The 57,671-nt window shown below is 48.0% G+C and carries 41 protein-coding genes (1 of these 41 running past the window's edge); 32 read left to right on the forward strand and 9 right to left on the reverse strand.

Annotated features, from left to right (window positions below):
- Positions 1 to 64: 64 nt before the first annotated feature.
- The 15 genes from dnaJ (at position 65) to JW881_14245 (ending at position 16,352) form a co-directional block, all read left to right on the forward strand.
- Positions 65 to 1,192 (forward strand): molecular chaperone DnaJ, encoded by a 1,128-nt coding sequence (gene dnaJ / locus JW881_14175; protein ID MBN1698658.1) that lies wholly within the window; start codon positions 65 to 67, stop codon positions 1,190 to 1,192.
- 5 nt (positions 1,193 to 1,197) lie between these two features.
- Positions 1,198 to 2,553, forward strand: coding sequence for a HAMP domain-containing histidine kinase (locus JW881_14180; protein MBN1698659.1), 1,356 nt, complete (start codon positions 1,198 to 1,200; stop codon positions 2,551 to 2,553).
- 112 nt (positions 2,554 to 2,665) lie between these two features.
- A complete protein-coding gene (locus JW881_14185; protein ID MBN1698660.1) occupies positions 2,666 to 4,204 on the forward strand; it encodes a hypothetical protein in 1,539 nt (512 codons plus the stop codon).
- A gap of 138 nt (positions 4,205 to 4,342) precedes the next feature.
- Positions 4,343 to 5,791 (forward strand): UDP-N-acetylmuramate--L-alanine ligase, encoded by a 1,449-nt coding sequence (gene murC, locus JW881_14190; GenBank protein ID MBN1698661.1) that lies wholly within the window; start codon positions 4,343 to 4,345, stop codon positions 5,789 to 5,791.
- Positions 5,788 to 6,654, forward strand: a complete 867-nt coding sequence (locus JW881_14195; GenBank protein MBN1698662.1) for a YicC family protein — start codon at positions 5,788 to 5,790, stop codon at positions 6,652 to 6,654. Before murC ends, JW881_14195 begins: the two co-directional genes overlap by 4 nt.
- Positions 6,644 to 7,189, forward strand: a complete 546-nt coding sequence (locus tag JW881_14200) for a (d)CMP kinase (GenBank protein ID MBN1698663.1) — start codon at positions 6,644 to 6,646, stop codon at positions 7,187 to 7,189. The genes JW881_14195 and JW881_14200 overlap by 11 nt, the downstream gene beginning before the upstream one ends.
- 190 nt (positions 7,190 to 7,379) lie before the next feature.
- The gene (locus tag JW881_14205) at positions 7,380 to 7,604 is read left to right on the forward strand and encodes a DNA-directed RNA polymerase subunit omega (GenBank protein MBN1698664.1); all 225 of its coding nucleotides are present in this window, start codon (positions 7,380 to 7,382) and stop codon (positions 7,602 to 7,604) included.
- The gene (miaA, locus tag JW881_14210; protein MBN1698665.1) at positions 7,588 to 8,574 is read left to right on the forward strand and encodes a tRNA (adenosine(37)-N6)-dimethylallyltransferase MiaA; all 987 of its coding nucleotides are present in this window, start codon (positions 7,588 to 7,590) and stop codon (positions 8,572 to 8,574) included. The genes JW881_14205 and miaA overlap by 17 nt, the downstream gene beginning before the upstream one ends.
- 808 nt (positions 8,575 to 9,382) lie before the next feature.
- A complete protein-coding gene (locus tag JW881_14215) occupies positions 9,383 to 10,132 on the forward strand; it encodes a flagellar basal body L-ring protein FlgH (GenBank protein MBN1698666.1) in 750 nt (249 codons plus the stop codon).
- Positions 10,133 to 10,147: 15 nt separating this feature from the next.
- Positions 10,148 to 12,076: a 1-deoxy-D-xylulose-5-phosphate synthase gene (locus JW881_14220; protein MBN1698667.1), complete on the forward strand. Its 1,929-nt coding sequence runs from the start codon at positions 10,148 to 10,150 to the stop codon at positions 12,074 to 12,076.
- Positions 12,077 to 12,178: 102 nt separating this feature from the next.
- Positions 12,179 to 12,958: a diadenylate cyclase CdaA gene (cdaA, locus tag JW881_14225; protein ID MBN1698668.1), complete on the forward strand. Its 780-nt coding sequence runs from the start codon at positions 12,179 to 12,181 to the stop codon at positions 12,956 to 12,958.
- On the forward strand, positions 12,948 to 13,898 hold the full coding sequence (locus JW881_14230; protein ID MBN1698669.1) for a hypothetical protein: 951 nt from the start codon (positions 12,948 to 12,950) through the stop codon (positions 13,896 to 13,898). Before cdaA ends, JW881_14230 begins: the two co-directional genes overlap by 11 nt.
- 73 nt (positions 13,899 to 13,971) lie before the next feature.
- Entirely contained in the window at positions 13,972 to 14,823 is an 852-nt protein-coding gene (locus JW881_14235) for a DUF2225 domain-containing protein (GenBank protein ID MBN1698670.1), read from the forward strand.
- A 73-nt stretch (positions 14,824 to 14,896) separates the two neighbouring features.
- Entirely contained in the window at positions 14,897 to 15,655 is a 759-nt protein-coding gene (gene truA / locus JW881_14240; GenBank protein ID MBN1698671.1) for a tRNA pseudouridine(38-40) synthase TruA, read from the forward strand.
- Positions 15,630 to 16,352, forward strand: coding sequence for a uracil-DNA glycosylase (locus JW881_14245; protein MBN1698672.1), 723 nt, complete (start codon positions 15,630 to 15,632; stop codon positions 16,350 to 16,352). The genes truA and JW881_14245 overlap by 26 nt, the downstream gene beginning before the upstream one ends.
- Before the next feature lie 64 nt (positions 16,353 to 16,416).
- Here JW881_14245 and JW881_14250 read toward each other — a convergent pair whose 3' ends face one another.
- From JW881_14250 to JW881_14270, 5 genes are all read right to left on the reverse strand, one after another.
- Complete coding sequence (locus JW881_14250) at positions 16,417 to 17,340, reverse strand: hypothetical protein (GenBank protein ID MBN1698673.1); 924 nt, start codon at positions 17,338 to 17,340, stop codon at positions 16,417 to 16,419.
- Positions 17,341 to 17,468: 128 nt separating this feature from the next.
- A complete protein-coding gene (locus JW881_14255; GenBank protein ID MBN1698674.1) occupies positions 17,469 to 18,167 on the reverse strand; it encodes a hypothetical protein in 699 nt (232 codons plus the stop codon).
- Between the two features lie 15 nt (positions 18,168 to 18,182).
- Positions 18,183 to 20,567: a transglycosylase domain-containing protein gene (locus JW881_14260; protein ID MBN1698675.1), complete on the reverse strand. Its 2,385-nt coding sequence runs from the start codon at positions 20,565 to 20,567 to the stop codon at positions 18,183 to 18,185.
- An 11-nt stretch (positions 20,568 to 20,578) separates the two neighbouring features.
- Positions 20,579 to 26,377 (reverse strand): hypothetical protein, encoded by a 5,799-nt coding sequence (locus tag JW881_14265; GenBank protein MBN1698676.1) that lies wholly within the window; start codon positions 26,375 to 26,377, stop codon positions 20,579 to 20,581.
- Positions 26,378 to 26,388: 11 nt separating this feature from the next.
- A complete protein-coding gene (locus tag JW881_14270; GenBank protein MBN1698677.1) occupies positions 26,389 to 31,566 on the reverse strand; it encodes a hypothetical protein in 5,178 nt (1,725 codons plus the stop codon).
- 153 nt (positions 31,567 to 31,719) lie between these two features.
- On the opposite strand from JW881_14270, the gene JW881_14275 reads away from it, so the two are divergent.
- From JW881_14275 to ruvX, 7 genes are all read left to right on the forward strand, one after another.
- The gene (locus JW881_14275; protein MBN1698678.1) at positions 31,720 to 32,949 is read left to right on the forward strand and encodes a glycoside hydrolase family 88 protein; all 1,230 of its coding nucleotides are present in this window, start codon (positions 31,720 to 31,722) and stop codon (positions 32,947 to 32,949) included.
- A 76-nt stretch (positions 32,950 to 33,025) separates the two neighbouring features.
- Positions 33,026 to 34,321 carry an HlyC/CorC family transporter gene (locus tag JW881_14280; GenBank protein ID MBN1698679.1) on the forward strand — a complete coding sequence of 432 codons (1,296 nt, stop codon included), beginning with the start codon at positions 33,026 to 33,028 and terminating at the stop codon, positions 34,319 to 34,321.
- The gene (locus JW881_14285) at positions 34,318 to 35,550 is read left to right on the forward strand and encodes an HlyC/CorC family transporter (protein ID MBN1698680.1); all 1,233 of its coding nucleotides are present in this window, start codon (positions 34,318 to 34,320) and stop codon (positions 35,548 to 35,550) included. The genes JW881_14280 and JW881_14285 overlap by 4 nt, the downstream gene beginning before the upstream one ends.
- A 290-nt stretch (positions 35,551 to 35,840) precedes the next feature.
- A complete protein-coding gene (locus JW881_14290; GenBank protein MBN1698681.1) occupies positions 35,841 to 40,337 on the forward strand; it encodes a translocation/assembly module TamB domain-containing protein in 4,497 nt (1,498 codons plus the stop codon).
- Positions 40,338 to 40,360: 23 nt separating this feature from the next.
- Positions 40,361 to 42,946 (forward strand): outer membrane protein assembly factor BamA, encoded by a 2,586-nt coding sequence (gene bamA / locus JW881_14295; protein MBN1698682.1) that lies wholly within the window; start codon positions 40,361 to 40,363, stop codon positions 42,944 to 42,946.
- A 47-nt stretch (positions 42,947 to 42,993) separates the two neighbouring features.
- On the forward strand, positions 42,994 to 43,527 hold the full coding sequence (locus JW881_14300) for an OmpH family outer membrane protein (GenBank protein ID MBN1698683.1): 534 nt from the start codon (positions 42,994 to 42,996) through the stop codon (positions 43,525 to 43,527).
- Positions 43,528 to 43,543: 16 nt separating this feature from the next.
- Entirely contained in the window at positions 43,544 to 43,963 is a 420-nt protein-coding gene (ruvX, locus tag JW881_14305; GenBank protein ID MBN1698684.1) for a Holliday junction resolvase RuvX, read from the forward strand.
- Between the two features lie 9 nt (positions 43,964 to 43,972).
- On the opposite strand, the gene JW881_14310 is transcribed toward ruvX, so the two are convergent.
- Both JW881_14310 and JW881_14315 read right to left on the reverse strand, forming a co-directional pair.
- Positions 43,973 to 44,488, reverse strand: coding sequence for an STAS domain-containing protein (locus JW881_14310; protein ID MBN1698685.1), 516 nt, complete (start codon positions 44,486 to 44,488; stop codon positions 43,973 to 43,975).
- Between the two features lie 54 nt (positions 44,489 to 44,542).
- Positions 44,543 to 44,704: a hypothetical protein gene (locus JW881_14315; protein ID MBN1698686.1), complete on the reverse strand. Its 162-nt coding sequence runs from the start codon at positions 44,702 to 44,704 to the stop codon at positions 44,543 to 44,545.
- A 57-nt stretch (positions 44,705 to 44,761) separates the two neighbouring features.
- Here JW881_14315 and mutS point away from each other — a divergent pair, with 57 nt between their 5' ends.
- Positions 44,762 to 47,335 (forward strand): DNA mismatch repair protein MutS, encoded by a 2,574-nt coding sequence (mutS, locus tag JW881_14320; protein ID MBN1698687.1) that lies wholly within the window; start codon positions 44,762 to 44,764, stop codon positions 47,333 to 47,335.
- A gap of 5 nt (positions 47,336 to 47,340) precedes the next feature.
- Here the strand turns inward: mutS and JW881_14325 are convergent, their stop codons facing one another.
- Both JW881_14325 and JW881_14330 read right to left on the reverse strand, forming a co-directional pair.
- A complete protein-coding gene (locus JW881_14325; GenBank protein ID MBN1698688.1) occupies positions 47,341 to 47,934 on the reverse strand; it encodes a hypothetical protein in 594 nt (197 codons plus the stop codon).
- Between the two features lie 242 nt (positions 47,935 to 48,176).
- Positions 48,177 to 49,490: a methyltransferase gene (locus JW881_14330; protein ID MBN1698689.1), complete on the reverse strand. Its 1,314-nt coding sequence runs from the start codon at positions 49,488 to 49,490 to the stop codon at positions 48,177 to 48,179.
- 520 nt (positions 49,491 to 50,010) lie between these two features.
- On the opposite strand from JW881_14330, the gene JW881_14335 reads away from it, so the two are divergent.
- The 9 genes from JW881_14335 to pnp form a co-directional block, all read left to right on the forward strand.
- On the forward strand, positions 50,011 to 50,661 hold the full coding sequence (locus JW881_14335; GenBank protein MBN1698690.1) for a ComF family protein: 651 nt from the start codon (positions 50,011 to 50,013) through the stop codon (positions 50,659 to 50,661).
- A gap of 261 nt (positions 50,662 to 50,922) precedes the next feature.
- On the forward strand, positions 50,923 to 51,324 hold the full coding sequence (locus JW881_14340) for a hypothetical protein (protein ID MBN1698691.1): 402 nt from the start codon (positions 50,923 to 50,925) through the stop codon (positions 51,322 to 51,324).
- Between the two features lie 2 nt (positions 51,325 to 51,326).
- On the forward strand, positions 51,327 to 52,850 hold the full coding sequence (gene nusA / locus JW881_14345; protein ID MBN1698692.1) for a transcription termination/antitermination protein NusA: 1,524 nt from the start codon (positions 51,327 to 51,329) through the stop codon (positions 52,848 to 52,850).
- A gap of 17 nt (positions 52,851 to 52,867) precedes the next feature.
- Positions 52,868 to 55,294 (forward strand): translation initiation factor IF-2, encoded by a 2,427-nt coding sequence (gene infB, locus JW881_14350; protein ID MBN1698693.1) that lies wholly within the window; start codon positions 52,868 to 52,870, stop codon positions 55,292 to 55,294.
- On the forward strand, positions 55,239 to 55,586 hold the full coding sequence (gene rbfA / locus JW881_14355) for a 30S ribosome-binding factor RbfA (protein ID MBN1698694.1): 348 nt from the start codon (positions 55,239 to 55,241) through the stop codon (positions 55,584 to 55,586). The genes infB and rbfA overlap by 56 nt, the downstream gene beginning before the upstream one ends.
- Positions 55,583 to 56,473 carry a tRNA pseudouridine(55) synthase TruB gene (gene truB / locus JW881_14360; GenBank protein MBN1698695.1) on the forward strand — a complete coding sequence of 297 codons (891 nt, stop codon included), beginning with the start codon at positions 55,583 to 55,585 and terminating at the stop codon, positions 56,471 to 56,473. Before rbfA ends, truB begins: the two co-directional genes overlap by 4 nt.
- Positions 56,470 to 57,267: an adenylyltransferase/cytidyltransferase family protein gene (locus JW881_14365; protein MBN1698696.1), complete on the forward strand. Its 798-nt coding sequence runs from the start codon at positions 56,470 to 56,472 to the stop codon at positions 57,265 to 57,267. The genes truB and JW881_14365 overlap by 4 nt, the downstream gene beginning before the upstream one ends.
- Before the next feature lie 16 nt (positions 57,268 to 57,283).
- The gene (gene rpsO, locus JW881_14370) at positions 57,284 to 57,553 is read left to right on the forward strand and encodes a 30S ribosomal protein S15 (protein ID MBN1698697.1); all 270 of its coding nucleotides are present in this window, start codon (positions 57,284 to 57,286) and stop codon (positions 57,551 to 57,553) included.
- Between the two features lie 24 nt (positions 57,554 to 57,577).
- On the forward strand, positions 57,578 to 57,671 hold the start of the coding sequence (pnp, locus tag JW881_14375; GenBank protein ID MBN1698698.1) for a polyribonucleotide nucleotidyltransferase. 2,063 nt of this gene lie beyond the right edge of the window; only the first 94 of its 2,157 coding nucleotides appear in the window; the start codon lies at positions 57,578 to 57,580; its stop codon lies beyond the right edge, outside the window.

Consider the following 57,671-nt stretch of genomic DNA (forward strand, 5'->3'; position numbering starts at 1 on the left):
CGATCATAAGATCGACACGATAATTGAGAAGGATACACATCTTACGTAAGTATAGAGAACAGACGTGGCAAAACGAGATTACTATGAAGTATTAGGTGTCAAGAAGAACGCCTCAAAAGAAGAGATAAAGAAAGCCTATCGGCTGCTCGCGATCAAGTATCATCCGGATAAAAATCCCGGTAACAAGGATGCGGAGGAAAAATTCAAGGAAGCCAGCGAAGCCTACGAGGTACTCGCGGATGAAAAGAAGCGTGCCGCCTATGACCAGTTCGGTTTCGCGGGTGTCGAAGGGATGGCGGGAGGAGCCCATGATTTTTCCTCCGTTTTCAGGGATTTTGAAGATATTTTCGGGGATTTTAGTGGTATTTTCGATTCCTTTTTCGGAGGAGGATCGAGGAGCAATCGTTCGCGGCGGGGTACGAACCAGCGCCGCGGGGCCGATCTGCGCTATGATGTCGAGATCGATTTCAAGGACGCGGTTTTCGGTACGCAGATCGAGGTGGCGTTTCCCCATAACGAAACCTGTTCGCAATGTCATGGGACCGGTGCGGACAAAGGAAGCGGGAAGAAGCTCTGCCCCACCTGCGGCGGAAGCGGCCAGGTGCGGCGAAGCTCAGGATTTTTTTCGATTGCGACAACCTGTTCGACATGCGGGGGTGAAGGTGAAATTATAGAATCGCCGTGCAGGACGTGCTCCGGACGGGGGCTCGTCAAGAAAAATGTGCGTATCAAGGTGACGATTCCAGCCGGTATCGAAAACGGTAAAAGGATCAATATTCCGGGACAGGGTGACGGCGGATTGAACGGCGGTCCCCCGGGAGACCTTTACGTCTATATTTCCATCAGACCGCACCTGTACTACCAGCGTGAAGGAAACGATATTTATTGCATGATACCGATATCCGTCACACAGGCCGCTCTCGGGGGAGAAATATATGTCAACACGCTGGAAGACAAAAAAATAAAACTCAATATACCGTCCGGAACCCAGAACGGTAAAGTACTGAGATTAAAGGGGGAAGGCATCCCGTTTTTGCATAATCAGAACAAACGGGGTGATATGTATATCAAGATAAAGGTGAGGATTCCCACCAAATTATCGTCACACGAGCAGACCCTTCTCAAGGAGTTCGCGAAACTCAAGGGAGAAGAAAAGAATCCGGACCCGATACCGCTTTCAGAGATTTATTAGGCGACATGGATATCGGGAGTGTAATCAATACGGGGAGAATCGTATTTCTCACGCTTTTTGTTTCGAATCTCGCGGTGATTTTTCTTCGATACGATAGTCACGGCAACAGGCGGGAGTTTTTTCTTTTTGCGCTTATTGTCGTTTTTATCGGCGTAAAGAACATGTTCCCCCGCATTTCCGTTTTCGGTGTCATGGCTTCACTTGCTCTTGTCCTGGTTGCCGGTAACCTGCTTTTTACCCTCAAGGGCGTAAGGTTTCACTATTTGTGGAATATCTCAACCGGATTGCACGCCGTCGTCATTATTGCGCTTATGTCTGCGGGCGCGGGCCATACCGTCTGTTTTTCTTTATATTATTGTTTTATTGTCTGCGTTCTTCTTTTTCATCCGATGCATATCCTATTTGACCTGTACAAAAAAACACACCGCGGAGTCTTTCTGTACCTTTTGATTTGTTCGGTATTGTTAATGTTCGCCCGGCCGTTTGATTTTCTCTGTGACTCACTCTCTCTCGGGTATATCGATACGACACTCTGGGTTTCCATTTTTTTTCTTTGCGGCATCGGTTATATGCTTTTTCATGAGGGGTATCTGCTGAAAGAGGAATTGTACGGCTTTCATGCCAAACTGGGGAAAAAGGAAAAAAAGCTTTCGGAGGCGCTTTCACGTGTCGCACGCACAGAACACACACTCGTCGTTCAGGACCGTCTCGCTGCCGCTTCCCTCCTCGCGGCCGGGACGACACATGAGTTCAAGAATATGCTCGCCAACCTCAAAATACTTTCACAGTACGGACTGATAAAGCATGATGTGAAACGGAAAGATGAAATTCTTTCCGCGGTCCTCGAATTGGCGCAGTCCGGAAGCGACATGGTTTCCCGTTTTATTGATACCATCACCCATAACGGCCGCCAAACCGTATGCCGGATCGATCTGAAAGAGGATCTCTTCCAGTTTTTCAAGCTTGTAAGAACCACATACAGACAGAACGCTGTTCTTTTTACTATCGATGTCGAAGAGGGTTGTGCCGTTTTTGCCGGTAAAAGCGAAATCGAACAGATTATCTTCAATCTTATAAGAAACTCGGTCGAATCAGTAAAGACGGCAGGCGGAAGCGAAAAACACGTGGGTGTGACGATCAGGAGGATCGACGGCCATGTGGTGATCGATGTGACGGACAACGGGGCCGGCGTACCGGAAGGGTCGGAAAACATCATATTCGAACCGCATTTTTCCGGAAGGCAAAGTACCGGTATCGGTCTCTATATCGTAAAGGAGATCGTACGGAAAAATATGGGTCATATCGAATATATCGCGTGCGATAACGGCGCCTGTTTCAGGGTCGTATTCCCGGCGGCATAAAAAAAGGAAAAACCGAATTAATACTTGCGAACGGGACGGTGAGTGCATATGATGTTAAGTAGTGGATACGACACATAAAGCTTCTATTATTATTGCCGACTGTAAAAAAGCTTTGTCGAAAGTTAACAAAGCCCTGAAAGCGAAGAAACCGGAAGCGTCAATTGAAAAGAGAATAGAAAAAACGAAGATAATCGATAAGATATACTCATGCAGGAAATATATTGAACGGGCATTGGGACTTGTCCCGATGCTCCTCGACATTATCAGTAAAACGAACAGTGTGATGTTTCCCGAACTCGTCCGTGCCTGCGTGGTGCTTCTCGGCGGACTCTCACCCGACGGCTTGATCACGGGAGAACGATTCGAGGCGATCGCTTCGAGCATGAACCGTACGGCGGATGACGTTGTCAGGGAACTCGAAGACCGCGGTTATATAGAAAACGGGATGATATCCCCGGCATTTCAACCGTCACGGAAAGATTTTTCTTTTACCCTTGATCGATCGTACGACCTTCACACATCAAGGATAAAGGAACTATTGCTCGAGGCATCTCGGGAGATGTCCGTCACACATGCTCTCATGGATTTGCTTCAGAATGATGAACTTTTATCGATTCATGACGATATCATACAGGCATTGGGAGATTGCGGAAATCCGATTGCTTTTCCCCTGCTTTTGGACAAGGCGAATTCGGGAAACGATGTCGCCCGGGACGTGCTGCTTGCCATGTGTTTTCGTGATATCGACGATTTTGTCTCGCTCGTCGAAGAGGGAATCACGGAAGATCTCTGGGGTATGGAAATCAGAGAAAAGTTGTTTTTATCGATAAAACAGATAATGCCCTTTTTGTTCGAATCGCTTGAATCCGGGTCGGTTCCAATTGAAAGAAAGAAAAAGATATGTTTCGTGTTCGGTGAAATCGGGATAAAACGGGCGACGGAACTCGATATCTTCGTTCGTCTGCTGCCCGTGCTTATGGAAGCCGACGCGGCTTCGTGTCCCGTCACAAGGATCCTCGTCGAGGGGGGAAGGCAATCGGTTCCCTATCTTATCCGTTTTTATAAAGACGGCATAGAGAACGTTGATGTTTTGAACAGATTTGTTTTCATCCTCGCCGAAATCGGGGAAGACGCGCAGGAAGCCGTTCAGGTTCTCAAGGATTGCAGGGTCAGATATCCTTCATTGCGCACTCATGTGGAGCGGGCCCTGGGGAAAATACGCCCGTTTGAGGTGGCAGGAGGGCCGTCCGCTCATACCGTTGAAACGGAAAGAGGACCCGATACCGGCATCGCAGACCAAGTCACGGAAGGGCAGGCTCCGGGCATCGACGTCGTCAATGACGAAGACGGCGTCAATGACGAAGACGTCGTCAATGACGAAGACGGCGTCAATGACGAAGACGTCGTCAGCGATCAGGATGATACGGAAGACGAAACGATCCGGTCCGGTAGTGACGAGGAGATCTCCGCCGATGCAATGAATGAAGTCCCGCTTCACAGTATCGCCTATTCCGCGCATTATGTTGATGAAGAGGAAGAGGATTCGGCGCGTGAAACAGATGAACAAAAGGAGCATTTTCACGATATGGAAGAAGAGAAAGGGAAAAAGGCGGCTATTGAAACGGATCCGAATGAATATATTCTTTACTGACAAAAAGGTTTTATCTTGATAATGCGGCAATCGATATTTCTCATACCGTGAACAAATCGGTCGTATAAACGATGGAAAAGCAGGCTCCGCTTCTCGGGGAGCTTGCAAGAAAGTCCTTTGTCATATATTATTGCGTCGATGAGGGCCTCTTTACTCTTCTCGTCAATTGAAAATCGCCGCATCCATATGGTCGGTGTAAAGGGTACCGGTATGACCGCGCTCGCTGAAATACTTCATGAGCGCGGGGCTGTGTTGTCCGGAAGCGATGTCGAAGACGAATTTTATACGGACAGGATTTTGGGCGACCTCGGAATACCGGTTTCATCCGGATTCAGCGGCGACCATGTCCCCGGCGGTACGGAGCTGATCATTTATTCATCGGCTTATTCGAGAGAGACGAACCCCGAATTGAATAAAGCGGGGAGGTCGGGCATACCGTGTATCACCTACCCCGAAGCCCTCGGTATGCTCTCCCAAAAACAGGATTCAAGCGGCGTATCCGGGGTTCACGGAAAAACAACGACGACCGCCATGACCGGTACGATAATAAAGGCCCTGAAACTTCCCGCCACGGTAATCGTCGGAAGCGAGGTGCCTGGCTTCGGCGGCAGATCGACACTCATTCTCGGAAAAAAGTATCTTGTGGCGGAAACCTGCGAATATCAGCGGCATTTTTTGCATTTCAAACCCTCGAGGATTGTGATGACCTCGATAGAAGAAGATCACACCGACTATTTCAAGGATCGAGCCGATATCATGCGCGCCTTTGAAGAATACGGATTGTCGCTCGTTAAAAACGGCACGCTCATCTACTGCATCGATGACGGGGGGGTGAGTGAGGTCGTTGAAAAAATCAGGGAAAAGAGGTCCGATATCGATTATATACAATACGGAAGAAAAGCGGAGGGTGATTTCAGGATAACCTCGATTATGACAGGAAACGGCGAAGTGCGATTCCGTCTCCGGCGCTTCGAAAAAGAGTTCTCGATACGAATTCCGGGTGAACACTCCGCCATGAACGCGACCGCGGCAATCGCATTGGCAGTTTCGATACTCGAACGTGAAAAAGGAATCATCGACAATCGGGATGAAATATCGATCCGTACCGCGCTCTGCTCGTTTAGCGGAAGCAGGAGGAGGAGCGAGATACTCGGTGAGGCGGGCGGTATTCTTTTTATGGATGATTACGCGCACCATCCCACCGCGGTTCGCACGACACTGAAAGGGATTCGTGATTTTTATCCGGAAAGAAGGCTGATCGTGGATTTCATGTCGCATACCTATTCGCGCACGTATCGATTTCTCGAGGCCTTCGGCCGATGTTTTGAATACGCGGACAAGGTAATGCTTCACGAGATCTACGCCTCGGCACGTGAAAAGGACAAGGCAATCGTATCCGGGGAAGCACTGTACCGGGAAGTATCGAAGCATCATGTCGAGGTGAGGTATATCGGAAAGGTTGCGGGTGCCGCCGCTTTGATCAAAAGAGAATTGAAAGAAGGCGACATTTTTATTACAATGGGGGCAGGCGACAACTGGAAGGTCGGCAGGGAACTATTCAAGCGGTTTTCAGGAGAAGACGTATGAAAAGTATGACGGGATTCAGTTATCTCGAACATCAGTCTGAAAAATATCACCTCGTGATTAATCTCAAATCCTACAATAACCGTTTTCTTGATATCGTCGTCTATCTTCCTCCGTTTCTCGCGCAGCTCGAGCAGCGGTTGCGCGGCTTTATTGCCGAACGGGTGAACAGGGGAAGAGTGGAGGTAATTCTCAAGGTGAAGGAAATCGAGGAGGAAGTGGAAGTCCTTCTGGATAAGGAGATTATCCATACCTATGTCTCCGCCCTCAAAAAGCTTGCCGGGGAGGCGGGGATCCATGATAAGATCACACTTTCGCATTTATTGCGGATCGAGGGTATCCTTAAACCGAAAAAAAATTACGACATCGAAAGATACTGGGAATCGATCCTGCCGCTTTTGGATCAATCATTCGCCGAGTTCGATGCATCGAGGATGGTCGAGGGAGGACGGACAAAGGAATATATCAAAACGATTATCGAAAAGATCGGTAAAAACGTGACCGTTATCGATAAGCATATCCCCGAAATCGAAGAAAAGATAAAGGAAACACTCAGGAATAAATTTCACGAGCTTTTAGGAAATGAAATAGATGAAGGCCGTGTCATTTCGGAAACCGCCCTGATGCTCATAAAATTCGATATCAGGGAAGAAGTTTCCCGCATGAAATCCCACCTTCTGAGTTTTTCGTCGATTATCGAGGAAGAGGGGAGTGTCGGAAAAAAACTCGATTTCATCTGTCAGGAATTGAACCGGGAGATAAATACGATCGGATCGAAAAGCATATTTTTAGACGTGAACAACGCCGTTATCACGGTGAAGGATTCGATTGAAACCATACGGGAGCTGCTTCGGAATGTCGAATAAAATAACGATAGCGATATCCGGAAAAAGCGGGTGCGGCAACACCTCCGTCTCGAAGATTGTCGCGGATACACTGGGTTTGCGTCTTATTAATTTTACTTTTCGGGATATGGCAAAGGAATGGGGGATCGATTTCGAGGAGATGTGCGAACTCGCGGAAAAGGATCCGCAGTACGACCGATACCTCGATAATATGTTGATCATGCTCGCGTCCAAGGGTGATTGTGTGCTCGGTTCGAGGCTTGCAATCTGGCATTTGAAAAATGCCGATTTGAAGGCCTATCTCATGAGTTCGATCGAAGTCCGCGCAGCACGGATCGCGAAGCGGGAGAAAATCCCGTATGAAACGTCGATTGCGCGAACAATCGAGAGGGACAGGAGGGACCACGCGCGCTATCTCAGGCAGTACGGCATCGATATCGACGGCTATGATTTTGCCGACTGTATCATCGATACGGAAAAGGGCGACCAGTACTATGTCGCCGGTTTGATCATCGATCGTGCAAAAGGAATAATCTCAGACGAAACCGGCCGCTGACCCGCGGCCATGTCCATGACAAGGCGGCCGCGATAAAGCACGGAGCAGCAAACAATATGACGCAATCCCCCTTTTTTGTCATAAACGGGGGATCGATACGGTATATATTGCTGAAACGTGTGTTTTGATAAAAGAATTATCGAAATATATATTTACAGAATCGAAAAAAAATGGTACGTTCTCTTCTGTTATGGGTAGAAAAAACAATATCGGCGATTCGGACAGGGTGCTCCCGCTGGATCTTCTCGTCAGTTACGAAGGGAATATGTATGAACTTACCTGTGCGGCGATAAAGCGTGCCGCGCAGATTAACCTTGCAGGAGACATTCAACTCGAAGAGAGTTTCGGCAGGGTCGTTTCTCTTGCAATAAAGCAAATTCTTACAAAAAAGGTAGAATATCGACTCGAAGAATAAGAAACGGCTACCCGCTGTCATTCTTGTCGGGCCGACGGCTGTCGGAAAATCCTCGTTCATTTACGGTAACTTCAATGAGAAGTGGGAAATCATTAACGCGGATTCCCAGCAGGTATACATGTACCTTTCGATCGGGACGGCGAAACCGGACCCCGGCCGGTTCAATAAAATGGCCCATCACCTCTTTGATTTTGTCGATCCCTCACGCCAATTCAACGCGGGTGAGTTTGTAAAAATGGCCGATGCATGTATCGAAGAGATTCACGCGCGAAAGAACATACCGCTCATTGTCGGGGGGACGGGTTTTTATATAAAAAATTTTCTGTATGGTTTGCCGGAAACACCACCCTCGGATCAGAAAATACGCAGGAAATTGAAAAAGGAAGCTGCGGAAAAGGGGTTGGCGAACCTGTACGACAGACTCGCCCTCATCGATCCGGTATACGCGGAAAAAGTCAGGAAAAAAGATTTGTTGAGGATTATCCGGGCCCTCGAAGTATATGAGTTAACGGGAAAACCCGTCACGTCGTTTGATGTGCCGGGGGATAAAAGGGACGGACTCAACGTTCACATCACGGGTCTTACCCTTGAACGTGCCGAACTCTACAAACGTATTGATGACCGTGTGGATGCGATGTTCGAACGGGGACTCCCGGATGAGGTGAAACGTCTTCTCGAAATGGGATTCACGGAAGACGATCCCGGGATGAAAGGGATCGGTTATCGTGAGTTTTTTCTTATGCAACAAGGTTGTTTTACCTTTCCGGAAATAAAGGAACTGATAAAACAGAATACCCGCCGCTACGCGAAAAGGCAGATAACCTATTTTAAAACGCTTCCCGGTATCCGCTGGCACCATCCGGATGAAACGGAGACAATGCTTGTGGAGATCATGGACTTTCTTCGGCAATCATATGATCGAGACCTCCGGATACAGGAATTCTTTCATCCCACCGCCTTTTCAGAATGAGGGTTTTAGAGAAAACATAATCAACCCGTAAATCATGTACATAAATAACCCGGAACCCCTTGACAAATAATGAATAAATTGTGAATATTGCAATAGTAAAAAAAGACGGATTTCAGTGTCCTTTTTTAACTAGTAAGGTGTAAAATAGCCCTATGGGATTGAAATCCGGTCCCAGTCATAACGAATTTGGAACGGTACGTTTGTTCTTTGGTTTAAAGGATAAATACGTTATTGAATAAATATCATGCTGTTTGCTGCGGAAGCGGCAACAGGCTTAATCCGCAGTTTGGGGGAAGCCGGAGAAATATATCGGTATTCGCCTTATGAGAGGTGAATAATGTAAGCAAACGACCTCCAAAAGAGGTGGTTCACAAGACTGTTAACGATATTTTGATAAAGGCTATGCCTTTTGTTCTTCGGTATGCTTTAGTAAAAATGTCACCGTCGTTCCGAGAACGTCCTTCGAAGGTGGATTTTTACTTTCTGCGGGATTATCGAGAAAGGAGTATGATCAGGTGCCCTGTGGACGAAAGAGAAAACGACACAAAATTGCGACACACAAGCGAAAAAAGAAGCTGAGAAAAAACAGGCATAAAAAGAAAGTCAGGTAATTGATGACCGAATAGTCATAAAATTGATGACCGAATAGTCATAAAATTGATGACTGATCTGCTGGGGAAAGCGTTCTGTCTTGCATTGCAAAGTGCTTTGTCTTACAGAGTGAACCGGCTTCAGGATATGGTTGAATACCGGAGTGAGTTGTGATAAATTAAATAGCGAAACGTTACGATACTAATAACAGGTTGCTATGAGAATAAAATATCTTCTTTTTTTGCTGCTTATATGCTGTGTATTGTCTGCCAATGGCGAAAGCTTGTGGGATGATGATTTTCGCGGATATCTATCGGGCGAAAAAATGCTGCAGGAAGGAGATATTGTCATCGTTGAAATCGACACATCACTTTCGCTTTCTTTTATCTCAGCCTCAAAAGATTCGAAAAACATGACATTCAACTTTTCCGGCGGCGATTACGGACACATTTTTTCTTTTCTTCCGCTCGCGCAAACACAGGCGGATTATTCGGCGCGTGGTAACGAGAAATATTCCTTTTCAACCACCCTGGTTACCCGGATCATCCGTATCGAGGATGACCGTCATGTTTCGATCGAAGGTGCACGAAGTATTTCCTTTGACGGGAAAGAAGAATCGTTGCGGCTTTCCGGTTATATCGATGTGAGGGATCTTGACGGCGAGAGAAAAATCCCTTTTTCCAAAATAGCCGATTCCAGACTCGTGTTTCAAAGTTTTATGATTCCCGGCTCGGATATTTTATCGGCAGGGGATATCGAGGAATTGTTCAGCGGTATGGAAAACGCTTTAACCGGAGAACCGGAATCCGCCGGGGCGGGACCTGAAGAAGGCGGTCCTGCTGCGGAAACCGCGATGACTTCCACCGGAACGGGAACGGGGATAAGGAAGGTGTCGCTTTCCGATGAAAAAAAGAGAGAACTTTTTCTGCGTTATATCAACAAATTGATCGACCTGTTGTTTCAGTAGAAAGGACGAAATATCATGAATACCCGTTATCCCCTCCTGAGTGGCATCAAACAGCCGGACGATCTAAAAAGAATTCCAATCGATTCCCTCCCCGCGCTCGCTGCGGAAATCAGGCGGATGATAATCAATGTCGTAAGCGAGAACGGTGGACATCTCGCCTCGAATCTCGGAGCCGTGGAACTCACGATCGCCCTTCACCGGGTATTCAATTCTCCGATCGATAAAATAATCTGGGATGTGGGCCACCAGGCGTACACGCACAAACTGCTTACCGGAAGAATGAAATCGTTTCCGACACTCAGAAAACTGAACGGGATAAGCGGGTTCCCGAAACGGACGGAAAGTCCCCACGATATTCTCGACGCCGGCCACGCCTCGACTTCGATTTCCGCTGCGCTCGGTATTCTCGTCGGACAAAAACTGAATGGCGCGGACGGCAGTGTTATCGCCGTTATCGGCGACGGGGCTCTGACCGGAGGTCTGGCGTTCGAGGGCTTGAATCATGCCGGACATTTGAACAAAGAACTCATCATCGTTCTCAATGACAATACCATGTCGATTTCACCGAATGTCGGCGCGCTCTCTTCCTACCTTTCGCAGATTACGGCAACGAAACTGTATCAGGGTATCAAACGCGGCTTTTCACAAATAATACTGAAAATGCCTTTGTTCGGAAAAATTTTATTCGACTTCCTGTTCAGACTCAAAAAGGGAATCAAGGCCTTCCTTTTTCATGAGAGTATTTTTTCAGATCTCGGTTTTGAATACATCGGGCCGATCGACGGCCATAATATACGGCTCATGATCAAGGTTTTCAACCAGGTAAGGCATATCCGGGAAAAACCGATCGTCGTTCATATAAAAACACGGAAAGGGAAGGGGTACAGCCATGCGGAAGGCGATCCCGCTGGATATCACGGCGTCAGTGCTTTTTCGATCGTCAACGGAAAAGTGGAAAAAAAGGGGAATATGACATTCACCGAGGCATTTTCGGACAGTATCGCCAGATTAGGGGCGGAAAACGGCCGGATTATCGCCATTACCGCGGCGATGAAAATCGGAACGGGACTCTCCACTTTTCAGACAAAGTATCCGGACCGGTTTTTTGACGTCGGTATCACGGAGCAGCACGCGCTCACCTTCGCGGCCGGACTCGCGCTTTCGGGCCACAGGCCGGTCGTCGCCATATATTCGACCTTTATGCAGCGCGCGGTCGATCAGTTTATCCATGATGTGGCACTGCAGAAATTACCCGTTATCGTCATGATGGACAGGTCGGGACTCGTCGGCGGCGACGGGGAAACACATCAGGGTATTTACGACATCCCTCTCTTCAAGGCGATTCCCGGCATTACCTACCTGGCGCCGGCTTCGAAGGCCGAAATAGATCTCATGCTTCGCTATGCTTTATCCTTAAATGAACCGGTCCTTATCCGGTATCCAAAAGCCCTCTGTATGCCGGATTCGGCTTCATTGGAAAGCCCCATTGAAAAAGGAAAGGGAGTATTTATCCGCAGGAACTCAGCCGATATCCTGCTTATCGCGTTGGGGGGACTCCTTAACGAGGCGCTGGAAGCTTCGAACCTGCTTTCACAAAAAGGAATTCTTTCGGACGTTTATAATCTTCGTTTTATCAAACCGATCGATACAATGTTTTTATGCGGGCACGCCGCCGGTTACTCATATATCGTGGTGATAGAAGACGGGGCAACCACCGGCGGGATCGGCGAATCGATACAGTCGGTCATTGAGTCGGCGGGAATGAAAAAACCTTTCAGAAAACTCGGCGTTCCGGAAATCTTTCCAGGTCAGGGAACACGGGAAGAACTGATCAGCCAATGCGGAATCGACAGCGAGGGTATTGCCGAGGCGGTCGAAGAGATGCTCGAGTCATCGGGAAAGTTGCGTATCGTCAAAACAGCTGCCGAAGGTGTCAAAGAATGACACCTTCGCGCAATCGGCGTGGTCGGGTTATTGACGGAATCATTTGACAGTATTTCAAAAAAACTATAATGTTGAGGCGTGGATTGGCTCGTAAAGCTCTTCATGAATTACCTGAGACCCGGTCTCGATATCCTGATTCTGGCATTCATCATATATAAATGTTATCAGATCCTCGTTCAGACAAGGGCGATTCAACTTCTCAAGGGTACATTTATGCTCGTCATCATCATTTCATTGACGTTCCTTCTCGATTTAAAAACCTTGAGCTGGCTTTTTCGCTATATCGGCCCGTCGATTATTCTTTTTCTCGCCGTTATTTTTCAACCCGAATTGAGAAAGATTTTCACGAAAATCGGTCAGGATAAATGGTTCCGGTTCAGATCGATCGCCAAAAAATATCATTTCGAATCGGTATTGAATTCCGTCGAGGTGCTTTCGGCAAAAAAACGGGGGAGTCTGATCGTCCTCGCACGAAATATCGGACTCAAGAATATCATCGAAACGGGGACGCGGCTCGATGCTGCACTCTCCTCGAGCCTGATCCTTACCGTTTTCACCGAAGATACGCCCCTTCACGATGGGGCGATCGTTATCAAGGAAGACACGATTATCGCGGCCGGTTGTTTCCTGCCCCTTTCCGAACAGCTCGATATACGCCGGAGTTTCGGAACCAGGCACCGGGCGGCATTGGGATTGACGGAAGAAACCGACGCGGTCGTTCTTATCGTTTCGGAAGAAACCGGCGCCATTTCGCTGTCCTACGACGCTCATTTGCTTTACGACATATCGATCGAAGAGGCGGCGAGAAGACTAAAAACCCTCTTTGAATTCGGGGAAGACGAAGGCGACGGCGAGGGAGAAGAGGGAGGCCTTGAAGATTAGATCGTTTATCAGAAAAATGCTTCTCAACTGGCCCGTCAAGATCATTTCATTGATCGTCGCTATTTTTCTCTTCGTGTTCAACCGGATGAGCAACCGTGAAGAACATCAGTTGTATATCCCCCTGACGGTAAAGCTTCAGGACAATCTGGCGATCGCCGATCCGATCAAGGAGAATATTTTCGTGGTGATCATGGGCGATCCGGAAAAGGAAATCAAGCAGATACGGCGAGAGGATATCGAGGTGTTTATCGATTTGCTCGATAAAACCGAAGAAGGCGAATATACGGTTCCGGTCGAGTACAGAAAAGTCGGATCGATTCTTTCGGATCTCGAGATTTCGATCGAATTGGAACCGAACATCATGAAGGTGAAACTGGAAAAACGGCAGGAAAAGAACGTCGAGATAAAAATAAAGACAAAGGGTGAACCGGCCAGGGGGTACAAGCTCGAAGGATTTTCATTCACTCCCGTTTTCGCCAAGATTACGGGCCCCCATTCACGTGTGGGCCGGATCGAAACGGTCTATACGGAAGATATCGATATTACGGGACGAACGAGAAATTTCAACGGCAGCATCAAATTAAAATCGGAAGATCCGGTAATCGATTTCAAAGGCGGCACCGTGGTCGAGTTCAACGCGGCGATAAAGGAGATTATCGAGGAAAGAACCTTCGAAGGTGAAAAGATCATTCTCAACAACCTCGCGCCGATATTGAAAAACGGGAGACCGCTTCCCGACGGCATGATCAAAGTGAAGGCTCCGCTTGTGACGCTTGACAGACTCGATCCCGATGATATGACGCTGTTTATCGATTGTGAAAAGATCGTCTATCCCGGCAAAGTGGAAGTTCAGATACAAACACATACGCCGGATACAGTCGAGGTCGTCGATTTCGAGCCGAAACAGCTTATCATCGATTTCGTATTGCGGGAAAAATAGCGGGACGGATCGTGGGAAGGGGCGAACGTCCGGTCCGTCACGACGGTGTTTCCGTGGCAGTAAGGGGGACTCGATAAAAAAGATAACCTATTTTTCTAAAAATCAATTGATTTGTCCCGTATGCGGAACGCGGTTTTATCGCGAAGAAATGCACAGCGGCGGGGGAAGGCTTCTGGCCGGCAAACTCACACGGGATCTGCGGCGCCTGTACGAACCCTCGAAAAAATACGGGGAACAATGCCCCCTCATCTATGTCATAACGGTGTGCCCGTCCTGTTATTACGCGACATTTCCCGATGATTTCAGCCAGGCATCCTCTGCGGCAAAAGAACGGATAGAATCGGAGACGATGAAACGTAAAGAGAGTATTTCAATGATTTTTCCGAATCTCAATTTCACCGAACCGCGCGATCTGAAAGAGGGTGTCTCGAGTTACTATTTCGCTGTGATGTGCTATGAACACTTCGACAAACGGTTTTCTCCGACGATCAAGCGTGCTATCGCTTCGATCAGGTCCGCCTGGCTGTATGCGGATCTTCACAGGAAATATCCCGATGAAAACTTCGACTATCTTTCACTGCTGTTCTACCGCAAGGCACGTTTTTTCTATGGACTCGCGATCGAATGGGAACAGAAAGGGAAAGAATTGTTGAGCGGCATCAGGACATTCGGCCCCGATATCGATAAAAATTACGGTTATGAAGGGCTGCTTTATCTCTCGAGTCTTCTGGAGTTTCTTTACGGTCCGACAAAGGATGTAGAAAAACGGGTAAAATCCCTCGAAAACATAAAAAGGGTCATTTCGAAAACGCACGGCATCGGCAAAGCAACCAAGGCGAAACCATCGACGATTCTGGAAAAAGCGAAGGATCTTTACAACGACGTCGGAAAAGAGATCCAGCAGTTGAAGATAGAGTTGTCCTGAAACGCGGCGCCGTGCAGTCGGGCGGTCTTGCCATGAGGCGCGCACCGGTACCGGGTTCGGAGAGGATCGGGTTATGAGAAACATTCGCGCCACCCTCTGCTATGACGGGACGGATTTTTCGGGGTGGCAGATTCAGAAGGAAGACCGGACGGTACAGGGCCGCATCGAGGCCGCGCTGGCGGCCGTACATGGTCACCCGGTCGGCGTCATCGCGGCGGGAAGAACCGACTCCGGCGTCCATGCGACGGGTCAGGTCATCCATTTTTTATCGGATATCGATTCGATCGAAGGTTCGCGGTTCCGGGAGGCGATCAATTCGGGTCTCGATCGAGACGTGAGGGTAATCGAAAGCCGCGAGGCTTCCTTTGATTTTCACGCGCGGTATTCGGCGAGGGTCCGGATTTACCGGTATTTTCTCTATTTTGGTCCGGTGGTGCTTCCGCATTATCACCGGTATGCACTGAGAAGATACCGACGGCCAAATCTCAAAAAGATAAACAGGATGGCCGGATACCTGATCGGCGAACACGATTTTACCAGTTTTTGCGCCTCAGGTGATGAGAGTACGTCGAAGAAGCGGGTCGTTTTTTCTTCATGTTTTTATCCGCAGGGAGATTTTCTGGTCTACAAGATCGCGGCGGACGCATTTTTATACCGGATGGTGCGGAATATCGTGGGAACGATTCTGGAATGCGAAGAAAAAGCGATGCCGGCCGAAATCATCAATGATATTCTTGCGGCACGCGAACGGCGCCGTGCGGGACAGACGATCGAATCGAGAGGACTTTTTCTTGACAAGGTGTTGTATGACGGAGAAGAAAAATCTTTATAAACGATTGTGGAATGTGTTGAACCTGATCGAGGACGATGCCTTATCCGGATACAGAAAGACGCATCCCCCACTCACAATGAATACCGTTCCCCAAAAAAGGACGATACAAGAGGATCGGAACAAAGCCCTTGCGGCGTGCGCGGGTGAAATAGCGGGCTGCATGAAATGCCATCTTCACTTCAGCAGAAAAACAGCCGTTCCGGGAGACGGAGTTATCGATCCGCTTTTGATGATAGTGGGTGAGGGGCCGGGTGAAGAAGAAGACAGGACGGGAAGGCCGTTTGTCGGCAGGGCGGGTAAATATCTCGACAAATGGCTTGCCGCGATAGGGCTGTCGAGGGCTTCTCATTGCTTTATCGGCAACATCGTCAAATGCCGTCCGCCCCACAATCGCGATCCGCGGGAAGAGGAAATATCATCCTGCCTGCCGTACCTCGAAAAACAGATCGCTTTACTGCGGCCCCGCGCGATTCTCTGCGTGGGAAGAATCGCCGCGCAGATTCTCTCAGAAAGGCCGGGGACGAGTATCGGGGCGATCCGCGGAAAGCAATACGGTTATCGGGGTATTCCCCTTTTCGCCACATACCATCCGAGCGCCGTGTTGCGGGACCAGTCGCTCAGGCAGCCGGTGTGGGACGATTTGAAACGACTCAAAGCCTTTTTGGACGGCCTCGCGCGTCCTGAGAAAGGCGGTTGATTGATATAAGCAAACGACTTCCAAAGGAAGTCACTCCTTTGCAGGCGGTATTTTCACTTCCCGTTCAGAGCCCGAATCTGCCTGTTTCGATCCATTCGTTTTTTATGAGCGACCACCAGTCGACCGCGAGTCCCCGGAGGACATATTCATAAGGAAGCCACCCGTAGCCCACGTCGCCCCATCCCGTTCCCCACGAGTTTCGTATCAAAAGCGCGCCGGTCGTTTTGTTCGCCCCGCCGCCGGCTGTGGTATTGACGATCTCCATCTTATCGTCGTAACCCGCGGCAATGACGGCGTGGCCGCCGAGGATGCTTTCCCCCGAGGACGGGAAGGGAATTTTCCCCGAGGATGAGGCCTGATCGATGGAATCATAGACCGTGAACCCGAACATCGACGGAAGGCCGCTGGAAATATTTGTCTTGATAAGGGAAAGCAGTTCGTTTTTTTCCGTTCCCGGGGGATCGAGGCGGTAATAGCTGATCGCCTGGTAGTTCAGGCCGAACGAATAACAGAACGCCGTCGGTTCCTCATCGAATGTGCTTTCCGAATACGGCCAGTAAGCCTCCGGCGGAACCCCGAAGAGGACCATGGCGCCCATGGTCGTCCGGATGAACGCGCCCGTATCGCCATTTGTCCGCATGAGGTTCCGAGTCGCCTTGTAGAGGAAGAGACGAGAGGCGTCGATGTGCCTGTCGAACGACCTCCGTTCGAAATACTCCAAAAGTCCCACGCCCGCATGCGAGGTACACGAACCGAGGGACAGCTGGTTTTCGACCGGGGAAAACCATTCCCGGAGAGACACAGCAGCCGGGACTCCGGTTTTACTTTTTTTCCCCGCTTTTACCGCACCCAGCATGTCACTGATGGATCTTTTCAGTCCCAGTTCCCGCTGCTTTTGCGAGAGTGACGTGCGGTCGACCGTATAGTCCCTGAAATCGGGATAATCCGGTATCCATCCCATGCCGTAACCTCTATTACCTTCTCCCATATGAACGTTCCTCCTTATGTATGAAAAATTATTGTATAACCGAATCGTTGTCGTGTTTGGATATATAGTCTATCACATTTCGTATTTTTAACAGGAGTTCATACGTCGTTTTTAAAAAAATATTTCTCTCATTCAATAGCTCTCACGATTACCTCGTCGATCCCGATCGAAAGACTGTTCGTTCTGAAGGAGATATACATCCCCGGCTGTATGACCGTGTCCAGGTCAAAGGGGTAATAATATTCAGGTTTACGGGGATGATAAAACCTGCCTTTTCCGTTAGTGCAATCGATGCGTATTCTGAACCGGAGATGATCATTGTCCCGTCCCGTCGCCGTAAAATCCTCAGGAGAAAGAATATCGGGATCGAGGGGGTATTCGTCGCCCTTTTTATTGTGAAGGAAATCCATATGTACCGGAGACGTACTCCGGTAGACCTGGAGGAAAAAGCAGTCGTCCCGGCCGTAGGCTTTGGGATCGAAGGTCATCCAGAGGAGGAAAGAGCGTCCCATCCCCCAGCTTCTTCCGGATGTCGGGGAATCGATGCAGATATGGATGCCGAACCCCCCGTAACGATCGGAAAGTCCGCCTCTATAGAAGCAATCAAACTCGTATTCCATGATTCCTTCCTGTTTGACCATTCTTGCCGAATGGGTCATCGTATCGGCGGTATCTTCCTGGACGAGGACCCCGTTTTTTATCGTCCATGATCCATTGATACGCTTCCATTCGCCCATGATGGCAAAGCCGTCCCGGATGAGATAATCTTCAGCGAGGCAGGGAAACGTCGCTGCGAATATCAGGATGAGGAAATGGAAAAGTTTCATTGTATACTCCTTGTCTCAGTAGTCATCGACGTCGATCACGACTTTTTTGCTGTAGATATGGGCGCGGGCGAATTTCGCCTGTATCGTATGTGTTCCCTGTTCGAGGTTCCACCGGATACTGTAGGGGAATCCGGTTACCTGATACGCTTCCCCGTCGACGAGCCAGACGATTTCCTTAACAAGGGGCTCAACGTGCGCCCTGAGGGGGATCGATTGGCAGGCGCGGGGTGTTTCCGGATCGATAAGAAGACTTGAGCCGTTTTGGGGATCGAGAATGGTGATCGATGCATCATCGAGGGTTTCATAGGCGACTTCGGGTGTTTTATAGCCGTGTTTGACGGCCCACGCGCCGTATTCGGGGGGAAGAACGGCATATGACTGTGTGACGACCCTGTTAACGGGGGTTGTTTTTCCCGCGGGTTTGCCCGTCGCGCCGTCGATGGCAAACTCCCTGTGGAAACCGCAATATTCGAGGGGCTCTTCACCAGGACGGAAATATTCGATCGAAATATCGGTACAAAAAGAACCGGCACATTTTCCCGAGAGCTTGCATATCTTCCGCGGAATGGTATCCGGTGGCTTTTTGAACGGTTCTTCCCGTATTCCCTGCTTTTTTTCCGGGTCCAGGAAGGTGAAGACGGAATATACCGCAAGGGCCGCCTCACCGCCCGTGAGGTGATTCATACGGTGGTTTTTCGGATGCCCCATCCATATCCCGACGATGTAATCGGCGTTATAGCCGACCGCCCATGCGTCGCGGTAACCCTGGGAGGTTCCCGTTTTTATGGCGATGGGATAGGAAAAGCCGATTCTGCTCAATTGTTTGAAAGAAGGCGAGCGGGCAAGCGGATCGGAGAGAAACAGCGAGATCTGCCTTGCGGCATTGACGGACATGAGCCGCCTTCCTTTCTCCTCCCGGCTTTTATACTCGAAACAAAGCCGGAATGTCTCCCCGTCTCGGGCGAGCATTCCGTAGGCGGAAACCAGTTGTTCGAGGGTGACATACAGCCCGCCGACGGCAAGCCCGTAGCCGTAATAATCAGACGGGTGTTCAGCGCCGCTTCCGAGACCGAGTTCGCTGAAATATCCGAGTGTCCTGTCGATGCCGATTGCATCGAGCACCCGAATGGCGGGAATATTCCTGCTGTTGGCAAGGGCGTGGCGGTACAGCAGCGGGCCGAGGTAATCGTCGTCAAAATTACCCGGCCTGTATTCACCTTTAATACTCAGGATGGAAAGGGGAAGATCGGGAATGATACTGGCCGGCGTAAAGGTCCCGGTATCGAGCCCCAATCCGTAAAGAAACGGTTTCAGGGTACTCCCGGAAGAGCGGGGGGTGTCGGCGTAATTGATCGCCCCGGCGTTTTCTTTGTCATCGTAGCGCTCGCTCCCGATATATCCCAAAATATTTCCTGTTTTCGTTTCAGCGACGATCACGGCGATATTGCCCGCGCCGCACGGCCTGTATTGCGCCATACACTGCGCCGCCGTCCGGTCGAGAAATTGCTGGATTTCCCGATCGAGACTCGTTCGTACCGGGCGGGAATAATTTTGGGTTCCGTTTTCCCCCGTTTTTTTTCCGTACGTTTCGAGCAGCCTGAAAAGATAGTGATAGGCGTATTCGGGACGGCACTCTTTTATCTGATAGCTTTTATCATACAGCACACCAAGCGCGGTCCGGTATTCTTCTCCGGACATATGTCCTTCCGAATACAGTATTTCCAGAATAATACGAGCCCGTTTCGCCGCCTTGAGCGAACCGTCGAACGTATAGAGGTTCATTTCTCCCGGCGCCTTGATCACCGCAGTGAGAAGCGCTGCTTCGGCCCAGCTGATGTCGGAGAGGGGTTTCCGGAAATACCGCCGCGCCGCGTACGCGACGCCGTGCATCTGGTTTCCCTGCGGGACGATCCTCAAATAGTGGCGGAGTATTTCCTCCCGCGGATACTTCAGCACGAGCAGCATCGCCGTGTAGATTTCACTCAGTTTGTTGAGGAGTTCTCTTTTTTTGGGATTCTGCATGCGCGCGACCTGCATCGGAATGGTTGACCCACCCTGTACGGGTTTTCCGCTTATGTTATTGAGTAAGGCCCGGAGAAGTGATCTGAAATCACAGCCGATATGGGAATAAAAACGTTTGTCTTCGATCGCGATAAACGCCGCTTTTATCCTTTCGGGAACCGGTCCCTCGATCTTCCAGAATCCGTATTTACCGTCTCCGTTCTGGAAATCGGTCAAATATTCGTTGTCTCTGTCCTCGAAAAGGGGTGTCGCGGGAGGGCCCGCCAATCGTGCGGTGAGGAACGCATGAACGAACAACATAAAATGGGCAAGGAAAAGAATAATGAATGACAAGGCAACAAGGGGTTTGATTGTCTCTCTTATCGGCGTTCGTCTCATTGACCGGTCCGCTACTTTCCGTCCTTTTTGGTATCGATCTTTATTCTCGTTCCGTCGCTTCTCCCGTATTTCGACAGGTCGTACATGAGGCCGCATGTCGCGGGGGGCTGGATGCACTGACCTTCGAAGCCGGCACGGACGCGAAAATAAAAATCGTAGGTGCCGCGGGGAAGGTAGTCGTAATAAAAGGTGACATGATCGTCTGCGTACACGCTGTATGAGGGCTGCCGCGTGAAACTTCCGGCCGGTTTTGCCTCTTTGGGGGCCGTTTTCAGTTCCGGATTCAGCGGTTCGAATCCCGATGCGAGGGGAACGCGGATCGCCACATAGTACTCGTCAGAGGCACTGACAAGCCGGATGTGTTCTTCGACAATGTCTTCCGTTTCATACCGGATCGTGCCGCCAGCCTGTACCGCGTTTTTTGCCGCAAGCCGGTTGTCGCTGTGGTAGCGGAGATGTTCCCTGCTCAAGACAAATCCCTTTGATACGGCGGTTACCGTGTCCCCCGGTCCGGCGGGGACGTATTCGATGGAATAAAAGCAGGCGGGATCTGTCTTCGCGTTCGAGGAAGAGAGGGTGAGGGAACATTCGTCCGCCTGCGTGTCTTCGTGAATGAGAAGGGGCGAGTCTTTCAGCACGAGGTCGCTTTTTCTCCCCCCTGATTCGAGGGTGAACACGACGTTGTCCCGGCGCTTTGCCTCGATCGAGAGGATATCGCCGAGTGCAAGAAGCACCGCGACATTCGTGGCCGTGTTCCCCCAGCCGTCTTCGTCGGAACGTGAAACCAGGTAATCGAGCATCAGCCGGACGTCTTTCGATGACGGATCGGCATGGTAAAGAGCGCGCAGCACGGAAGCAAAACTCTGCATTTCGTAAGAAAGAACGGGACCACCCCACCTGGTGTTCGTATATTGAAGCCCCTCGAACACCCTTTTCCTTTTCTCATCGAGGGAAAACACGGTACGTTCCCGCAGCAGCGCGAGGAGTTTTTTCGCCTGCTCGTTCGATTTTTTACCGTTTTTGATAAAGTAATACAGGATTCGACCCTGTTCATAGAGATCCGAATGATAGGCGGCAACGAGGAGGTCCTGCGCGTATTCCTCTTCATAGATGCCGATCTCACCCAACGCGAGCAGGGCCTCGATCCGTTCGCGCAGGGCGTATCCCGATGTGAGGAAAGCGTAGTCGCTTCTCAGGGCGCGTTTCAGGGCGGCAACCGGTCTGTCGAGGAGATCCCCGGGGAAATCGAATCCGGCGGTTCTTGCCAGAGAGAGAAACTCGACCACATAGGCGGTCAGAAAGACATACCCCGCAGAGCCGGGCCAGAACGAGTAGAGGCCGTCATCCGTCAGACACGAACCGAGGTAGGCGACCAGTTCGCTCATCTGATGGGTATCCGGATAATAGGCGTCTTTTAATCCGAGTGTGTTGAAGAGATTGAAGAGTGCGAGGCCTGGATAGAGTTTGCTGATACGCTGTTCGGTGCAGAGGTGGGCGTAATTCGAAAGATAGGTCATCCCGTTCAGGATGGAAAGAAGGACCGGTTCGGTGGTGATGATGAAACGTCGGCGGACGCTGTTTTTTCTGTACGCCTCCCCGATTCCCGGAAACTGAAGCGGCTTTTTACCGGTCAGCAGTCCGAAGCGGTCGATCCTGTTTTTCGCGATATCATATTGCCACGGAAGCCGCAGGCTGAATCCGTCGGACGCGTTGTCCGCGTCGCGCTTGACGGCAAGGGTGATTCTGACCTCCTTCATGTACGGTTCCGATGTTTCTTCAGGAACATGAAAGGGGAAATAGAGACGGTGCGGCCTTCCCGTTTCCCACACAAGGTGTCCCGATTGTTCGATAAAAAGCCCGCCGTCGCGTCTGATATACATTCCGTCCGTTTTAATCTGATACGAACCCGGACCCCCTTCGCCTTCGACGACCCGACCGATGCCGCCGGCGACGAAATCGTCGAACGGCCGGACAAAGCGGGGAAGCGATGACTGGACGATGAGTGGAAGGCGGACCGAGATTCTGGATGATGCGGTTCCGAACTTATCCGGGCCGGAGATACCGATCGCCCTGACGGCAAAATCGGTGAGGTTGTCGGGGAGGGTTATGCGGACCGAAGCTTTCCCGTTTCGTACGACAATTGTATCGTTGAAATACGGCACGGTCTGGAATACACGGCGTATCGATGTTCGTTCGATGAGACCGATCTCCTTTTCGAATTCGCCGCCGCCGCCGGGATTTTCCTCGACGGCGAGATTGCCCACCACATCGTTTCTCGTTTCGCGAATTCTGATGTGGGAACGGACGTCCCCGATAAACGAATACAGCGGGTTTTTGAATTGTTCCGTTCCCAGCGCCAGGACCGCCCTGTCGACGAGCCAGAGGGAGACAGCCCCGTCAAGGGGGACACCCCGGGCATCGGTCATGGTAACGGTGAGGGTTATCTCCTCACCCGGTTCCGTTTTATTAGGATGATCCAATGTGATGAGCGCCTTGTTTTCATCGGGTTCCACGTATATCCAGGTGGTATTTGCCATCGCCTGGGGCTTTCGCCTGTCGTCTTTGAAACGGACCTGTTCCGTTCCGCCGCCCGGAAGCCTTCCTCGTATAAGGAGGGTATGAACGGGAAGCCTGGGGATCATGTTTTTGGTCACGGGAATGGAAAAAAGCCCCGTGCCGTTTTTGATATCGATCCAGTGATATTCATTTGCGTCCGGCTTTTCCACCGCGATCAAAGCGCGCGCGGACTGAAAGGGGCTTTTCAAAAGAAGGGTGGCGAGGTCTCCTGGTGAATATGATGATTTGTCGAGGGTGGTCTCGAATATATTGGCCTCCGTTTTTTTCCATGTGACGGGGGTGTCCCCGGTCACGAAACAATCGGTATATACCTTCTGCATCCGGCCCAGGTTGTCCCAGCCGAGGACTTCCGCCACATAGATGCCGGATTCCGTCACCGGGACGGACAGACGGATCGGTTTTTCACCGGAAACATATTCCTTTTCGAAAATAAGTTTGTCGACGATATCGGAATTGTAAGCGGCCTCCCCGGTGGTAATATCGGTTTCGGTCAGGTAGGAGTGCCACTCGCGGTGATAGAGGCGCACTTTTATTTCCTTTCCCGCAAGGGGCGCCTCGTTATGGCCGATCACGAGTATTTCCGGTGTGACGGCGAGTCCCTCCCGTATCAGCTTTTCGAGTTTCAGTCCGATAACGAACGGCGGGAGGGCGAGTACGCTCGTCGAAGCGGTAACCGTCTGAATATCGGCCCCGCGGACTGTCGCGTGGATGACATACCGCTGCGGGATCGAGGTGTTTTCCGTCGAGGGATCGATAGTGAGGGTCGCCGATCCGTTAGCGTCGGTCAGGTCCTCGAGTGAGTAGCTTCCCAGAAATCCCCCGGCTCGGACTGCGGTAAACCGCTCGTCGGATGAAAAAAGATAACCCGGAAAATCATGGGAAGTGATCTGGTAGCCATAGCGGTTGACTTCCCAGGTTATCTGCTGGTCGACCACCCGGCCGCCTGAGTAGTAGTCGGCGGTCATGGTCACGGTAAACACTTCATCCAGGGGAGTCTTCTCCGGGGCGGAAAGATTAATTTCAAAACGGGGAATTCGGTAGGCTTCCTTTTTAAAGGAAGTTGAAGCAAGCTGCGACCCGGAATCAGTATCCATCAAATATACCGTGTACGTACCGGTGGGTATATTCTGTTTGTCGAAGAGAAGGGAAAAATAACCGTATTCGTTCAAGGTTACCTTGTAATCCCATGATTTCCCGCCGGGACCGCTAACGATCACCTGCGCTCCCGTCTCGCGATCGATTCGTATAATACCCTGCTTCCAGACACGTTTGTAGCCGAGGACATGAACCGACTCTTCCGGGCGGTAAATGGGGCGTTCTGTGAGAATAAAGCCTTTTTTAGCCGCTTCCTCTTTTATGGTGACGGGTTTACTGTTCAGCCAGGAAAGCCAGTTGCCCGAAGACCCGAACCAGTGATTGTTCATGAACTCGGGCGGCGGATTTTGCGGGTCTAAAACCAGATAATCCCCGTCGAGGGATACAACGATTCGCTTTATACGTTCCGGTATTTCGACCATATGGGAATAGTAAAACCGGCCTTCCCGGTCTGTCGATCCGCGGATGATCGTTTTCCATTGTTTGTCTTCGTAAGACTGTATCGATATATCGGCCCCGGAAAGCGGCTGTCCGGTTTTCAGGGATGTGACGATAAAATTGATACCCTGTTCTTCTTCGATCGTACTCAGACTCAGGTCCGTGACGGTCATTTTAACGTAATACCGCCGCGAGGAACCCTCGAGTTCGCGGTAACCGAGGAGATAGGTTCCCGGCGCGCCGGGACCCGAAATTTCTGCGAGCATGGAGGCGACATCGATACCGAAATCGGCGTTCGAGGTGCTTTTATCGATGGGAAGGGATATCACCCGGGAGATGAGGGGGGTGCCGAGAAGCCTGATCTGCTCCGCGATCTGTGTCCCGTATTCCGGTTCCTCGCCGGGCATCCTGGGCGGGGTCGATTCATCGATGATCACGGGATTCGTGGGAAACGGCCAGAAATTGAGATCGAGGGGACTGACTTTATGGATTCTCAGATCTATTTTTTCCATGGCCCGGCCGGTCATCGGGTGGTACTGGGGCCCGTACCGTTCGACGATCGCGCTTGCCTGCAGCCACCGTATGGAGGGACTCAACGAGGTGTAATAGAAATACATCGACGATTGTCCGAAAGAGGAAAGCCGCCGTCCCGATCTGCTTTCAAGGGGGATATGGGAGAGGGCCATCTGATAAGGTGTTTCGCGTTCAGCGTCAAAGTAGAGGATGATTCTTTTCCCGTAGGCGTTATAGGTGAGGTTGCGGACGGCGGGCGTGATTTTGACGAGCTTTTTCACCTCCTCGACCGAAGGCGATGCTAAGTCTTCAGAGAATTCGATGAAGAGAGGATTTTTTCTTGTTCCGCAATTAATCGCCTGTTCCAGTGAATAAACGCTGCCGTTTCGCGCGATCGGATATTTGACAGAGCCGCTTCCCATACCGGCGATCGTAAACTCCCGTTTTGTCTCGAAGGTGTAGGTGGCAACCGAGCCCGGGATCGCGGGGTTCAGTGAAAGATCGAGCGAGAGGACCGCGCGTTTGCCGTATTCGACAGGGGAGGAAAGTGTGACAATATATATCGAATCGGAAGAACGTTTTTCCCGGTCGAATTCCTTGATCCGTATATCCTCTCCCGTGATCCAGCGTGTTTCCTGTTCATCGAGGCCGGGCAGCTGCTGTATTGTGATGGTGATCATTTCCGCAAGGTCGCGGGGTTCGATTCGTTCGCCGAAGGTAAGGGTGATTTCCGAAAAAGGCTCCAGATCCGTTCTTCGGGACGGAGACACGTGCTTGGGCGGGATCATGAGGGTGGCAATGCGGTGCGTACAGGTGCCGGTCGAAACTTCGAACTCCGCAAGCGGGGGCCAGGGGATCGCGGGTAAAAACTGGAGTATATGGTCGTCGAGCCATTTGTATTCACCCGGATGATCCGGGGTTATTGAAATGATTCCTTCCGGATTATCGAGAGGTCCACCGGAAGCGGGGCCCCGTGATTCGGAGTAAAATACCGTGACCGGATCATAGCTGCGTAAAAAGGATTCGGGAAGGACGAGACAGTCTTGGTTTGCCGTGAGGCCGGCGGTGTCATCCGGAAGATGTTTCCCATACCGGATATCCGCCGTTTCACCTTCCCCCAGCGAATATAATATGGGGTTGCAGATGAAGATGAGTACGATAATAATAGGTATATGCCTGGTATTCATTGTTTCCTTCCTTATCTCGCACCGTAATTTTTCAAAACATCGTGGGGAATATCCTGTCTTGAGCCCCTTGTTCCGAGAAGCCTTGGCGTGTATTGAATCGCTTTATCCCCGGAGAAGACAAGGTAGTAATAATCGCCGGGGAAAAGGGTATGAAAGATAAGGGGCCCCTCTTCAATAATCCCGAATTGCCGGTCATAGAGAATCCCGGAGAGCCCGTCGGCCTCCCCCCTTATCCCGATCCCGATGAGTCCTTCCTTTTCGACAGAAAAGACAAAAGCCTGATATTCACCCGCCCCGATAAAATAGCCTTTCTCGTCCCCGTTTTCGGTAATCCGATGCGGGACGAGAAAAGAATACCAGAGCATTCCCGCTTCCTTCCCGTCTCCGGCGGATTCGAGATACACGCCGTAGGTGCCGGGTTCGACATTGCGGAAGAGGGTATTACCGGTTGCCGTTCGGGAAAGGTTGATCGAAAGCAGTTTTTTGCGGTCGAACAAAGCGAGAGTACCGGGCAGTTCGCTCCGGATATGAAGAAATCCCGGTGTTTTCACATTGACGGTAAAAAGTCCGGGGCCATCGCCGGTTATCATCCCGTTTTTCAGTGGTTCAGGCACGCGGTTCAACGCGTTTTTTACCATGGGGGCGTATACTTCGGATGAGTCGGCCTGCCAGACAAAGACACAGCCCGGTTTGTGGTATATTTCACAGATACCATTGTAAAGCGGAAGTGTGATTAGCCCGCGCGCGTCCGAGAACATCTCTCCCTGATAGATGATACCGTTTTCCGCTTTCAGTACGGCCGATGCGATATTACCTGATACACAAAGAAGCCCCTCCCGTTTTTTCGAAGTAACGGTCAGCCTGAGTGTTCCGTGATCCAAAAACAATTCCCTGAAGCGTGTCTTCTCATCGACGCACGTTATGATGTCACGGCCGCCTTCGGCACGGCCGCCTTCGGCACGGCCGCCTTCGGCACGGCCGCCTTCGGCACGGCCGCCTTCGGCACGCGATGCTTCAATCCTGAAAAGCAGCGGTTTTCCCGTCGTATTGACGATTGAAAAGCTTCCGCCGTTCGCCGGAACGATGTGGCTTTGATTCGCCGATGTCGCGGCATAAAGCTGCCGCGGCCCGCCGTTTTCCCAGTGAAAGGCGATGAGCCCTTTTGATAAAAGAAGCCGGATGAGCTGCGGTTCTGCGGTCAGCGTGAACGTGTATCCGTTTCCGGGTCCCAGAGTAACCGTTTTTTCGCTGTAAAAAGGAAGTGTTTCCTTGTTTTGAAGCGCAAAGGATGTGGCGGAAATAGTGCAGGGGGGGAGGTCTTCTCTTGCAGGGCTGTCTTCCGCTATCCATAATCGACCGCGGAACTCTCCTTTGATTGGCAGCCCGAACATTGTTTTTTCATTGTCCATCCCCATTCCTTCCCACCGGTAGGAAGCGGCCGCCCGTTCTCCTTCCCCGGCCACCGAAAGACCGATTTTTTTCCCAGGCAGCCATGCCTCGAGAAGAAGAATATCGTTTGCGTAGTAGGAGAGTGAAAAGGAGTGTTCCGTTCTGTTTAACGGAAATGAGACGGTCGAGGGCTTATTGATTATTACAGGCTCGATACCGATGGTACCGTGTTCGTCATTCGTATTGAAAATCCAGCCGGTATCTTCGATCATGTTATATGGGACCGGGGTCACCGGTTCTGCGGGGACCTCGTATCCGGGGGAAAAAAGGAGTCCTTTACGGACACCTGAAATCGTAAAACTCGTGTTCATGGTATTGACGAGTCGTAATGCCCTGTCGATGTCCGCCTCCTTCTTCCCGTCGAGCGTCAGGTGTTTGGTTTCGACCTGCTCAATGGCGATTGTCGCCTCGATATCTTTCTGCAGACGGTGGGAGAGGATGAGGTCGTAGCGACGGTCCGGTTTTAAGGGGATTGTCAACTCGTTCTGAAACGATGCACAGCGTCTGTCACCCTGATAAAGCGTTCCGGTAACGGTGAGTTCCGCGGTACAGAGGATGCGTGCGAGTCCCCCGCGAGCGCCGGAAAAAAACGGTATCCTCGTTATCGTGTTTTCACCCAGAACGAGATTTTCCGTTAATGGAAAATTTTTCCGTGATTGAAGCGGTGTTCGTTCCCGTATTCTGTCAAGAAAGACCGTGCTTGTATTGTCATAACCCTTGTCCTGTTTTTCAATATATAGCAGATAACTGCCCGCATCGTATTGTGAGAGCATCTCGAAATTCCAGTCATGTTCCATATCGTCGTTTCGATCGAGGAGAAGAGATCTGTCGCTGTTGTAGAGGGAGGCTTTCAGATCCGGCTTTCCGTAACTCCACATGCGAAGGATTCCCTTTTCATCGTTCCTCACCTCGATTGTTGCAGGATATCGGGTGATCTGTTTGCTGAGTCCCGGAGCAAGCTGGTCCGTCCTGACGGTAATGGTATACGGGTATGCGTTGTTTTCTTCATTACTCGAAAGTTCGATCCGGTACTCACCCCCGTCACATTCGAATGTATTTCGTTCGGCGCCGGGAAAAGCGATTTGTGTTTCGGTTTTCAGATGGATCATGCTTCCCTTCATCCCGGCCGAAAGATCGATCGTGATCGTCATTGCGGCGGGAAGCGAAAGGGAATAGACATCGGGCGGTCTGCCCGGCCTTTCGTTCCATATCCCTTTTTTCACGCCGTTCAGTACGATTTCCCGTTCGTTTTCTCCAACCGGATCCGTTTTCCTCATTGAGGTAATCCTTCGGGTACGGTAATCAAGCGGGAGGGAATAATAGGTATACTCACCGGGTGTGCAATACCCCCTGTATGCTCCGTTTCCGTCAAGAACCAGGGGCCATCCCCCTTCCTCCTCGAAGCGGTATGGAAAATCGGACTGGAATCCGATCGTTTCGATAAGGTAATTTCCCGCTTCTCCCACCGAAACCCCGAACCGTATCGCCCGGTCTCCCTCCAGGGTATACCTGCAGATTGATTCGTCACGGATCGTAGCGCCTTCCGTTATGCCGGTCTTATTGCAGTGAATGCCGCATCTGCCCGCCGATTGTCCGAGGGTTTCGACCTGCACGAGATACGTGCCTTGTTTCAGGTATGTTTGAAAGAGCGCGTTTCTTCCCACGCCGTTTTGTGAAACACTGAAGACATCGGTTTTGACCGGTGTTCGCATCGTTATTTTGGTCGCGAGTCTGCCCGAGGTTTCGATACGGTAGAGGGCGGGCTGCGAAACGAGCAGAAGGTACGGCTTAAGCTCACGGCGCGAAAAATCGGTATAGACCGGTTGTTCTGTGGTGAGTACCTGATAGACCGTTTCGGGGTCTTTGACGGAAAGGGGCCGTTTCGGGGCTTTTAATGGAATAGGCCGGGTGTTGAGTGAAAAATAATCCCCGTAATCAAGAGTGTTCGTGAGCGTCAGACTATGCAGGCCTCCTTCGAGTCTGAAAGCGTTTCCCGCCTTTCTGTTATCGATCGACAGCGTAAAGGAGATTCCTTCCACTTCGAGCAGGGATTCGGCATCGACTGAGATAGAAAGGGTAACGGATTCGCCGCGATTCAGGTAAAGGGGCAGGGGATCGTCGAGCGAGAGGGGAAGTTCTCGCTTTATCAGTGCCGTGCTTACCCCCGGTATCTCATTACATTGAATCGTGTGGTTTCTTTCGTTTCCGCTTACCGAAAGGCGCGGCCAGATGAATTGGTTGGCGGGTTCCTGTGGAATAGTCCCGCCGATCGCCTTTACCTTCCCCTCATCGTCACGGTGATAAACGGCAAAGTGAAGGATTCCCGCTTCGACAGGCCTGATTTCGAATACATAGTACCCGTTCGTCAATTCGACCTGATTGCCTGCTTTCGTGAATGGCGCGTGGTATCGTGATTCCGAATCATTGCTGAGATAAAAACGATATTCCGCCTTCGCCCCCGTACCGAACTCCTTTATCCGGTAGGTGCCTTTTGTTTGGACCGCGAGAAAAGCGTATGCATGTTCTAAAAGATTGATCTGTCTGTATAACTGTCTGCCTTTCGCGATCCGGATTACCTCATCATGAACGATGTTGATTTCATTCAGATCCCCGTATTCGGAATAAAAAGCGGTTAGATCGAGGCGTTGTTTTCCTTCGATCGATCGCATACCGGAAATAAACCAGCTTTTTCCCGCTTCTTCCCGTGAAAATGACACCGAGTTTTTATTGTTGAAAAAAAGCAGCCTGACGCGATGCCCGGGCTTTGCGGTGATTGAAACGATGTGGTCGTCTCGCTGGGAATACCGCGACAGGGAACACCATGGATGCTTCGATTCTTTATGGATGGAACCGGTGCTCGAATCGACACGTAATGTAAGCGGCTCCCGATCTTCCTGTATCGCCTGGAAAAATGAGGCACTTCCTGAGGCGAGATAGTGATCCGTCCCAAAGGGGGATACCTCCAGTTCCAAGAAGTTTTCACCGCCCAGATGGCGGAGACCGCGCCTGAGATAAAAAGGAGACGTTTTCTCATCATCCGGCCATTCTGCTTTTACTCCGCCCACACACAGGAGAAGGTATGTCCCGGCCGGAAGCCGTGCCGTGATATTGTAATGGTGTAACGGTTTCCCGGATCGCGGATCGATACGGTGTTCCGATATATGCAATGATTCTTTCCAGTAGCCGTCACGCCAAAGGGAAACGGATGAAAGCGAGCGGCCGGCTGCATCGATCACGAGCTGTTCATCCTCAACGGTTTCCACCCAGAAGGAATAGATTTCCAGATCGTCGAGTTCACCCTCGAAAGAATCGAGATCCTCGATGCGGGGAAAAGACCGGTTTGCGGGTATGATGTTTTTTTCCGTATATTCGATGACGTCGACGGAAAGGTCCCCTGTTGTTTCCGGTTGTTTTTTCATCCTGATTTTATATTCACCCTTATCGAGGAGGATATCGAGTCTTCCTTCTTTCCCTTCCTGCTTTGTTTGTGATTGAAGGGTACCGGACATCCTGTCACAGACGGCGAATGACGCCGGGGGGATACCGTTCACCCTGATGCTGTACCACCCGCGTTTACCGACGGACAGTATCGTCTCTGTTTTCTCACCGGATGTGAAAGCGGTTTTTGAAAGATGAACATCATTCCCGCATAAAAGCGGCGGGCTGATACAGATAAACAATGCAAATAAAAGCGTTTTAAGCGAATAACGAATCACGTTTCGATGAGCGTGGGAGGGCATCGTCACCTCATGTAATATTGAAGATACCGTTTTAATGCCGATATGACGTTTTTCTGAACACTTTTTTTTATACAACATGGATAAAGCATATAGTGAACGGGGCGAAATGTCAATTTCGGTAACGGCCGGCGATGGCGGGTATATAGGGATAAGATGAGGATAATTAATTGCGGCAGGTACTTGCCGTATCATATGATTTTTGTTTACCATATACCGATGTCGGGAAGAAAATCCAATGTCGAAAGATGCCTGAGGGCGGTCGCGGATGCAGTGATATCCGCCTCTACCTTTCGCTTTATCGATCCTGAAAGCGGTGTGCAGTATGACTCGCCGTCGTCCGCCCCCCGCGATGCCGCGCTGGCCCTCCAAAGCCCGTATAATGATTGGCGGTACTGGAACGGGGTGCTCAATATCGGCATGAGGAAAGCAGGGGAGGCGGTAAAGGACGCCACCTATCGGTCGTTTCCGGACAAGAATATCGCGTTCTGCTTCGATCATGCCGGGTATTTCAGAAAAAAATACAAAGGTGATAAAAAATGGGTATACCCTTTTGCTCAGCATTATATTATCGAGGAACTGGATGATTGCGGTGCGATGGGGGCAAGCCTTATCGAGATATATCGATATGACAAACAGAAACGCTACAGGAAGTATATCGAACGCGCGGCGGATCATATCATGAACAAACAGCACCGCCTCAAGGACGGTACATTCGTCAGGCATTTTCCCTGTTACGGCACGATCTGGGCAGATGATTGTTATATGAGTGTCTCTTTTTTATCCCGCATGGGTGAACTGGAGGGGTTGGCGCGGTTTTTTGATGAAGCGGTCATCCAGGTACTCAACTTTCATTCCCACCTTTTCGACGGCGGGAAGGGCATCTGCCGCCATTGCTGGTTCTCTCATACGGGGAAGCCGGGTGTTGCGTTCTGGGGACGCGCAAACGGATGGATACTCCTCGCACAGGTTGACCTCCTCGACAGGCTGCCCGAAGAACATCCCGATCGCCCCCGGTTGATTTCGATATTCCGGAAGGAAATAGAGGGTATCGTGCGATATCAGGATACCGGGGGCTTCTGGCACCAACTCCTCGACAGGGAAGACTCCTTTCCGGAAACATCATGCTCCGCGATGCTCACCTACGCGATCGCCCGCGCGATCAACGTTGGGTACGTCGATGAATCTTTCAAAACAAACGCACGGAACGGCTGGAAAGGCCTTGAATCGGTCATCGGGCCGGACGGAACGGTTTTTGGGACAAGTACCGGAACGTGCATCGGAGGCGACCTGCATTATTATTACAAACGCCCCCGGCCGGTCAATGATATTCATGGAATCGGTCCCGTCATTCTCGCCGCCTCTGAAATACTGGCAATGTCATGAAAACTGTTGCAATCATCGTAAAAATATTCTATCCTGAATAATTCATGTGCTTGATTATTTTTGTGTAGAAACCGGTATGGAAGAGGGTAATATAATCGATTTTCTGGTTTCTTTGATACTCCTCGTCCTTTTTATGATCCTTTCATCTTTTTTTTCCGGAACAGAGACGGCTTTTTTTTCATTGAACAGCCTGGAACGGGAAAAATTGAGGGGGATAAAAGGAAAATGGAATAAATCCGTCATCGAACTCTTTTTTTCTTCTCCCGACCGGATACTCGTCACCATTCTTACCGGAAACATGATCGTCAATATTTTCGCAACTGATATATTCGCGCTGTCCTTTTCGGAGATGATTGTCGAACGTATCCCGTTTATGGATTCGGAGTTGTTTTCCGTTGTGGTGATGACACTCATTATTCTTCTTTTCGGGGAAATGACACCCAAAAACCTGGCGATCCGGCATCCACTCGCCTTTGCGCAATCTTCCCTTATTCCGTTGTCGTTTTTTACGAAACTTTTTTTACCACTCACCTGTATATTCAATTTCATGCGATCAAAGATCCTGATGAGTCTGCCGGCAAAAAACTCGCAAGACGATACAAAAAAAAAGGCCCTTATCGGATTTGCCATGAAAGTCGGATTTCAGGGCGGGCTTATCACAAAATACGAACTCGATATACTTGAATCGTATCTCGATTTTATCGATAAGACCGCGGCCGATGTCATGATTCCCAGGACGGAGATCCGGGGAATCGATATCTCAACTGAGATCGGGCATATATTCTCACTTATTTCCGAGGGCAAGGCGAAACTGGATGGTTCGTTTTTATATGTTTATCAAAATGATTTCGATCACCCTGTCGGATATATAGAAATAAAGGATTTGCTGCCGTTAAAATATAATGTCTATCCCGATGAAGGCGGCGCTGTCCTGAAATCGATTGTAAGGCCGTACTACTCGGTTCCGGGGTCGAAAAATCTCGGAGAATTGACCCGTGAACTGAGGCATTCGAACAGTGCAGTCGCCCTTGTGATCGATGAGTTCGGCGGTACCTCGGGTATCGTCACATTCAAGACGATCGTCCAGGATCTGCTGGATTATTTCTATTCATCGGAAAAGGATTCGATTCTCCGTATCGGGGACGACCTGTTTTCCATACCCGGATCGATTGAAATAGAGACCCTCGAGAATTTTTTCGGGGTCTCTTTCCCTTCGGAAAGCAGAACGATATCGGGAATGATTATTGAAAAACTGGGAGAAATTCCGGAACAGGGAGTTTCCCTCGATGTGTCGGGAATACGCTTTACCGTCAGAAAGGCGGGGAAGAACAGAATCGTCCGCCTCGAGGCCGGAAAAGGAAAGGAAGCATGATAATCACCGGTATCGTCATTTGTATCGTGATGGCGGGATTTTTCGCGGGCCTTGAAACAGGCCTGCTCGCCGCGGATCAGCTTTCCCTGTTTATAAAAAAAGAGAAAAAGCTTCTCTACGCCCGGGCGGCCCATTATCTTCTCATAAAACCCGAACGGCTTCTTTCGACGACACTGATCGGGACGAATATCGCGGTGGTGAGTGCGACGGTTCTGTTGAAGAGTCTTTTTTTACGAATGGGTTATCCCCTCTGGTTATCCTGGCCGGGCAGCCTCCTTTTGAGTATCGTCCTGCTTGTCTTTTCCGAAATTATTCCCAAATCGTTTTTCAGGCAGCACGCAGACGGTCTGAGTGTTCGCATTGCACCGCTTCTCACTGTTTTCTATATCCTTTTCATTCCCCTTTCCTTTTTCCTTAACAGGATCGTCGCGTTCATGCTTTTTGTTTTCCGTCAACGATCCGTGAAGCGGTTGCCGCGTTCCCGGGAAGATCTTCGATTACTGATGAAACTCATTTGCAGGGAATCGGGTATGCAGATAACGGGTCAAAAAATAATAGATGATATTTTTGATTTCAAAGAAACAATGGCCCGTGAAGTAATGGTGCCTTTTCATGAAGTACCGGTATGCAGCAGGGGCTCGTCGATCAGGGAAATCATCATGTTTTATACTGAAAGAAAATCCCGTTTTATCCCCGTGTTTCTCGAACGCGCCGATAATGTCGTCGGAATCATCGACATGGATACGGCATTGACCGTTCAGGCGACGTCGATCAATGATATAATGAAGAAGGCGATTTATTACCCGGAAACAAAAAAGATTCCGGATCTCCTTAAAGCCATGATCGAAAAGAATGAAGAAGTGGTTTTTCTCGTCGATGAATACGGCGGTATTTCCGGTATGATCTCAAAAAACGATATCGCTGCCGAGATCGTCGGTTATATACCGGAAGAACACAGAAGCCAGGCAATCGATATCTCCATTATTTCCAGGAATGTCGTTCATGTCTCCGGTACGACCGACCTCGAGGATCTTTTCAGGGAGACGGGAATACGCATCGAAAAAGGTAATTATGATACGGTCGGCGGATATATCTGTTTCAAAACCGGTGAAATACCCAGGGCCGGAACGGCCTTTACCGATAAAGGGCTGGGCTTTTCCATTCTGGAAAGCGATGAACGGCGTATAAAGCGTATCGAGATCAGGAGGATTAAAAAAGAAGAACTCTGATCAATCGCGCACGGGGGTGCTGCCGGATGAGAAAGACGGCAATAAACGGAAATAGATGTAACTATTATAAAAGAACGTCATTATTATTAATAGGGAAATACGCATTTAACTTTCAGAAAGGCCGTCCGGTTATTTTTGTTTTTTTGTATCGGCATAATGATAAAATGTGAAAAATTGTATATATTTTCTTAATGATGATACTGCGTGATAATCATGAGGAGCCGTAAATTTGAGATGACGTTCCGGCGTTCCCGATTGACGTCACGGCAAAGCAGGTGACTGAAAAGGCATTGAAAACAAAAAAAACTTCCTGGCTGAGAAGGGGAATAGAAATACTCATACTTGTCGGGCTGACGATTGTCGCCACACTCATATATCGTTTTGTCGATAATGAACTGACGATACGAATGGAAGTACTCAAAGAGGATATACTCCACTATCTGGAATTACAGCTTGGAAGAAAAATCAGCTATGATAATATTTCACCGTCGGTTTTCATGTATCTTGAAGTCCGCGACCTGAAAATCTACAGCATACGAAACAACGAGGAAGAACTATTCAGATTGAAAAGGGTGAGGGTGATGTATAATCTTTTCGTCCTGCTTTTTTCAAATGATCCCCTGGCTGCGGTTTCGGAAATAAATATATCCAATACCCTTTTCAAATTCAATCCGATGAATGCTTCCGGCAATGAAGCGGGAGAATTACAGAAAAATCTCCTTTCCAGACTCACCTCCTCGAATTATCTGTTCAGAATCACGGGCAACAATGTCAGCGTTCATCTCTATACGGAAAATGCCGAGATAACCTTTACGCATCTGTTCTTTGAAATAAACAGTATCGCCCAGGCCTACCAGCTGAATATCAAAAAGGGAGTCGCGACGATTGTGATAACCGATGAGAATGGTCCGCATTCGTTCGATATGGAATTGAAAACAAAAGGAAGCTTCGACCGTGATTTCAGCGGAGCCGATTTTATCGTGAAATTCCTTCATTTCTCGACCGATACGATTTCCTTTCAGCGGCAGACCCTGCAGATCACCCTTGACGATAACCTGATCGATGTTCGAAAAATTCAGGATAAATCCCCGATCGATCTGCATCTCTTTGCGGATCTCAATACCGGTACGTTGACGTTTAATTTTAAAACGGAAAAATTCCAGCCGCAGACCATGTTCCGTTTCACCGGACCATGGGAGCCGTTCAATCAATGGCTTTCATCGGCCATCACTTCATCCGGGACATTCGATGTCAGCCTTGGAGACCCGCATGTCACGTATGAATTGAGCGCGGATATAGGATTGAATCATCCCTCCCTGCCGCCCGGGATTCTGGTTTCGGCCCGGCTGCACGGCGATGAAGAAAAAGTATTTCTCGAACCACTCGTCGTCAACTCCCGGCTCGGCAGAATCGATTTTACCGGAAATGTCCTTTTCAGAAACTTTTTCCCGGAAGGGTTCCTGCGGCTGGTCAATGTAAAGGTGGCCGAGGATAAACGCGTTTCGGCAGATTTCAAGCTTGACAGAAGCGAAGAAAGCCTGAGTTTGCGGGGAACAAAGCTGACTGTCGGGGCGAGTGAGTTCGATCTTTTTGTCCTCGATATTTTTCCGCGATTCGATTCGTTTTTCTTTCGTTTGCAGACATCGTTTTCACAAACGCCCTATACGAATACGATTTCCTCGTGGGGTACGTTGACCCTTGATCATGCTGCAGGGCTTGAGCTTTACGGAGAATTATCATCCATCCCGGTCTCCCACATCTACAAACTCTTTATCAAGGATAACGCATTTTCGCAGGGGCGGTACGAGTTTTTACAACGATACTATCTGAGTTCGGAGTTTACCTTATGGACTGATTTTGAAGATTTCAGGTTCGAAACGGATCAATTCATCGTACAGGATAAGAAGAATGATAAAAACTATCTGAGTATGGTGTTGAAGGGAAACAATAAAGAGGCGTTTGTCGAGGACTTCACCGCCGACTGGGAGAATTACGCGATTGAAGCTTATCTGAAAGCCGAGTTTGGAAACACCGGGGGATTTTCCTTTCAATCATCGATTTCGGTCGAGGGGATTCCCTATAGCTTTTCAGGGTATTACACACCGCGAAAAACCCTGCACGTCGCGGGAAATTACGGTTTCACCGCCTCCTTTATTTTTTCCAGAAATGCCGATATTTTGTTTTCGGCAAAGGCACTCAAAATACCGATTCCCGTCAAAGCGGAAAAAGACACCACCGTCTATCTTGCCTTTACGATGAACGGCATCTTTCCGGCAAAGGGAAAGTGGCAGATCGTTTCTCCCCATACGATTTTCTATGACATTCCCCTTTTTATGTCTCGCACCAATGTGTGTGAGTGTGCTTTTGTTCTCAATAATGACGAGATGTATGTATCGGCGATAAATTACAAGGACGGAATTTCGGAATTATCCGGCAGCGGCGAAATTCTTTTTTCCGTCGAAGGCGAAGAGGGGATCTCCGGTGATTTTTATCTCGAGGGCGCGGCAACAGGTGAGCAGTATTCGTTGTCGGTGACATTTGAAAAGGAGATCCTTGATTTCAGGCTTGTCTTCGACAACTCACCGGCAGAACGGATAGGGAAATTTCTGTTTTCCGGTTCTTTCAGCGGGGAAGTAGCGGTAACGGGGCCGCTCGGCGATATCGAGACAATCATCGATTGTAATCTTGTCAAGGGAAGCCTCATCGGCGATCATGTCGGTCTCGAGACCCGGATTGTATTAAAGGAAAACAAGCTGATAGTCGAATCGCTCTCATTATCCTTTCTTTCCAACAAAATCACACGCTGCACGGGAGAATTCCACAGGACAAAGGGAGATTTCTCATTTACAGGTCATTATATCGGAGATTATTTCAGAAAGGATATACAGTGTAATTTTGTTTTCGCCGGAAATGTCGTTAATATGGATAAGCGAGCCAATATTTTTACTTTCCTGGACCAGGAGATGTCGAGTACGGTCGGGCTTTCCGATATTTCGGTGGATAACGATTCATTTGATCCATGGTCGTTATCCTTTACCAGAAAGCCCGACGGCCTGATAGTAAAGGGGGGGCCGGAGGAAGTCTTTACAGGATTTATTGCCAAAAACGGTGATTTTGAGTTCACGATCGTGAAACCTTTTCCCATTCAGGGATATGCTAAAGGTAAGATAATCGACAAGAATATCGATGCCGCGATCGAACATATCTGGATCGATACCTCCGTTTTGAATGTTATCCTTGGCGAGGATATTATCAAATTTACCCGGGGGAGTATTTACGGGAATGATATCGCAATCAGCGGTTTTTTCATAGATCCACTTTTCTCCGGCACCGCCCGTGCGGAAAATGTCAGATTGTCCTTTTTCCTCAGTAAATATGATACGGAGCCCTTTGATGTCGATCTTTACTTCAATGACAAACAATTCATTCTCGACAACAAGACCGTCCAGGTAGGAAGCGGATATGTTTCGGTTTCCCGCGCGATTTTCACGATCGATCATTGGCTTCCTACACAATATTATCTCAATTTCTCCTCCGATGAGTACATCGGCATCTATTGTGTTCATAATTTCGGACCTGCCTTTGTCGACGGCTATGGAATCGGCTCGATCAAGGTATTGGGCGACACAGAACGGGCAATTGTTTTGGGTGATATCGAGGCCAGTTACAGTACCGTTATGCTTCGGGATGAACCGGAGCAGCAGGAGGATGAGGATCTCGAGTTCGATTTTATTACCGATATAGCGTTGACCAGCGGGAGAAAAGTAGAATTTGACTGGCCAACCGTAACTTTTCCCGTTTTGCGGTGTTATTCTACAAAAGGTTCGACCGTCACTGTTTCGTACAATACGACAAACGAAAAAATCGAGTCGAAAGACCTGGAAAACATGTTCGAGCGTCGTGAGACTGAATATCGGGAAATTTGGGAGTTGTTTAAAAAAGACGAACAGGTGGCATCCCTAAAAACACACAGGGATTACCCCGTCATTATGCCGGGATTTGTCATGAGAGGGTCTGCCGGGATAAAAGGCGGTGAGGTTTTCTATTTCAACAGAAACTTCTACCTGAAGTCGGGTAATATTGTTTTTAACGTATTTGATCCTGAAGATATCGATCCGACGGTGACCGTTCGGGCCGAAATCTGGGAGATTGATAATGAAACTGAGGAGAAGGTGCAGATTTTTTTGATCGCGGAAAACAATAAGCTGAGTGAGTTTTCTCCACGTTTTGAATCCATTCCATCGAGAACGGAAACGGAAATTTTTGCCCTTTTGGGCAAATCGATTCAAGAACGGATCGAAGAAAGCGGATTCGGTCTTTCCGTTGTTTTGCTTTCGAGCGAGGTGCTGGGGGAGATCGGTATATTCAGGAGTTTCGAAGAAACGGTGAGAGAACTTTTTAATGTCGATCTCTTTTCAATACGAACACAAATTATCGAAAATGTGGTGCGCGATAAATTTATCGATGATCAGCCCGTCGATGAAGAATACACAATTTCTTTGGGCAAGTATCTTGACAATACGACCATAACTATAGGACAGTATGTCGGAGATGATTTATTCGTCACCGGTCTTGTAAGACTTACGGAAGTAGATTATTATTCCTCTGACAGTTTATTCGGCAGTGGATTTTTCGGGGTCGAACCTGAGTTTGAAATCAGTCTGGAATGGCCCACTCCGTTTTTCCTTCTGGAGTGGACGTTCAGTCCCGATCAGGAACACCTTGATGATCTCTTTTTTTATCTGACAGATAATATAATAAAGCTGGAGTGGAATTGGAAATATTAAGAAAAAGGATTTAAGGAGTTAATATGGCACTGATCAGGGATATGTCGTCCGTCCCGGGAAAGGCGGGATTATCCATCCGGAGGAAGGCGGGAGGTTCTTGTTGCATGGCGTTCGGCAACAATGCCGTGAAAATAGTATCGATTCTCATGGCTTTGTTTTTTACCGTATCCCCCCTCATGGCCGAGGAGATGGAAGAAGAATGGTATCTTGAAAAAACGATCATCGATATAAAATTCGTCGGGCTCGATCATGTCAACATTAATGATTTGAAACCGATTGTAGGAGAGTTCGTCGGTAAAAATTTTACCAAGGATATTTTCTATGAAATCGATCAAAAACTCTATGAACTCGAATATTTTAATGATATCCAGCTCGTGGAGGTCCCCGGTGATGAAGACAAGACAACGGTTATCCTCGAATATCACGTCGAGGAAAAACCCATCGTTGCCGATATCAGGTTAACCGGCCACAAGGCGGTTACCAGGAATGAAATCCTCGATAATGTTCAGACAAAGCGGGGGGACTTTGAAAACAGGGTTATGGTGCGTGAAGATGAAATAGCAATAAAAAGCTTTTATATAGAGAAAGGCTTTACCGAAGCGGCGGTATCGAGCAGAATCGAAAAGGATGACGAGAAAAATGTCATCATTGTCTATTTTGATATTGATGAGGGTTTTAAAACGACAATCAAGGAAATCCTTTTTTCCGGAAACGATTTTGTTACCGACAACACCCTCCGCGGAGAACTCGTATCGAAAAAACAGGATTTTTTCCATAATGGTGTTTTCAAGGAAAATAATCTCGCTGATGACAAAATAAAGATTCTGGATTATTATAATAAAAAAGGCTATATCGATGCCGAAGTCGAGAGAGTCGAGAAGACGGTCGAGCAGAACGAGGAAAAAAGCAGAAGTTACCTTATTCTCACTTTTTACATCAAGGAAGGCGAGCAATTTCTTTTCGGCGATGTGACATTTGAGGGAAACAATATATTTCCGACGGAAGATTTGAAAAAGCTGATCAAACAAAAACCCGGAAAGGTTTTCAATAAAGTGCAATGGGAGATGGACGTCCAGGCGATCAGATCATTCTATGCCGACAGCGGTTACATTCATAACAGTGTCAGCGAGCGGCCCGAAAAGGATGATACGAATAAAATCATTTCATATACGATAAGTATTATCGAAAAAGACAGGGCCCATATTGAAAATATCCTCATTGTCGGAAACGACAAGACCAAGGATTATGTTATCGAACGGGAACTTCCCTTTGAAGTCGGTGATATTTTCAGCGCGGAGAAAATACGTCAGGGAATATTCAACCTCTACAATCTGCAATATTTTTCAAATATTCAGCCGCAGCCCATGCCGGGCAGTAATGAAGGACTTATGGATTTGATCATCAATGTGGAAGAAATGAGTTGGGCGGATTTTAAAATGGGTCTCGCATTTTCCGGGACGGAGTTCCCGATATCCGGACAATTCGGGTGGTCGGACAGAAATTTCCTGGGATTGGGCGTTGAAGTGGGGATTGATCTCGAGGCCTCGCCGATCAAACAGGGATTGGCACTCCGGTATCAGGACAATTACCTCTTCGGTAAGGGCTGGGGAGGCGGTCTGAAATTTTCATTGTATCATTCGCTGATCCAGAACGCCTTCCAGGATATCGCTCCTCCTCTTTTTACCGATAAGGATATCCCCGATCCTTTCACGAGCGAGGAAGAGTATACCGATGCGATCAGGGAAGGAATCGATACAAACGAGCTTTCACTCATGGAGTATGATTCTCTCGATATCGAACTCGGCGCAAATACGAGTATCTATTTCAGAACACTTCTTGGAAAATTCGGTATCAGCACGAGTTTCACGACAAACGCCTCCTACGTGTGGTATGATTCGAAGAAGTACAGACATTACAACAAAACAGTGAGGGAGAATCTCGAACAATGGAATTTCATCAATACGTGGGGTAATACATTAAGCTGGGATACGCGTGATATTTTTTATAATCCGGAATCGGGCTTTTACCTGGCACAATCCTTTATATTTTCGGGTTTCTGGGGCAAAAGAAATTATACGAAAACCATCTCAAAAGCCGAAGCCTTTGTAACGCTTTTTGATATTCCGGTATCCGAAGACTTTGATTTTAAAACGGTACTGGCGCTTCATGCCTCAGCCTCGTTCATGCTCGATCCTTGGTTCGGTCTCATGGACAACTATGAGGCGACCGAACGTGAAAAATTATGGATTGACGGGATGAATGTCGCGCGCGGTTGGCCTTTCAGAAGAAACGGCGAGGCCCTGCTTGATTTTTCTCTCGAACTCAGGCATCCGCTGGTAAAGCAGTTACTCTGGTGGACGTGGTTTTTTGATGCCGCTTCCATGTGGGACAATCGTGATGAGGCTGATTTTTCAATACTCGATAATTACCTTTTCAGTTTCGGTGCCGGGTTGCGTGTCATAATGCCCGGCCTTCCAATCCGTCTCTATTTCTGTCAGCGGTTCAGATTTGAAGACGACCGGGTCATTTGGGAACAGGGTGAAATTCCACTCTTTGATCCGTTGAGTCTGCGTTTTGTCGTGGCAATTACGCAACCCGGTTTCTTTTAGTTGTTATGACCTGAAGAATATAATAAATTGGCAGGGGAGGTTTCGATATGAAAAATATGAGGGTGGCACGATATTGTGTATTATCTCTGGTTTTCTTTCTCATTGGAATCACGCTTTTTGCAAACCAGAACATGCCGAAAGTGGGAGTCGTCAATATCAAAAAGATTGCACAGACTTATTTCAGGGATTCGAAGGCATTTCGTGATCTGCAGGAGGAAAAAGAAAAAAACGAAAAATATATCGAGCAGGTAAAAAAGGATATCCAGAATATAGAGAAACAGATACTCGAAGCGAATATGGCGAATAATTACGATCTGGGCTTTCGGCTTGAATCGGAGAAAAAGCGTAAAGTAGAACATCTGCGTGAATATATACGAATAACCAATCAACAAATCGAAGAGAAATTAAAAAAGCTTTATTATTCCGACGAGTATCTGGAAGAATTGATCGAAAAGATCGAAATGGTAGCACTCAAGCAGGGGTTTTCCCTGATACTCGATATCGATTCGTCTGAAATTTATTTTTATACACAGGAGATTGATATCACGGAATTGGTGATCGAAGAATTGATGACACGATAAAAAACAGGGGAGAGTAATGGCACGGGCTTTATCGATCGATCTTGGAACAAAGCGGGTCGGTTTTGCGCTTTCCGATCCGTTGAAAATGATAGCCAGTCCTTATGATATGGTTCATTTTTCAACGGATGAAGATCTTGTGAGGACGATCGAATCCATCGTGAAAGAAAAAGACGTCGATATCGTCATCATCGGACTTCCGATTCGAGAAGACGGCAGGGAAGGTAAGGGATGTGAGGAATCTCGAAAACTCGCAGACAAATTAAAGGAAAAGAATATAACGGTTGTTTTATGGGATGAACGATATTCGAGTAAAATAGCGGAATCCATTTTGAAAGAGTGCGGTGTAAAACAAAAGAATTCAAAGAAAAGGATTGATTCGCTTTCTGCATCGATTTTACTGGAAAATTATCTTCAGTCACTGAAATATAAAGAATAAAAATCAACGTTATTTCGGATTTCCAGACGTTTCGTTTCCTTTTTTTTCCTTTATTTGCTTTGAAAGCAATTCTTTAACGATTTTGAATTTTTTACGGTTATCTTCAGAAATTTCAATAAGATTTTCATGCGCCTTGAGAATGAACTCGGGCGATATCTTTTCCTTCTGCGATATCGTTTCCATCGATTCAGGAAAGGTTATGTCCCGTTCACTGTAGGAAAGAATCTTGTCAAGGCCCAGATCGGCGAAATGAGAAAGTGATTCCTGTGAGGGGTGAATGACGCAGAGTTTTCGCCTGTAGAGGTTGTAAAATTTCTTGTTGAAACCGATAAGAAGCCCCATGAAGGTGGAGTCCATATATTCACAGTGAGAAAGATCCACGTAAATATCTCTTATTTCAGGTTTTTCCTCAAGACGTCTGAAAACCCGTTGTCTCAACCCGAAACAAATTTGCGCCGTTATATGTCCTTTGGCTTTGATAAATAACTTGTTGTTATTTTCTGTATAAAATATAGAGTTTTTCATCCGGTCGCCTGTTTGAAATATCTTTTTGATACTTCTCGAACATTCTACACTGTTTCACGCCAATAAGTCAACAACCCGTTGAGGTTCCGGAACCGGTGTCGTCGTTTCCGAAATGGTTGCGGTATTCTCCGGGGGGGGTTGCGTAATGGTTTCTTCCGGGGGTAAAGGCGGCTCGAGCGGTTGAACGGGTATCTGATCAATTCTTTCTATCTCCATATTGTACTCCTTTATTAATTAAAATATAATGCATACAGGATGACCGCGGCAACCCCAATGATGCGACAGTACAAAAAAATAAAGGAACAATACCGGGATACTATCCTTTTCTTTCGTCTTGGTGATTTCTATGAAATGTTTGAGCAGGATGCGAAAGAAGCGTCACAAATCCTGGACATTACCCTCACAAAAAGAAACGATATTCCCATGTGCGGCATTCCCTATCATGCCGCACAGAATTATATCGCGAAACTCCTCAAAGCGCAAAAAAAAATAGCGATTTGCGAACAGACTCATATTCCGAAACCCGGCAAGGGAATTGCAACAAGGGAAGTCGTCGAAGTGATTACGCCGGGGACAGTCATTGACGAAAATCTGCTTGAACGGAATGAAAACAATTATATAGTATCAATCGGCCGGTACAAGGGAGAGTATGCCATAGCCTATATCGATTGTTCAACCGCGGAGTTCTTTGCGGGAAATTTTTCTCCGGATGAACGCGTGGAACGTCTAAAACAGGAACTCCTTCGCCTGTCTCCGAAAGAAATCATTGTCTCCGAAGCCCTGGTCGAAGAAGACGACCGCATAAGCAGAATTCTATTTCAGCGTGAAGGGCTGATTGTCAACCGATATCCGGATTGGAGTTTTGATTATGATGCGAATCATACGATTCTCAAGAATCAATTGGGGGTGTCAAATCTGAAAGGATTCGGTATTCGGGAGGATTCAGCCCTGATTCCGGTTGCCGGCGTGCTGCTTGATTATATCCGTCAGACCTCAAAAAGCATGCTTCCCCATATCCGGTCGATCGAGATTATCACCGACGCTTCATTTGTCTGCCTCGATGAATCCACACAGCGTAATCTCGAACTGGTCAGTAATCTCCAGGACGGAAGTAAACGATATACCCTGCTTGAAGTCCTTGATTTCACAAAAACGTCGATGGGGGCAAGAAGACTGAAAAAGTGGATACTGCACCCCCTTGTCGATGAAAAAGAGATTGAAACGAGGTTGGACAGCGTCGGGCTATTATACAGAAATCAGATGCTTTTATCGCAACTCAGGGATCTCCTCGGCCGAATCCTCGACCTTGAACGTATTTCGGCTAAAATCGCCACGGAAAAAGCACATGCAAAAGACCTGCTGAGTATTCGGTTTTCACTGGAAGGGATCATTTCGATCTTTGATCTTTTATCACCGTTTAAAGCAATGGAACACATCAATAAGGCGATCGGACCCCTTGTGGCGGGCGGTAGAGAAATAATCGGTATTATCAGTGAATCGATTGCCGAAGAACCGTCTATTCTTCTTACTGAAGGAAACCTTATCAAAAAAGGCTATCATAAGGAACTCGATAACCTGCGGGAACTCACCGAAAACGTACGTGAGGTGCTTCAGAAACTGCTTATAAAAGAAAAGAAGAAGACGGGGATTTCATCGCTTAAATTACGCTATAATCGAATAATCGGGTATTATTTTGAAGTAACGAAATCGAATTTGAATCTAGTTCCTGAGTATTTCATACGGCGCCAATCACTTGTGTCCGGGGAGCGATTTTCGACGGATGAATTGGTTGAAAAGGAGTCGGAGATCAATTCGGCCTCCGAGCGGATTGTCAGTCTCGAAAAGGAACTATTTCTGGGGATAAGAGATCGGGTCAAGGATAACATATCCATGCTTCTGGATCTGGCTGATTCGGTGGCCAAGCTGGATGTGCTGCATTCCTTTGCCTTCTCGGCGACGACTTACGGATTTTCTAGACCGGTCTTGAAGAACGAAGCGTCGCTTGAAATAAAGGGCGGCCGGCACCCCGTGGTTGAGGCGCATATGAGGTCCGGTTCGTTTGTTCCGAACAGTATCACGATGAGCGATGAGGAAGGCTTGTTCATCCTCCTTACCGGGCCGAATATGGCGGGAAAATCGACATTTTTACGTCAGGTCGCCCTTATCGTCCATATGGCGCATTGCGGTTGTTTTATCCCGGCCGATGAGGCGGTTATCGGTATCGTGGATAAAATATTCTGCAGGGTCGGGGCGATGGATAATCTCGCGCGCGGGGAATCGACGTTCCTGGTTGAAATGAATGAAACTGCTAATATTCTTCGTTCCGCGACGGATAAAAGCCTTCTGATACTGGATGAAGTGGGAAGGGGGACATCGACAAACGACGGGCTATCCATTGCCTGGGCGGTCACCGAGTATATCCTTTCACGCAAACACGCAAAAACACTGTTTGCAACCCATTATCATGAACTTACCTCTATTGTTCATCCCCAGCTTGTCAATTATTCGATGAGTGTCCTCGAAAGGGGAGAAGATATTGTTTTTTTAAAAAGGGTAAAAAAAGGTCCGGCCGACAATTCATATGGAATCCATGTGGCAAGGCTCGCGGGACTTCCGGAAGAGGTGATCGATCGGGCCGAGGACATTCTTCATGAAATATGCGGTAAACGTGAAGTGGCCGGGAATAAAACGGTTCGTGAACCAGTCATGAAGCAATCAATGCTTTTCTCGTCATCGGAGCTGGTCATCAGGGAAATAGAAGGATTCGATATCGATACGGTCACTCCGCTTGAGGCACTCACCGCCATATCGCGGTGGAAGAAAGAACTCGCGGAAGAAAAAAAATAGCGTCCTCAGTCCTTTAAAAGGTCTTCAATTCTTTGACGCGGTGGAAGGAAAAAATCGGGAACCCCTTCTTTTTTAATTGAAGCGATGGTTTTTCGTATTAGTTGATCGGGATGTTCGGTTTCCGAAACACTTTTTAACGATCTCATATTCTGTTGTATTATTTTTGTTCTTTCTATTGCCTGTGAATACTCACCGAGATTTTTCATGGACTTTTTTTTAAGTGCTCGGATAAGTGAAATATCATGACGGGTAATCGCATCCGTGATTGTCTTCCTGTATTTATCGAGTACCTTCTCGTTATTGAATCGTGTTTTATCGATTATTTCATCGATATAGGATTCATTACTTCCCTTGTCATGGTGGTGTGAAAGGAGAACGACCTCGATATTTTCCAGACCGGCCAAAACGGCCTCTTCTTTAGCAAGCAGTTTTTTGGCCTTTGCGGCTGTTTCCGTTAAGTGCTGATTCGATTGCCGTATGATATTATCGGACGTTCCTGTTTTTCCCTTTTTTGTCACTTCATTCATGTTCGATGATTCCTTCGCTTTCTTTATGTTATTTGATTTGTTTGGCGATACATGCCCGTTTGTAATTTCCATCAATCCCTCCCCGGGAAGTATTTTACAGACGACTTACTCCCATACCCGGCAGGCATTCGTCACATCCGCCCTTCCGAAGGCAATAATCGATTAATTGTATGGTTGTACGCATCAACATTATTATAAATGAATCCTTCCCCGTTTGTCAATTTTTTTCCGTGTATCGTCCATTATGCGTTTTTCGGATTTTTTTCGAGTACGAATCAAAGCCTGTTTGAGAGAAAATCGCAAAAATCATCTCCTCACGACAACGGCGATGCATGATGCGGGGTTGATGGCGGCCGGGAAGGTTTTTTTCTTAAAAGAAGGCCCCGATACCCCTGATATTTTTTATCTTTTACAACGGAAAAATGCCTGAGGTGTTTGTTGATTCTATACAAAGGCGTACTTTTCCCGGTAACGAGTAGCGATCCGTCCGGAGCGAGAATATTTTCAAGGATGGGGGATAGGTCGTCATACGGCGTCACGGCGGAATCAGCTTCCGGGAAATATATGATATGGTTGACCGGTTCTCCGCATATTTCCGAGAGTGAATGAACTGTCGGAAAATGATGCAGGAAGATCGATACGCCGACGTTATCATTCGTGAGAAGGTTGTGGCGGGATATCTCGAGTTCGAGAAGATCGCGTCCTGCAAGGATATATTGTGTAACACTTTTATTATAATATTCCCGTAGAAAAAGGGGGATATGTCCCTGACCGGGCCGCCAGATGAGGATTCTCCCTGCAATGTGTTCCCTGTAGAGAATATCCATGGCAATACGCGTACCGTAACTCAGTGTATCAAAATCCGGGATGTTGAAAACAGTATCCAGCGTGTATGCTGTTTCATGGTATTCAAATGAAACATTGTCCCGTATATAGGGACGTAACGTGGTTCCGTCATCGGGCACGGCCGGTGTTGAGGAGTTTTTACCTTTAGTGAAATGAAAGACCTTGTAATCCTTCGTCTCTTCCGTATAAAGGATTTCCGAACCGCATGCCGCAATCGCATCTTCGACAATACCTTTAAGATTTTGAATAATGACGCAAGCGGCGCACCCCTTTTCGTTGAGTGAACGGCAAAAGCGTGCTATCATTGATCGGATGACGGGATTTCCTGCTTTTGCGGGGATATTCGATATGATCATATCAAAATTTTCATTTTCCGCATTTTCCAGTCCCAGTCCTCCTTTATAACACACCCCGTCTTTTACATTATTGAGTGTCGCATTAAGGCGGCTTATGGAAACGGCGAGGGCATCCCGGTCGATCCCCGTTACCTGTAGGTGCGGATATTTCTTTTTCACGGAAAGTCCCAATACACCGATGCCGCAGCCCACATCTGCACATGTTTCATACGATGAAATATCCACGTGCTGGGCGATCGTTTTCAGAAGGAGTCTGGTTCCCCTGTCGATATCAAAACTGCTGAAAAGAGATTGGGAAAGGTAAAAACGAAGATTTTCTCCCTGAAATCTGAACGGTATTTCTTTATTGATCAAGGTTTTGGGTATCGATAAGGACGCAGAATTCTTTTTTGACAAAACAAGGGACTGTTTCTTTTTCTTTTTCATGGACTGCTCCGCATATCAGGAAAACATATCGGTAAGAGGGTCTTCCTTTTCATATTCAATTCATCGAAGTAATGATTGTGATCCTATTCGACTTTTTTAGGAATGTCAATAAGGACAAGTCTGTTATGGAAGGGAGTTCGTCGTAACGGCATGCGGGTGAAAGATCAGCAGTTTCCGCTTAATGAACTGACAGGTGGCGGTGTGTTGCTTTACCGGGTGATCCGGTGGTGATTCTAAAAAATTTTTTATTACCATATATACTGGATTTTTTTAATGAGGCGTGATACATATTGATCCTGATCAAAGCGACATCCTCTTGCGGGTTATGTTTTATCGCGTATGTATGCGGTGAATTGCAAGGCAAAACCGAGCAGATTCATGCAAGACCGGTAAATAGCGGTCAGGGCTGTCCGTAACCAAATGCATCCGGGGATTCAGGACAAAACAACAGGAGATTATGAAAGGAATAACAAGCTTTTTTGAACAAATCTTGGATATTATATTTCCCGGAAAATGTCGTATGTGCGGACAGGTCCTCCTTTTCTCTTCTCAACCCGGCATTCCCCTTTGCGAAGCATGCCGGAAGCAGATCAAACCCCTTGAAGGCAGACGATGTGCAAAGTGCAGTATGCCGCTTATTTCCGAGCATATGGTATGCACCCGATGCCGGGAACAGGATTTTCATTTCCATTCCAATTTTTCGTTATTCGAATATTGCGGGGCGGTAAAGGAAATTCTCTACTCATACAAGTTCAGGGGGATACGTCGATTTGCGGAACTTTTTGCACACATGACGGGAAAGATGATTAAAACACATTATCCCGGGCTTCCGATTATTCCCGTACCGCCGGCGAAACGAAAGAGACGACGAAAGGGCGGTAATCATCTTAAACCCATACTGGCCATCATTACAAGGGAGTATGGTATTCCCTTGTTTGATTGTCTGGAAAAAAAAATCCATATACCCCAAAAAGTCCTCGATTTTCAAAACCGAAAGGAAAATCTCAAAGGCAATATCGTTTTAAGACGCAGGAAAATCTGCGATTACTCTCATATTATCCTTTTTGATGATATTTTTACGACAGGCGCGACAGCGGATGAATGTTCCAGGGTACTTCTCGAGGCGGGTGTGAAGCGGATATATGTCGTTACGCTGGCGATTGATAAATAAAACCACGCTTATATGAAATCTATGCTTCTCATTTGTAATCCGGGTAGGACCTGAGACGTTCGCGGAGAATAACCGACAAAAATATATACTTTTATAGCTTGACATAATAATAGAGGAGTATTATATTAATTTAAGTCGTTGTTGTTTAGCAAATGTTGAAAGAGTCGGAGAAATCGACTCTTTTTTTATAGGTATAAAAAAGTGTTTGAATCAGAGCTTGCTGAGCGTTTATTAAAAGATATTGAGCCAGTCGTTAACGGGATGGGATTTGATATTGTCGAGGTCCGAATCGGACGGACAAAACATATATCCGAAGTATTGGTTGTTGTTTACGGACCGGAAGGTGTCGGTATCGATGACTGTGTCAGGATATCGAAGACGATTCATCCGAGGCTTCAGCTATGTGAAGAACTGGATAACGTTGTCCTGAAGGTTTCGTCTCCCGGACTTGACCGGATCTTCAAGTCCAGGAGAGAATATGATATATTTAAAAAAAAGGGGATAAAAGTATTGCTGTATGATGCTAATACCTGGTTGGGAGGTATCCTGGAAGGAGTGACGGATGATACTCTCCTTCTCGGCATTGGTGATGAATCACGAAAGATTGATTTATCCCGGATAAAAAAGGTGAAACTTGATGACACGCAGGAGGTAATAAAATAAGTATGGCCACAGATATGTCCCTTGCGATAAAACAGCTTGTGCAGGATAAAGGTATATCGGAGGAACTTGTTTTAAAAAGTATAGAAGAGGGGCTGATAGCAGCATATAAAAGGAAATTCGGTACGGCCGACAATGTGGTTGTCAGATTCAACGATGACAATACGGAGGTGACCGTTTTCGCTCAAAAGAAGATTGTCGAGATTGTTGAAGATCCTGTGACCGAGATAGCCTTGAATGACGCACTCGGCTTTAACAAGGAGTGTGAAGTGGGCGATGAACTCCTTATCGAAATCAACCCGAAAGAGTTTGACAGATCAGCCGTTCAAAGCGCCAAACAGAAATATCGGCAGAGTCTGAAAGAGATACAGAAAGACACGATCTATTCGGAGTTCAAGGAAAAAGTGGGTGAAATGATCATCGGCTATTATCAGCGTGAACGAAACGGAAATATTTTCGTCGATCTGGGGAAGGTAGAGGGCATTCTTCCGAAAAAATATCAATCGCCACGGGAAATTTACCACCTGAATGACAGAATCAAGGCACTTATTTACGAAGTGACCAAAAATCAGTCCGGTCTGCAGATTATCCTCTCACGGACACATGCCGAGTTTGTAAGGAGAATTTTCGAACTCGAAGTGCCCGAGATTTATGACAGAACTGTCGAAATATTCAAAATCGTTCGCGAACCGGGCTATAGAACAAAAATCGCGGTCTTTTCGAACAGGGACGATGTCGATCCCGTTGGCGCCTGTGTGGGACTCAAGGGGGTGAGAATACAGGCGATTGTCAAGGAACTTGAAGGAGAAAAAATCGATATTTTGAAGTATGATCCGGATCCGCGTATTTTTATCAAGAATGCCCTCTCACCTTCTGAAGTTAAAGAGGTACTTATCCTTGATGAACCAAAAAAACAGGCGCTGGTTATCGTGACGGAGAATAATTTCGCACTTGCTATCGGAAAACAGGGATTGAATGTCAGGTTGGCAAATAAACTGGTTGACTGGAATATCGATGTTAAAACAGAAACACAGTTTGCTTCAATGGACATCTCACTGGAAACAAAGAAAGCGGTATCGGCCCTTTTTAGCGATGTGAGGGAGGAGATCAGCCAGATTTCGGAACTTCCGGATATTCCTCCCCATCTGGTCAAAATACTGGCTGATAATAAAATCTATCTTATCGAGGAACTTGTTTCGATGGGAGAGGAAGAACTGCTTCAACTCAAGGGTATCAATGAAGAAGATGTCAGTAAAATAATGCAGATAATCGAAGAGAATGTGGAGATTGTCGAAGAAGAGAAGGAGGTCGAGACGGAGGTTGAAACGGAAGAACAGGTTGAAACAGAAGCGGAGGACTCCGGTGAAGAAATAACTGATCAGGAGAGTGAACCGGAGGAAGGTGAGGAAGAAGGAGAATTGGAAACCTATGAATGTCCCGAATGCGGGGCGCCCATCAATCAGACAATGGACAGTTGCCCAAACTGTGGTATTGGGATAAGTTTTGAAGATGAAGAAAAGGAAGAATAGGGGAAATAAGAATTTTTATGGCTAGTGAACAGGATAAGAAAAAGAAACCTAAAACGACACTCATCAAACACAGGAAAAAAAGTCCGCCGGAATCGGTAAAAGAGACGAAGAAAAAAGAAGTCAAGAAGGTGGTTGTCGTAAAAAAAAAGGTCGTCAAAGTCAAGAAAAAACTTCCTTCGACAATGATAAAAACAGAGAAAGAAACAAAAGACCGGACTGTCCCGGGAAAAAAGGATTACAAATCCACAAGACGGGAGTTCGATAACAAAAAGCCGGGTAAAACAGATCAGAATAAGGGTTTTAAAGATAAAGAGAGGAAGTTCCATGAACGTGATCACGGAAAGCAAAATCGGTCGTATTATAAAGACGGCGGTATAAAAGATAAACGACCGGGCGGTGCCTTGCGGCGCGGCAAGGAAGGCGGCAAACAGGCCCCTTATGGTAAAAAGGAAACCCCGCCGGTCGCAAAACAAAAATCCGCAATAGGCGAAGGTAAAAAACAAAGCGGCAGGAAATTCTATTTCACAAAGAAGAAAAACAATTATCAGAAGAAAAAGTTCGAAGAACACCAGGAAAAATGCATTCAGGTCAAGAAAAAGCAGTCATACAAGAAGGCAAATCCTATACCAAAAGAAATATCAATCATGGAAGTCATAACGGTGTCTGAGCTCGCGAAAAAGATGAACCTGAAAGCCTCGGAACTGATTACCAAACTGATGGTTATGGGAATGATGGTGACGATCAATCAACAGATCGATGCCGAAACCGCTTCGATCCTTGCGGATGAATACGGCTGCAAGGTAAATATCGTGTCGTTGTACGATGAAACGGTTATCGAGTGTGAGGACGACCGTGAAGAGGATATGACCTCTCGGCCGCCGATTGTCACGGTGATGGGTCATGTCGATCACGGAAAAACGAAACTCCTCGACGCAATCCGTACGGAGAATGTCGTCGATTCCGAGTTTGGCGGGATTACCCAGCATATCGGCGCATACACGGTCGATATACACGACCAGAAAATCGTGTTTCTCGATACCCCGGGACATGAAGCGTTCACCCTGATGCGCGCGAGAGGCGCCCAGCTGACCGATATTGTCGTACTGGTCGTTGCCGCAGACGACGGCGTAATGCCGCAGACAATAGAGGCGATCAATCATGCCCGCGAGGCAAAAGTCCAGATCATCGTCGCGATCAATAAAATCGACCTTCCGGACGCGAATATCGAGAAGGTGAAGAAACAACTCGCCGATTTCGATCTTATGCCGGAAGAATGGGGAGGCCATACCATCTTCAATGAAATATCGGCCCTTAAAAAAACGGGCATCGCCGAGTTGCTGGAAAGTATTCTTCTTCAGTCTGAAATGCTGGAACTCAAGGCAAATGACAAATGCAGGGCACAGGGACGGGTCATAGAATCGAAAATCGAAAAAGGGAGGGGCATCGTCGCGACAGTCCTGGTCGAAAGGGGTACATTGCGGATTGGCGATTCGTTTGTTGCGGGAGTATATCCGGGGAAAATACGAACCATATTCAATGACAAGGGAGATAAAATCGATGAAGTCACTCCGGGCCTCCCGGCGGAGATTATCGGGTTGTCGGGTATACCGGACGCGGGGGATCCCTTTCAGGTGACAGAGAATGAGAAAATCGCCAGAATGATCGGGACCAAACGGCAGGAACTCAAAAAACTCGAGGAAGCAAAGAATCTTTCGCGTGTAACACTCGACAATCTGTACGAAAAGTTCAAGGAAGGTGAAATAAAGGAATTAAAGGTCATTATTAAGGGAGATGTTCATGGATCGGTCGAGGCGTTGAAAACGGCCCTCGAGAAGCTTTCGACGCGGGAGATTAAACTCACGGTAATCAACGCGCTGGCCGGCGCCATCAATGAAAGCGATGTCAACCTCGCTGCGGCCTCGAACGCCATCGTTATCGGGTTCCATGTCCGTCCGTCGCCGGCGGCCACGATGATCGCGGAACGGGAAAAGGTCGAAATACGCAAATACAATGTGATTTATGATGCGATCGATGACATTAAAAAGGCCATGGAGGGATTGCTTTCTCCTGAAATCAGAGAGGAAGTCGTCGGCACCGCTGAGGTGCGAAAGGTATTCAAGGTACCGAAAATCGGAACGATCGCCGGATGTTATGTCCTGACAGGCCGGATCAAGCGCGGCGGATTCGTCCACCTGGTCAGGGACGGTATCGAGCTTTACCGGGGAAAGATATCCTCACTCAAACGGTTCAAGGACGACGCGAAAGAAGTGGAAACGGGTTTCGAGTGTGGAATCGGTATTGAAAATTATAATGATCTCAAGGAAGGCGATATTATCGAGAGTATCGAAGTGAAGGAGTTCGCGAAAACTCTGGAAGAGAGCGGTAAAGATGGGAGAAATAAGGCAAAAGAAAATAAGAAGTCTTCTCAGACAGAAGATAAGTGAAATAATTCTGAAGAACGAGTTGAGAGATCCGCGTATTACGTCGTTCATTTGTGTGACCGATGTGACCGTATCGAACGACAATCAATACGCGAAAGTGTATATATCAAGCTACGGCGGGGATGTGGGGTGCGAAACAATAGTGAAAATACTCAATAATGCCGCCGGTTATATTCAGGGGCTTCTCGGAAAACGAATCCATTTACGGTATACGCCGAAACTCAGTTTTTATGAGGACAACTCGATTGAACGGGGCTTCCGGATCATTCAGAAGCTGAAGGAAATCAGTCATTGAATCACTCCGGTACAAACGGACTCGTTCTTCTCAACAAGCAGCCGGGAATAAGCTCGTTTCGTTCTCTTGGAGATATCAAGAACAGGCTGAAGACGCAAAAAGTCGGACATACGGGAACGCTCGATCCTTTTGCCGGGGGATTGCTGCTTGTCCTTGTCGGAAAATACACGAGACTCGCACCGCTTTTTTCGGGTCTCGAAAAAGAATATGAAGCCTGTATCGAGTTCGGGCGGAGGACGGATACACTCGATCCTGAAGGAACGGTTGTGGAGGAAGGCAGCGTACCGGGACCGGCTGTTGTTGAAACCGCCGTGTCAGGGTTCCATGGGACGATCGAACAGGTGCCCCCCCTCTTTTCAGCCGTGCACTATAAAGGGAAACGGGCCTACAAGAGAATCAGGGAGGGAGAGCGGTTCGAACTTCCGTCAAGGAAGGTCAGTATCGATGAGATCGATATTCTCTCATACGTTCCTCCTTTTCTCACCGTGAGGGTGAGGTGTTCCGGCGGTACCTATATCCGTGCCCTTGCCAGGGATATCGGAGAGGCGGCGGGAACATGTGCCTTTGTGCCGGCGTTGAAGCGGACCGGGATCGGTAATTTCAGGCTCGCCGACGCGGTTATTCCATCGGATTTTAATCCCTCGACCGACGTACGCGGCTACGGGTATTTTTTACCGCTGATCGATACAATAAAAAGTATCCGGATAAAGGATTCATGTGCGGCGAAGGTACGGAACGGTTCGAAAATCCATGACGATTTCTTCGAAGAGCCTCCCCGGGAAGAAGGGTGTTATGCCTTGTGCGGCAAAGGCGACCTGCATGCCATCGTCGAGAAAAAAGGAAACGACTGTAAATATATTCTCGTCGTCGGAGGAAGCCTGACGTGAATATCCTCATATGGGATGATTTTATGCAACACGGGGAGGATATCTCCGGCGATATCGGGATGACGATCGGGGTTTTTGACGGGATCCATCTCGGACATCAAAAACTGATAGGGGAAATAACAGAGACCGGCGAAACCCTCGTTCCCGTTGTCGTGACGTTCAGGGAGAATCCGCTTGCGATCCTCTCCCCGGCGGCGTTTGACGGGAACATTTTAAGCGCAGAGCAGAAATATGAAAAATTGAAATTATTTGCGATTCAATTCGTCGTAATGATTGACTTTTCCCGGAATTTCAGTAAAATGACGGGAAGGGAATTCTGGCTTTTGCTTAATCAACGGTTGAACGTCAAGCGGGTTGTTGTGGGAAGTGACTTCCGTTTCGGTTCGGGGCGGGCTTTTACCGCCGAATCCCTGCCGGGGCTGGCCGGGAGTACCGACATTCGGGTCATCGAACCCGTTACCTGTAAAGGAGAGCCGATAAGTTCAACACGAATCAGAAAATGCATCCGGGACGGGGAATTTGACGATGCCCGCAGAATGCTCGGAGATGATTACAAACTGGATATGAGGACCTTGCGTCCGGTTTTTAGAAACGACGGAACGTTTGAAATAGAACGGGGGACGGTAAAACAGATTGTTCCCAATGACGGAAAATACAAGGTTGTATTCGATACCGATGCCGGAAATACCGCCGGTACCGTCACTATAAGGGGGAACGATCTCGGGTTTGCAACCCCGGAAAAAAGCGAATATACACGGATGATATCCGTACGATTTATCGAAAGAGTTACATGAAAGGAGTATAACACGTATGCCTTTAAGCAGTGCCATGAAAGAGAAGATCATCAATCAGCATGGAAAAAACGAAAAGGACACCGGTTCAACGGTTGTTCAGATTGCGCTTATTACCCAGCGGATCAAGGATCTCACCGAACATTTCAAGGTGAACAAAAAAGATCATAATTCACGACGGGGGTTGAGACAGCTTATCGGGAAGAGACGACGGCTGCTCAATTACCTGAAAAAGACGAATCTGGACAAGTACAGAGAAACACTCGCGTTATTGAAGCTGAGAAGATAACAAGAATAAAGGAAGTACCTTATAATGATACAACAAGTTGCAATTAAACTGGGAGCGGAAGAACTGATACTCGAAACGGGAAGGATGGCGAAACAGGCCAATGGCGCTGTTTTTGCTT

This window comes from Spirochaetales bacterium (assembly GCA_016930085.1).
Classification (GTDB): Bacteria; Spirochaetota; Spirochaetia; order SZUA-6; family JAFGRV01; genus JAFGHO01.

Bases quoted from the DNA above. Each gene is read 5' to 3' on its own strand.
- JW881_14180 (MBN1698659.1), top strand. From the start codon at position 1,198: ATGGATATCGGGAGTGTAATCAATACGGGGAGAATCGTATTTCTCACG.
- murC (MBN1698661.1), top strand. From the start codon at position 4,343: ATGAGGGCCTCTTTACTCTTCTCGTCAATTGAAAATCGCCGCATCCAT.
- JW881_14195 (MBN1698662.1), top strand. From the start codon at position 5,788: ATGAAAAGTATGACGGGATTCAGTTATCTCGAACATCAGTCTGAAAAA.
- JW881_14200 (MBN1698663.1), top strand. From the start codon at position 6,644: ATGTCGAATAAAATAACGATAGCGATATCCGGAAAAAGCGGGTGCGGC.
- JW881_14205 (MBN1698664.1), top strand. From the start codon at position 7,380: ATGGGTAGAAAAAACAATATCGGCGATTCGGACAGGGTGCTCCCGCTG.
- JW881_14215 (MBN1698666.1), top strand. From the start codon at position 9,383: ATGAGAATAAAATATCTTCTTTTTTTGCTGCTTATATGCTGTGTATTG.
- JW881_14220 (MBN1698667.1), top strand. From the start codon at position 10,148: ATGAATACCCGTTATCCCCTCCTGAGTGGCATCAAACAGCCGGACGAT.
- cdaA (MBN1698668.1), top strand. From the start codon at position 12,179: ATGAATTACCTGAGACCCGGTCTCGATATCCTGATTCTGGCATTCATC.
- truA (MBN1698671.1), top strand. From the start codon at position 14,897: ATGAGAAACATTCGCGCCACCCTCTGCTATGACGGGACGGATTTTTCG.
- JW881_14245 (MBN1698672.1), top strand. From the start codon at position 15,630: ATGACGGAGAAGAAAAATCTTTATAAACGATTGTGGAATGTGTTGAAC.
- JW881_14250 (MBN1698673.1), bottom strand. From the start codon at position 17,340: ATGGGAGAAGGTAATAGAGGTTACGGCATGGGATGGATACCGGATTAT.
- JW881_14255 (MBN1698674.1), bottom strand. From the start codon at position 18,167: ATGAAACTTTTCCATTTCCTCATCCTGATATTCGCAGCGACGTTTCCC.
- JW881_14260 (MBN1698675.1), bottom strand. From the start codon at position 20,567: ATGAGACGAACGCCGATAAGAGAGACAATCAAACCCCTTGTTGCCTTG.
- JW881_14265 (MBN1698676.1), bottom strand. From the start codon at position 26,377: ATGAATACCAGGCATATACCTATTATTATCGTACTCATCTTCATCTGC.
- JW881_14270 (MBN1698677.1), bottom strand. From the start codon at position 31,566: ATGCCCTCCCACGCTCATCGAAACGTGATTCGTTATTCGCTTAAAACG.
- JW881_14275 (MBN1698678.1), top strand. From the start codon at position 31,720: ATGAGGATAATTAATTGCGGCAGGTACTTGCCGTATCATATGATTTTT.
- JW881_14280 (MBN1698679.1), top strand. From the start codon at position 33,026: ATGGAAGAGGGTAATATAATCGATTTTCTGGTTTCTTTGATACTCCTC.
- JW881_14285 (MBN1698680.1), top strand. From the start codon at position 34,318: ATGATAATCACCGGTATCGTCATTTGTATCGTGATGGCGGGATTTTTC.
- bamA (MBN1698682.1), top strand. From the start codon at position 40,361: ATGGCACTGATCAGGGATATGTCGTCCGTCCCGGGAAAGGCGGGATTA.
- JW881_14300 (MBN1698683.1), top strand. From the start codon at position 42,994: ATGAAAAATATGAGGGTGGCACGATATTGTGTATTATCTCTGGTTTTC.
- ruvX (MBN1698684.1), top strand. From the start codon at position 43,544: ATGGCACGGGCTTTATCGATCGATCTTGGAACAAAGCGGGTCGGTTTT.
- JW881_14310 (MBN1698685.1), bottom strand. From the start codon at position 44,488: ATGAAAAACTCTATATTTTATACAGAAAATAACAACAAGTTATTTATC.
- JW881_14315 (MBN1698686.1), bottom strand. From the start codon at position 44,704: ATGGAGATAGAAAGAATTGATCAGATACCCGTTCAACCGCTCGAGCCG.
- mutS (MBN1698687.1), top strand. From the start codon at position 44,762: ATGATGCGACAGTACAAAAAAATAAAGGAACAATACCGGGATACTATC.
- JW881_14325 (MBN1698688.1), bottom strand. From the start codon at position 47,934: ATGGAAATTACAAACGGGCATGTATCGCCAAACAAATCAAATAACATA.
- JW881_14330 (MBN1698689.1), bottom strand. From the start codon at position 49,490: ATGAAAAAGAAAAAGAAACAGTCCCTTGTTTTGTCAAAAAAGAATTCT.
- JW881_14335 (MBN1698690.1), top strand. From the start codon at position 50,011: ATGTGCGGACAGGTCCTCCTTTTCTCTTCTCAACCCGGCATTCCCCTT.
- JW881_14340 (MBN1698691.1), top strand. From the start codon at position 50,923: ATGGGATTTGATATTGTCGAGGTCCGAATCGGACGGACAAAACATATA.
- nusA (MBN1698692.1), top strand. From the start codon at position 51,327: ATGGCCACAGATATGTCCCTTGCGATAAAACAGCTTGTGCAGGATAAA.
- infB (MBN1698693.1), top strand. From the start codon at position 52,868: ATGGCTAGTGAACAGGATAAGAAAAAGAAACCTAAAACGACACTCATC.
- rbfA (MBN1698694.1), top strand. From the start codon at position 55,239: ATGGGAGAAATAAGGCAAAAGAAAATAAGAAGTCTTCTCAGACAGAAG.
- rpsO (MBN1698697.1), top strand. From the start codon at position 57,284: ATGCCTTTAAGCAGTGCCATGAAAGAGAAGATCATCAATCAGCATGGA.